Raw genomic sequence first — 57,671 nt, 5'->3', positions numbered from 1 at the left:
TTCGAGGAGCGGGCCGAGGAGCTCATCGCGGCCGAGGTGGAGAACACGGGTAAGCCCATCGGGCTCACCCGCAGCGAAGAGATCCCGCCGATGGTCGACCAGATCCGCTTCTTCGCGGGCGCGGCCAGGATGCTCGAGGGCCGCGCGGCCGGTGAGTACATGGAGGGCCTCACCTCCATCATCCGGCGCGAGCCGATCGGTGTCTGCGCGCAGGTCGCGCCCTGGAACTACCCGATGATGATGGGCGTCTGGAAGTTCGCCCCCGCGCTCGCCGCGGGCAACACGGTCGTCCTCAAGCCCTCCGACACCACCCCGGCCTCCACCGTCCTGATGGCCGAGATCATCGGCTCGATCGTCCCCAAGGGCGTCTTCAACGTGGTGTGCGGCGACCGCGACACGGGCCGCGCCATGGTCGAGCACCCGACCCCGGCGATGGCGTCCATCACGGGCTCCGTGCGCGCCGGCATGCAGGTCGCCGAGTCCGCGTCCAAGGACCTCAAGCGGGTCCACCTGGAGCTGGGCGGCAAGGCCCCGGTCGTCGTCTTCGAGGACACCGACATCGCGAAGGCCGTCGAGGACATCTCGGTGGCGGGGTACTTCAACGCGGGGCAGGACTGTACGGCCGCCACGCGCGTCCTCGTACAGGAGTCGATCCACGACGAGTTCGTGACCGCGCTCGCCAAGGCCGCCGCCGACACCAAGACCGGCCAGCCGGACGACGAGGACGTGCTCTACGGCCCGCTCAACAACCCGAACCAGCTCAAGCAGGTCTCCGGGTTCATCGAGCGCCTCCCGGCGCACGCGAAGGTCGAGGCCGGTGGCCACCAGGTCGGCGAGAAGGGCTACTTCTACGCCCCGACCGTCGTCTCGGGCCTCAAGCAGGACGACGAGATCATCCAGAACGAGGTCTTCGGCCCGGTCATCACCGTCCAGTCCTTCACGGACGAGGCACAGGCCACCGAGTGGGCCAACGGCGTCGACTACGCCCTCGCCTCCTCGGTGTGGACCAAGGACCACGCGCGCGCGATGCGCATGTCGAAGGTGCTCGACTTCGGCTGCGTCTGGATCAACACGCACATCCCGCTGGTCGCCGAGATGCCGCACGGCGGCTTCAAGAAGTCCGGCTACGGCAAGGACCTGTCCGGGTACGGCTTCGACGACTACACGCGCATCAAGCACGTGATGACGTCGCTGGACGCGTGAGACTCACCTATCCGGAGGCCACCGGCGCGACCCTGACGGACGGAGAACTCCCGTCGGGGTACGCCCACTTGGACCGCCGCGTCCGGCTCGGCTCGGGCACCGAATGCTTCGAGCGGGCGGGTGCGGCGGTTCTCGCGTGGGGTGCGCAGCGCGGGGCCGGACTGCGGGTGACGCCGGGGGACGACGTCCGTGCGGGTGCGGATGTCGTGTTGCGGCTGCTGTGGCTGCGCATTCCCTGCCGGGTGGTGGCGGTCGTACGCGACAGCTCCCGCATCGGCTTCGCGTACGGGACGCTGCCCGGACATCCGGAGTGCGGCGAGGAGGCGTTCGTCGTGACGCGGGACGCGGACGACTCCGTCTGGTTCCGGATCCGGGCGTTCTCGCGCGCCGGGCGGTGGTACACGCGGGTCGGGGGGCCTGTGGCGCGGGCTGTGCAGGGGTGGGTGACGGGGCGGTATCTGCGGGCTGTTGCCCGCCTGTAAATGCGGTGCGTCCCGCGACGGACCAGCCGTACTGTGAGCTGCGCGGGGGCGGCTCCGCGGCGTGCTTCCTTCTCTTCTCTCTCTGAAAAAGAACCGTAGTGCGCCCACTTCCCGCCCCCGCGTTGTCGTGAACGTACGGGGGCGAGCGGGACATGAACCAGGAGATCGCGGCGCTGATGCTGCGACGCCGGCAGCAGGTGCACGTCGAGGAAGGCGCGGGCCCGACCCCTTCCGTCACCGCCGCCGGAGTCGTCGTCCTGGAGGCCGAACTCGCCGGTCTCGGCCATCTGTTGGCCGCCCCGCTGCGCCGCGCACTCGGCATGCTCGACGAGGACGCGCTCGCCCGGGCCGGGACGCGGCTGCTCGCCGATGTCGCCGCGCTCACCGGCGCCGACCGGCACCACGCGCCCCTGTTCCGCAGCTTCCCGCAGGACGTCCCGTACCGGCAGGCACACCGTCTCTACACCAGCCACATCCTCGCCGCGCTCGGCGCGCAGCCGCATCAGCCGTGCATGGACTGCGGCCGTCCGGGCCGCGAGGTGCGGGCCATGGCCCCCTGCGCGCACCTGTTGTGTGCGTCCTGCCTGGCCGAGATCGACTTCGGGTGCTGCGATGAGTGCTGCACCTGGTACGCGTGCCCCGTCTGCGAGAAGCGGTACGACACCGACGGGCCCGTGCGGCCCTGGCTCGACGTCCCCTCCTACGAGGGCGTCCCCTCCTTCGAGGGCGTCCCCTCCTTCGAGGGCGACCCCTCCTTCGAGGGCGACCGCGACGTCCTGCGCACCCTCAGCCTGTGCACGTCCCTCGACGACGGCGCCGCCGCCGAGCTGCGCGCCCTGCTCGCCCGCCGCACACCGCTGGACGCGCAGGACCACGACGACCTCGTGCTCCTGCTCAACACGCTTGCTCCCGCGGCACTTTCGCACGTCCTGCCGGAAGAGATTCCCGTACGTGAGTCAAAGGCGCTCGTCCTCGCGCTGCTCGCCGAACACGAGCCGGACGCGCTTGACGGATACATCGACACCGCCACCGACGTACTGCGTCTGCTCGTCGTGCGCTCGGGCGGCGACCCGGACCTGCTGGAACCCGTGCGGCTGCGCAGTGTGCCGCGGGCGCTGCGGCGCCGGCTGCTCGGAGCCCTCGACAGGCTGGACCTCCGGTCGGTGGGTGCGGACATGCGGCGCAGGGCCGGCGCGTTCAAGCGGGTCGGCGAGGTGCTGCACCCCTTCGAGCACGCCCGCCGATACCCGCGGGCCGTCCTCGCCTTCGCCGTGCTGCGCGGCCTGAAGCTCGCCAACGAAGGGGAGTTCACCGACGCGCTGCTGCGGGAGGCCTCCCGCCACGGCGATGCCGTCCGGCTCGTCGGCGACCGACTGCGCCTGGACACCTGGGCGGGCGGAGTGGAGAGCGCCCTCGCGGCCTGGGACATCCCCCGCGCCACCGAGCTGTTGAGCGACCGCCCCGGTGAACTGCTGCGTCGGCTCGACGTGTTGCTGTCCCGGTCCGTGGTGGCGGGGACACCGGAGCTGGTGACCGAGGCGCTCGGTGAGGCCGTGCCGGGGACAGGGGTGGGACCGCTCCTGGGAGCCTGGGGCAAGCTCGCGGTGCGCACCGTACCCGGGCACCGGCGGGTCTTCTTCCCGCGCGGCCGTGTCACCAAGGCCTACGCGACGGATGACCACCGGCCGCCCCTGCTCCGGCGCGCCGCCGATCGTGCCGCCGAGCTGATCGAGGCCGAGGCGGTGCGGCGGATGGATGTGCCGCACGACCGCTACGACGTCGCCGTGCTCGACGCGACGCTCGCCGACCTGCCGGTGCCCTACGCCGAGCGGGCCTCGGCCGCCTCGCTCGTGGCGGTGCCGCGCGGCAGTTCGCTGCGGCTGCCCGCGCCGGGTGACGGGCGCTGTCTTCGGCTTTTCCTGCACTGGATGCAGGTGAAGGGGCAGCGTGTCGACCTCGATCTGTCGGTCGCCTTCTACGACGACCAGTGGCGATTCGTCGGGCTCTGCGACTACACCCGCCTGGAGTGGGGCGGCGAGGCCGCGCTGCACTCCGGTGACCTCACGTCGGCGCCCGCCCCGCACGGCGCCACCGAGTACGTCGACCTGCACCTCGGGCGGCTCCGCGGCGTGGGTGTGCGGTTCGCGGTGCCTGTCGTCCTGTCGTACAACGACGTGCCCTTCGATGAACTCCCCGACGCCTTCATAGGGTTCATGGGGGTGGAGCGGGGTGTGCGCGGGAAGTTCGACGCGCGGGCCGTGCGGCAGCGCTTCGACCTCGCCGGTGACGCCAAGGCGCTGGTGCCGATGGTCGTCGACCTGCGGACCCTGCGCGGCTGGTGGGCCGATGTGGCGCTGCCGGTCGGCGAAGGGAACCACAACGTATGGCGGCACAAGGACAGCCTGCGCCGCCTCGGGCGCGACCTGCTCGATGCGTTCCAGGCGGGCGACCGGGCGACGCTGTGGGACGTGGCGTGCTGGGCGGCGGCCGCACGGACGGACGGCGACATCGTCGTACGCGGCCGGAGCGCGGCCCACTGGGTCTACCGCCGGGGCGACGGCGAACCCCGCGCCGAGTTCGCGCTGCGGGTGCGCGAGGGCTGGGAGCCGGATCAGGTGTCCGCCCCGGCCGCACTCCCGGGGCGGCGTGTCTTCGCCGCCGTGGAGTACGCCGAGCTGACGGACGTCCAGGCGGATTCGGGAACCCTGTACCGCCTGTTTCCGGGTGAGGCCGACGCGGCCGGGCTCGACCGCGTGACGGCCGGGGACCTGGTCGGCTGGCTGACCCCGGGCACGGGCTGAGAGCGGGCGCCGCGCCCGGGGGCCGGCTCTCGCAGGTCGACAGGGTGTCGGCTGGGGCCCGGCCCGCTCGACGCAGCGTCCATTGCCCGGGACGGGACGGCGGCGGCATCCTGCGTGCGTGCGAGCCAACCGCGTCACCTCCCGGGTCCCCCGTCGTTCCCTGCTGCGCGCCCTGGGCGGTGGTGCCGGGGCCGTTGCGGTCGGCGCCCTCGCGTCGGGGTGCGGGGTGCCCGCGGCGTACGTGCGGCCGGGGGACCGCGCCGGGCAGGACCTCTCGCCCTCGGACAAGCGGCTCACGTGGGCGAACTGGCCGCTCTACATCGATGTGGACGACGACGATCCGTCGAAGCGGCCGACGCTGGACGCGTTCGAGAAGCGGACCGGCATCCAGGTCGAGTACACCGAGGAGATCAACGACAACGACGAGTTCTTCGGCAAGATCAGCCCGTCCCTGATGAACCACCAGAAGACCGGCCGCGACCTGCTCGTCATCTCCGACTGGATGTGCTCACGGTTCGTACGTCTCGGCTGGGTCCAGGAGATGGACCGCGCGCGCCAGCCGAACGTCACCAAGTACCTGGACCCGCTGCTGCGTTCGCCCGCCTTCGACCCCGGCCGCAAGTACACCGTGCCGTGGCAGTCCGGCATCACCGGCATCGCGTACAACAAGCGCCGGCTCGGCCGCGAGATCCAGCACGTCTCCGACCTGTGGTCCGACGACCTGAAGGGGCGCGTCACGCTCCTGTCCGGCCTCGACGAGTCCTTCGCGCTCCTCATGCAGGGCAACGGCGTCGACATCACCAAGTGGACGGCCGACGACTTCCACACGGTGTGCGACCAGGTCGAGAAGCTCGTGAAGTCCAAACACATCCGCCGCTTCACCGGCAACGACTACATCAAGGATCTGTCGAGCGGGGACGTGCTGGCGTGCCAGGCATACAGCGGCGACGTCATCCAGCTCCAGGCCGACGACCCGGACATCGAGTTCGTCGTGCCCGAGGAGGGTGCCGAACTGTGGGCCGAGTCCCTGATGATCCCCGACCTCGCCGACCACAAGGCCAACGCCGAGCGCCTGATCGACTACTACTACGAGCCCGAGGTCGCCGCCGAACTCGCGGCGTGGGTCAACTACGTCTGCCCGGTCCCGGCCGCCAAGGACGTCCTGGCCTCGTCCAAGGACAGGGAGACCGCCGAACTCGCCGAGGACCCGCTGATCTTCCCCGACGACACGATGCGTTCGCGGCTCGCGATCGCGCGGGACATCAGGCCGTCGGAGCGGACGGAGTTCGCGAAGCGGTGGAACGCGATCGCGGGGTTGTAGGGCTCGGGGCGCTTCGTGCGTCCTCGCGTCAGCCGATCGCGAGGCGGGTCTTCCATTAGCTGCGCGGCGAGATGATCTCGGTGCCCGATCCCGGCAGTGTGGCTCTGGCCCCGGCACGGTGCCGTCCTGGGCCGTGACGATGTCGCGCTCGGTCCAGGTCGTTGCGGCGAGGCGCACCGCCTTGTCGATCGTGGCACCGTGATACCCGCTCAGCATCCAGAACGCGTCACGCCACCGCCCCGGCCGCCGGTACCGGCGGCATCGACTTCGGCGGCACGGCGACCGCGACCGCGACGCGTGGCTCGACCCGGGCCGTTCCCGCCGACGCGGCTGGCGAGTGCACTCCGCCGCACATGCTTTAGTCACTCCTTCCAGACCTCGAAAGGCGGCTCCGTGGCCGGGGAATCCCTGTTGGTGTGTACGGAGCGGTCCGATGCCCCGCTCTACGAGAAGATCAGTTCCGCTATGGAGCCTTTCGGTGGTGAGGGGACCGGGGAGTGGGCGACCTGGTGGATCGGAGAATCCGGCAGTGAATTCATTGTGAAGTCCGGGAGTGAGGGTGACCCCCGGCTGCTGCGGGAATTCACGAACGCGCGTGGGGAGCTTCGCGACATCCCCCCGCATCTGTGCGACGGCGGGCCCGTGGGTCTGCTCGATCTGGCAGCGCATCGTCTCCGCGCTGCTGAGCGGGCCCGGGAGCGGTGGACGATGTGGCAGGGGCTCGTCCGGCAGTTTCCGGCCGCACGGACGCTGCGGGAGTTCATGGACAAGGACCCGGAGGCCACGGAGATCCGCCCCGGGAAGGCGTGGGTGCGGTACCGGAGTCAGCCGCTCATGACGTATGTTCTGGCCCGTCCGGAACTGCACCAGAAGGTCGGCGACGATGCCGTGGCGACATTCGGCATTGGGCTCGATGCGTACATGGCCAGGTGCTCGCGGCGGGCGTTCGCTGTGGACTCCCTTCTGACCGTGGGCGGGGAATGGGTGGACGTGGGCTCCTTGTCGACAGCGGATGAGTACTACGACTTCTTCTCCAAGAGTGTCGAAACCTTGGAGCCGGACAACGGAATCGCGTTCCTGACGTACCGCTGCTGAGAGCTTGTCTTCGGTCCGCAGAGGGGCCGGCCGCCGTCCACGGCCCCGGCCCCTCACTCGTCGGACTTGCGCAGGCGAGCGCGGTCAGCGGCTGACGGCCTCCTGGAGTGACCGGGCGTCGTGCGACTTGCGGCCGGGGAGGGTGTCGGAGGCGTCGGGCCGGCCTGCCGTGGTGAGGACTGCACGGACGTGGCGCGCGAAGTCGGGACCCGGCAGAGGCAGGTCCATGTCCGGTTCGCGGAGGTAGCCGATGGTGACGGCGGTCGGCATGTAGGCCATGAGATGGGTGACCGCCGTGGTGCGCGGGCGGACGGTGTGCTTGGACAGGTGGCGCAGGATCCGCAGGATCGTGGTGGTGGAGGTGCTGTGCGGCTGGTCGGGATCCGGCGTCTCGGGTTCCGCGGCCGCGGGGCTGTCGGGTACGGGCTCGACGTCGTCGGTCTGCTGGTGCCACCAGTCGGCGGTGGCGTCCTCGCCCTGCGCCAGGTGGTGGAGATAGAGGCAGTAGGCGGCCGCGGGCTGCCCGGCGCCCGCGGCGTACTGCCACCAGAAGCGGGCGCCGTCGTCCGTGTCGGTGAGCTGAAGCACGCAGGCCAGCGCCAGAGCGCTGCGGGGCTGGGGCACTTGCTCGGTGACGAAGTCGGCGACGTCGGTGGCCGAGGTGTGGGAGACGAGGGTCTCGCACAGGGCCCGCAGGTCTTCGGCGGCATCGCTGTCCGGCACGGTGTCGCCCGTGGCGGGGGCGGGGAGAGCGGTCCGCGGATGACGTGCGGTGGGGCACGTGGTCGGGACGATGTCGCGAGGCACCGTGCGGTCCCGGGCCAGTAGGGCTCGGGAGAGGATGTCTTCGATGCGAGTCACGGTTGGTTCCCTTCGAGGTCGGGTGGGGCGGCGAGGGTGGTCTCGAGGAAGCGGGTCGCGTGCCGTTCGTCGGAGCGGATGGTGGCCAGCGGGGCGCCCAGCAGGTCGGAGACGGTCCAGGTCGGCATGGCACGCAGCCGGCGCAGGACGATGACGTCGAGCTGGTGGTCGGGCAGCCGGCTCATCGCTTTGTAGAGGCCGAGCGTCTCGTGCAACTGCTCCAGGGCCGCGTCCTGGTCGGTGGCGGACAGTAGGGCGACGGTGTCGAAGGCCGTGTGGGAGAACTCGGGGCGACCGTCGATGTGCGGAGTGAGGGCCATGACCGTGGTGCGCAGGACCTTCCAGGCATAGCGGCGGGCATCGGGGCTGGAGAGGGCTTGGGCCCAGCTCAGCCACAACTGGTCGTAGGTGTCGTTGAGAGCGGGATCGCAGCAGTCGTCGGCCAGGAAGACACTGGCGTAGTCGCGGTAGCCGTCCTCGGTGAGCTTGCGGAACGCCTTGTAGTCCAGGGGCGGGGCGGCGGGCCTGGTCGTCACCGCCACGCCGGCGAAGGAATGATCGACCCAGGCGCGGGACTTGTTGTGGGTCTTCACCGCGGCCTGTGCCCAGAGGCGGAACAATGGCGAGTAGGGGATGCGCAGTTCGACCGCCAGGGGATAGAGGACTTCCCAGCGTGGATACATACGGCCGCTCATCAGCTCGGAGACCTTCGATTTGGCCATGTGCAGCTGGGTTCCGAGCTGGCTCATGGTCTGCCCGGACCTGCGGTAGGCGTCGCGCACCGGCTCCAGCCAGGCGCGGTGGGCGCTGCTGCAGTCGGCCGCGATGGGTCCCAGCGGCCGGCCGGGGCGGCCCAGCCGGTGGGCCGGGCCGGCGGGCGCAGCCGCGGCGGGGGAGTCCCGCTTGTCGAACGGCTCGGACTCGTCCGGTGCCGCGGACGGATCGGAGGGTGCGGTCACGGTGCGCCGTCCTCCTTCTCGTGGGGGGAGGCGGTCACACGGTGGCCAGAGGCTGGGGTGTTGTGGTGGCGGGCCGCGCGAGTGATCTGCTGCACGGTCAGGCCGAGCGCGGGCGCGAGCGCGGCGATCGCCGCGACCTGCCCCATGGCGACCATTGCGACGCTCCAGGCGAAAACCGTGAGAGTGGCCGTAACGAGCCATATCTGCTTTCGTTCCATGGGACCTCCAGAAGTGTGGCCTTCTCGAAGCCCGCCGACCCATCCGGAAGCCGACGGGATCCCTGGACAGGACGGGTGCCGAGCCCGTCCGCCGGGGAGGTCAACCACAATGACCGCAGGGGTAGTTGTTACGCCACGTGATCATGGATTCACGGAACAATGCCGGTCATTGAGCGGTCGGCGACGACCGTGCGTGACCGATCGGTGACTAAAAAGCGAGCAGGTCGTGCCCCGGAGGCGTGGAAGTTCCCGGTTTTCCTTGCATTACGGGAGTCGAGGCACCTGAATGGGGGCGAGGCACCTTCGGTGTCGGCCTTCCCATCCGGAAGGGCCCGCTCCCGTGCCGAGAAGTTGGGGGCGTGCAGCTCTGTTCTCGCCTGGCCGTCCATATCGGCCAGGCGAGAGCACGGTGCGGTCGATCGCCAGTGCGCCTCGAACCGTAGTGCACCCCACTGACAACGCACTCCGGCGCACCGTTGGCGCGTGGACGAGCGTGCGAGACAGGTCGCGGGTGCCGTCGGAGGTTGCAACGGGATTCCTTGGTGCGGTAGTTGGCCCATGCGGGCCGCTCACGCACCATCCTCGGCGGCAGGTCAGGCGTCGCGCAGCGCCGTCAGCAGGTCGACACGGTTCGTCGTGATCGAGTCCGCGCCCGCGTCGAGCAGCCGCCGCATCGACCGGCGCGTGTCGGGTGTCCAGGCGGAGACCAGGCAGCCGTCGCGGTGGACGCGGGCCGCAAGGTCCCGACTCACCAGCGGGAAACGGTAGTTGAGCCAGCGCGGGCGGATCGCGTCGAGCAGGGGGCGGCGCGGCGGGGCCAGGCTCGTCCAGGTCAGGGCGATCTCGGCGGCCGGGTCCGCGGCCCGCACCTTGAGCATCGCCGTAGCGCCCGCGCAGTAGTAGACGCGCTCCTCGGCGCCGCACTCCCGGATGACGCCGACGATCGAGCGGACCGCCTCGGCGTCCGCGCCCGGCAGATCGACCATGATCCGGCCGTCCCCGGTCGCGGCGAGCGCGTCGGCGAGCATGGGGACACCGCCCGCCGTCAGGCCGCGCACCTCATCGGCGGAGAGCGCGGACAGCGGACGGTCGTGCTCCCACAGGCGGTTGAGCGTCGCGTCGTGGAGGAGTACGGGAACGCCGTCCCGGGTCAGGCGTACGTCGATCTCCACCGCGTCCGCGCCCCTTTCCAGCGCGGAGCGCAGGGACGGGAGGGTGTTCTCGCGGACGCGGTAGGGATCGCCTCGGTGGGCGACGGCAGTCACGGTGCGCATGCCCACCATTGTGTGGCGCGGGGTGCTCCCTTACGCGTCGGCGAGCCAGCGGTCCGTGTACGTGTCGATCTCCGCGGCGATCCGGGCCTTGCCGGGTTCGTCGAGGAAGGAGGCGCGCACCGCGTTCTTCGCGAGGCCGGCCAGACCACGCTCGTCGAGATCGAGGAGGCGGGCCGCGACCGCGTACTCGGTGTTGAGGTCCGTGGAGAACATCGGCGGGTCGTCCGAGTTGATCGTGACGGGCACGCCCGCGTCCACGAACTGCCGCAGCGGGTGCACGTCGAGGGAGGTCACGGCGCGCGTCGCGATGTTCGACGTCGGGCACACCTCCAGCGGGATCCCGTGCTCGGCGAGGTGCGCGAGCAGCTTCGGGTCCTGGGCGCTGGACGTGCCGTGGCCGATGCGCTCGGCGCCCAGGTAGTTCAGGGCGTCCCACACCGTCTCGGGTCCGGTCGTCTCGCCCGCGTGCGGTACGGAGCGCAGGCCCGCCGCGATCGCACGGTCGAAGTACGGCTTGAACTGCGGCCGGGGCACGCCGATCTCGGGGCCGCCGAGCCCGAACGACACCAGGCCCTCCGGGCGCAGCGCGTCGTCCGTCGCCAGCCGGGTCGTCTCCTCGGCCGCTTCAAGACCTGCCTCGCCGGGGATGTCGAAGCACCAGCGCAGCACTGTGCCGAACTCCGACTCGGCGGCCTTGCGGGCGTCCTCGATGGCCTCCATGAACGCGCGGGCGTCGATCCCGCGGCGGGTGGAGGAGAAGGGGGTGAGGGTCAGCTCGGCGTAGCGCACGTTCTGCCGGGCCATGTCGCGGGCCACCTCGTACGTGAGGAGGCGGACGTCCTCCGGCGTACGGATCAGGTCGACCACGGACAGGTACACGGTGATGAAGTGCGCGAAGTCGGTGAACGTGAAGAAGTCGGCCAGGGCCTCGGGGTCCGCCGGGACCTTCGAGTCGGCGTGCCGGGCCGCGAGTTCCGAGACGATCCTGGGTGAGGCGGAGCCCACGTGGTGCACGTGGAGTTCGGCTTTCGGCAGTCCGGCGATAAAGGTCTGCAGGCTCTGGCTCACGGATTCCTCCCCAGGAACTCGGGTGATCGGCTGATCGGGGTTCCCCGCATCGTATGCGGGGCACGGGCACGGGCTCCCCGGCGGGCGGGATTCCCACGGCCGGGGAGCCCCCGCCCGCGGCCCCGTAGCATGTCGGGACTGACGAACGAAGGGGGCGCTGCACATGGCAGACGGCACCACACCGCAGGGGAACGACCCCTGGGCCGCGCCGCAGGACGCGGCGGCACAGCAGCCGGGCGGTCCGCAGGCGCGCGGCTTGCACGAGAGCCAGACGGTGACGGCGATGCCGGTGCAACACGCACCCAAGACACCGCACCCCCCGCAGGCGCCTCAGCCTCCGCAGGCGCCGTACTCTCCGCAGGCACCTCAGCCCCTTCAGGCCCACATGCCGCCCCAGGCGCCGTACGCGGGGCCGCCCGTACAGCAGGGCGGTCACGTGCCGCCCCCGCCGGTCTCGCCCGCGGGCCCCGGCCTGCCGTCGTACGGCAGTTACCAGGGCGGGCCGGGGTACGCCTACCCGCCGCAGCAGCTCGCGCCGTACGGCATGCCTCCCCAGTACGGCTGGCCCGGCGGCATGCCGGCGCAGCCGAGCAACGGCATCGGGGTCACCGCGATGGTGACCGGCATCGTCTCAGCCGTGCTGTGCATGATGTGGCCGCTCGCCATCATCCTGGGCATCCTCGGCATCGTCTTCGGCATCATCGGCCGTGGCAAGGCCAAGCGCGGCGAGGCGGCCAACCCCGGACAGGCGTTGACCGGGATCATCTGCGGCTCGTTCGGCCTCGTCGTGGGCATCGGGTTCATCGTGCTGCTGGTCGTGGTCAACAGCTGATCCCGACAGCTGCTCCCGGCCGGCAGTTGATCGTGGTCGACAGCTGATCCCGGTCGACAGTCGATCGTGGTCAATAGCTGATCCCGGTCGACAGTTGATCGTGGTCAACAGCTGCTCCCGGTCGACAGCCGGCCGAAGGGCCGGAACCGTGTGACGGGCCCGGGGCGCCGCCCCGGGCCCGTACGCATGTCAGGCCCCGGCCGCGAGCCGCCGCCGCGCCGCCATCAACGCGAACCCCAGCAAATTCGGCCCGCGCCAGGTCAGCGGGTCCTGTGCCGCCGGGTCGTCCGCCGCCAGGCCGATGCCCCAGATCCGGTCCACCGGGCTCGCCTCGACCAGTACGCGATCGCCCGTGGCCAGCAGAAAGTCCCGCAGGCCCGGATCCGCCGCGAACTTGTGGACACTGCCCTCGACGACGATCCGCAGCCGCTCCCGCTGCCACACCGCGTCATCGAAGCCCCGCACGAGGCGGCCCGCCTTCTTGGCCTGGGACGGGTGTCCCGCCGCCAGCACGTGCCGCTCGGCCTCCGCGTCATCGAACAGGCGGGCCTTCGCGGCCATCATCCAGTGCTCCGCCGTCGCGTACTCCACGCCGTCCACGGTGAACGGCGACGGCCACCACTGACTCAGACAACTCGCGCCCAGCTCGCCGTCCTTGCGCGGTGCGTGCCCCCAGAAATACAGATACTTCACGCGCGCCCCCGCAGCGAGGGCCGCCACCAGTGCTTCCCTGCTGTCGATCTCCATGCACGCGAGTCTGGCACGCACCACTGACACTCCGTCCTGGGTTTTCCAAGGCGACTCGACACCTGGTCGACAGATTCCGTCGCGTAATCAAATGGCAACAACGGAATCACTTGTTGGAGTACCCACCCTCTGTCAGGATCGGCACTCAAATCGAGCTGGAGCCACGTCGGTGCCTGCGGGACGGGACATCGACGGAGGAGAGCGAGAGCGAGCACTCATGCACAACCCCACCCCGGACGACCCCCTCACGGCCACCTCCGTCGCCGCCGCCGCGCAGGAACGCTTCGCCGACGGGGCGAACTTCGTCGCCGGACGCCTGGCCAAGGGCACATCGGGCCGCACCCACGCCGTCGTCGACCCGGCCACCGGCGAGGAGGCGTACACGTACGAACTGGCGGGCGCGGACGACGTGGACGCCGCCGTCGCCGCCGCCCGCGCGGCCTTCCCTGGCTGGTCGGGCGCGACACCGGGCGAGCGGTCCGACGCGATGCACCGGTTCGCGCGGGTGCTGGCCGAGCGGGCCGAGGAGCTCGCGCGCCTGGAGTCGCTGCAGTGCGGCAAGCCCATCAGGCTGAGCCGCGAGTTCGACGTCCCCGGGACCGTCGACAACACCGCGTTCTTCGCGGGCGCGGCTCGCCACCTGCAAGGCCAGTCGGCCGGTGAGTACAGCGGCGACCACACCTCCTACGTACGCCGTGAGGCGATCGGCGTCGTCGGCTCCATCGCCCCCTGGAACTACCCGCTGCAGATGGCCGCCTGGAAGGTGCTGCCGGCCATCGCCGCCGGGAACACCATCGTCCTCAAGCCCGCCGAACTGACGCCGTTCACCTCGCTGCTCTTCGCGCAGGCGGCGACCGAGGCCGGGATCCCCGACGGCGTCGTCAACGTCGTCTCCGGCGCGGGCAGGGACGCGGGCGAGCGCCTGGTCGGGCACCCCGGCGTCGCCATGACCTCCTTCACCGGCTCCACCGGCGTCGGCAAGCGCGTCGCCGAGATCGCCACCGCCACCGTGAAGCGGCTGCACCTGGAGCTCGGCGGCAAGGCACCCTTCGTCGTCTTCGACGACGCCGACCTGGAGGCCGCCGTGCACGGCGCCGTCGCGGGCGCCCTAATCAACACCGGGCAGGACTGCACCGCCGCCACGCGCGCGTACGTGCAACGCCCGCTCTACGACGCCTTCGTGTCCGGCGTCGCGGACCTGATGCGCACGGTCCGCCTCGGCGACCCGTTCGACCCCGACACCGACCTGGGGCCGCTCATCACGCACGCCCAGCGCGACCGCGTCGCGGGCTTCGTCGACCGTGCGCGCGACTACGCGCGCGTGGTCACCGGCGGCCGGGCCCCGCAAGGTGAACTCGCCCGCGGCGCCTACTACGAGCCGACCCTCATCGCCGACGCCGCGCAGGACAGCGAGGTCGTGCAGTCCGAGATCTTCGGGCCCGTCCTGGTCGTGCTGCCCTTCGACAGCGACGAGGAGGGCATCCGGCTCGCCAACGACACCCCTTACGGGCTCGCCGCCTCCGCCTGGTCCCGTGACGTGTTCCGGGCGAACCGCGCCACCCGCGAGATCAAGGCGGGCTGCGTCTGGATCAACGACCACATCCCGATCCTCAGCGAGATGCCGCACGGCGGGTACAAGGCGTCCGGCTTCGGCAAGGACATGTCCGCGTACTCCTTCGAGGAGTACACCCAGGTCAAGCACGTCATGTTCGACAACACCGCGGTCGCCAGGAAGGACTGGCACCGCACGATCTTCGGGGACCGACCGCAACCGTAACCGTCCTCCCGTAAGGGCCTTTCGAAAGGGCACCACGCGCATGGAGCAGTACGAGCCCGACCGCCTGTCCCCAGCCCAAGTGGCCGCTGTGCAACGGAGTTTCAGGAACAGCCGCGCCAGGACGGCGCTCTCCCGGCGGTCCCTGCTCCGCGCCTCGACGGGCGGCGCGCTCGCCCTCGGCGGGCTCGGGAGCTTGAGCGCCTGCGGCATCCCGGCCGCGAGCAAGTCCGGGGGCGGGATCTCGTCCGAGGACCACTCGGCCAAGGAGAAGGAGGTCACCTTCTCCAACTGGACCGAGTACATCGACATGAGCGACGACGAGAAGCACCGGCCCAGCCTGGAGGCGTTCACCAAGCGCACCGGGATCCAGGTCAAGTACACCGAGGACATCAACGACAACGTCGAGTTCTTCGGCAAGCTCAAGCCGCAGCTCGCGGCGGGCCAGGACACCGGCCGCGACATCATCGTGCTCACCGACTGGCTCGCCGCCCGCCTCATCCGCTACGGCTGGGTGCAGAAGCTCGACGCGGCCCACCTGCCGCACGCGTACACCAATCTGTCCGGCCAGTTCCGCGACCCCGACTGGGACCCGGGCCGCGCCTACTCCTACCCCTGGCAGGGCATCGCGACGGTCATCGCGTACAACACGAAGGCCACGGGCGGCAAAGAGATCACCTCGGTCTCACAGCTCCTCGACGACCCGAAGCTGAAGGGCAGGGTCGGCCTGCTCTCCGAGATGCGCGACAGCATCGGCATGACCCTGCTCGACCTCGGCAAGGACCCGCGGACCTTCACGGCGGACGACTTCGACGCGGCGACCGCCCGCCTGCAGAAGGCCGTCGACAAGAACCAGGTCCGCCGCTTCACCGGCAACGACTACATAGCCGACCTCAGCAAGGGCGACCTGGCGGCCTGTCTCGCCTGGGCCGGTGACGTGGTGCAGCTCCAGGCGGACAACCCGGACGTCAAGTTCGCGATCCCGGACGCCGGTTACATCTCGTCGACCGACAACATGCTGATCCCGAACAAGGCACGGCACAAGACGAACGCCGAGAAGCTCATGGACTACTACTACGAGCCGGCCGTCGGTGCCCAACTCGCCGCCTGGATCAACTACGTCACGCCGCTCGACAGCAGCGTCGTCAAACCGGAGCTCGCCAAGATCGACAAGGACGTCGCGAACGACCCCCTCATCGTCCCCGACAAGGCGATGGCGGCCAGGGCGCACAGCTTCCGCTCGCTGACCGCGAAGGAAGAGACGGCGTTCGAGGAGAAGTTCGCCCAGCTCACCGGCGGCTGAGCCCACCGGTTCTTCCGCACCTGCCCCCGCTCCCAGACTCCTTGGACTCACACCATGACGACCGACCACGGCGGCGACGTCCGTCTCACCGGGATCAGCAAGACGTACGACAACGGGTTCACCGCGGTGCGGCCGCTGGACCTCACCGTCCCGCAGGGCTCGTTCTTCGCGCTGCTCGGCGCCTCCGGCTGCGGCAAGACGACCACGCTGCGCATGATCGCGGGGCTTGAGGAACCGACGACAGGAACGGTTCACCTCGGCGATCAGGACGTCACCGCGCTACCGCCCTACAAGCGGCCGGTGAACACCGTCTTCCAGTCCTACGCGCTCTTCCCGCACCTCGACGTCTTCGAGAACGTCGCCTTCGGACTGCGCCGCCGCGGCATCAAGTCGGTGAAGAAGCAGGTCGAGGAGATGCTCGACCTGGTGCAGCTCGGCGAGCACGTCCGCAAGAAGCCGCAGCAGCTCTCCGGCGGCCAGCAGCAGCGCGTCGCCGTGGCCCGCGCCCTCATCAACCACCCCAAGGTGCTCCTGCTCGACGAGCCGCTCGGCGCCCTCGACCTCAAGCTGCGCCGCCAGATGCAGCTGGAGCTCAAGCGCATCCAGACCGAGGTCGGCATCACGTTCATCCACGTCACGCACGACCAGGAGGAGGCCATGACCATGGCCGACACCGTCGCCGTGATGAACCGGGGCCGCGTCGAGCAACTCGGCGCCCCCACCGACCTGTACGAGAACCCGGGCTCCACCTTCGTCGCCAACTTCCTCGGCACCTCGAACTTCATCGAGGCCGAGATCGTCGGCCGCGCCGGAGAGGACCTGACGCTGAAGGCGGGCGACGGCAAGCTCACCCTGCCCACCGCGCGATGTTCCGCCGCCACCGCGACGGGCGGCAAGGTCCTGGTCGGCGTACGGCCCGAGAAGATATCGCTCACCCACGCCGACGACGCGGCCACGATCCCCGACGGCCGCAACCGCATCACCGGCCGGATCGCCGACAGCAGCTTCATCGGCGTCTCCACGCAGTACGTCGTCGACAGCCCGCTGTGCGACGCGTTCGAGGTGTACGCCCAGAACATCGAGCGCGACACCCGGCTCGTGCCCGGCGCCGAGGTCGTCCTGCACTGGAACCCGGCGCACACCTTCGGGCTCGACGCCGCGCAAGATGCCGAGGCCGGCGTCGAGAAGGTTGCGGAGGACGCGGCCGCATGAGCGCGATCACCGAGGCACCTCCCGCGACCGAGGCACCCGAGGCTCCCCGAAAGCCGCGCCGCCGCGGCCGCCTCGTCCCGTACTGGCTGCTGCTCCCCGGCATCCTCTGGCTGGTGATCTTCTTCGCCCTGCCGATGGTCTACCAGGCCTCGACCTCGGTGCAGCAGGGGTCGCTGGAGGACGGCTTCAAGGTCACCTGGCACTTCGCCACGTACTGGGACGCGCTGTCCGACTACTACCCGCAGTTCCTGCGCTCCGTCCTGTACGCGGGCTGCGCCACGATCCTGTGCCTGCTGCTCGGCTATCCGCTGGCCTACCTGATCGCGTTCCGCGCGGGCCGCTGGCGCAACGTCGTACTGATCCTGGTCATCGCGCCGTTCTTCACCAGCTTCCTGATCCGCACGCTCGCCTGGAAGACGATCCTCGCGGACGGCGGGCCCGTCGTCGGCGCCCTCAACACCCTGCATCTGCTCGACGTCACGACCTGGCTCGGGATGACCGAGGGCGACCGGGTGCTCGCCACCCCGCTCGCGGTGGTGTGCGGACTCACCTACAACTTCCTGCCGTTCATGATCCTGCCGCTGTACACGTCGTTGGAGCGTATCGACGGCCGACTGCACGAAGCGGCCGGCGATCTCTACGCCTCGCCCGCGACCACCTTCCGCAAGGTGACCTTCCCGCTGTCGATGCCCGGCGTCGTCTCCGGGACCCTGCTGACCTTCATCCCGGCGGCCGGCGACTACGTGAACGCGGACCTGCTCGGCTCCACCGACACCCGCATGGTCGGCAACGTCATCCAGACGCAGTTCCTTCGCATCCTCGACTACCCGACGGCGGCGGCGCTTTCCTTCATCCTCATGGCGGCCATTCTCGTCATGGTCACCGTCTACATTCGCCGTGCCGGAACGGAGGACCTCGTCTGATGCGCTGGCTGCGGAAGAATCTCGTGGTGATAGCGGGCCTGATCACGCTCGCGTATCTGCTCCTGCCGAACGTCGTCGTCACGGTGTTCTCCTTCAACAAGCCCAAGGGCCGCTTCAATTACGAGTGGCAGCAGTTCTCGCTCGACGCCTGGAAGAACCCGTGCGGCGTCGCCGACATGTGCGGCTCGCTCTCGATCAGCCTGCAGATCGCGGTGTGGGCGACCATCGGCGCGACGGCCCTCGGCACGATGATCGCCTTCGCCCTCGTGCGCTACCGGTTCCGGGCGCGGGGCGCGGTGAACTCGCTGATCTTCCTGCCCATGGCGATGCCGGAGGTCGTGATGGCGGCCTCGCTGCTCACGCTCTTCCTCAACATGGGCGCCCAGCTGGGCTTCTGGACGATCCTCATCGCCCACATCATGTTCTGCCTCAGCTTCGTGGTGACGGCCGTGAAGGCGCGGGTGATGTCGATGGACCCGCGGCTCGAACAGGCCGCGCAGGATCTGTACGCGGGCCCTGTCCAGACCTTCGTCCGCGTCACGCTGCCGATCGCGGCGCCCGGAATCGCGGCGGGCGCGCTGCTCGCCTTCGCGCTCTCCTTCGACGATTTCATCATCACGAATTTCAACGCGGGCTCGACGGTCACCTTCCCCATGTTCGTGTGGGGCTCGGCGCAGCGCGGCACGCCCGTTCAGATCAATGTCATCGGTACGGCCATGTTTCTCGTCGCCGTAGTGTGCGTGCTGGCCGGAATGATGGTCGGCAAACGAAAGAACAAGACAGCCGCCTGAGGCTGTGCACCGAATTTCTGAGGGAGTTGGAATCATGGCCGCTGGTGCCATGAATCGCTGGACGACGTCACTCGCCGACGCCAAGCCGGTCCCGTACTGGCTCGACGACCCCGGCAAACCCGAGGCCCGCCCCGCTCTCACCGGGGACGAGCGCTGCGACCTGCTGGTCGTGGGCGGCGGCTACAGCGGCCTGTGGACGGCGCTGCTCGCCAAGGAGCGCGATCCGGGCCGTGACGTCGTCCTCGTCGAGGGCCGCGAGATCGGCTGGGCCGCCTCCGGGCGCAACGGCGGATTCTGCGCCGGGTCCCTCACGCACGGCACGGCCAACGGGCTCGCCCGCTGGCCGTCGGAGATCAAGAAGCTGGAGGAGCTGGGCGCCGCCAACCTCGACGCCATCGAAGCCGCGGTCGCTCGCTACTCCATCGACTGCGACTTCGAGCGCACCGGCGAGCTGGACGTGGCGACGCAGCCGCACCAGCTGTCCGAACTGCGCGAATTCTACGACGAGTTGAGTGAGGCAGGCCTTGCCGATGGCCTGGAGGTGATGGACGCGGACCAGGTCCGTGAACAGGTCGCGTCCCCCACCTTCCTCGGCGCCCTGTACGACCGTGACGGCGTCGCCATGCTGCACCCGGCGAAGCTCGCGTGGGGCCTCAAGCAGGCCTGCCTCGACCTCGGCGTACGCATCTACGAGCACACGCCGGCCACGCAACTCGCCTCGAACGGCGCCGGTTTGGCGGTCCGCACCCCGTACGGCCGGATCTTCGCCCAGCACGCGGCGCTCGGCACGAACGTCTTCCCGTCGCTGGTCAAGCGGGTGCGTTCGTACACGGTCCCGGTCTACGACTACGCGCTGATGACCGAGCCGCTGAACGCGGCCCAGCTGGAGTCGATCGGCTGGAAGAACCGACAGGGTCTCGGCGACTCGGCGAACCAGTTCCACTACTTCCGGCTGTCGGCGGACAACCGCATCCTCTGGGGCGGCTACGACGCGATCTACCCGTACGGCGGCCGCGTACGGGAGGAGCACGATCACCGCCCCGAGACGTACGCGAAGCTCGCGGGCCACTTCTTCACCTGTTTCCCGCAGTTGGAGGGCGTGCGCTTCACGCACGCGTGGGGCGGCGCGATCGACACGTGCTCCCGCTTCTCGGCGTTCTTCGGCACCGCGCACGGCGGTCGCGTCGCCTACGCCGCCGGGTACACCGGCCTGGGCGTCGGGGCGACCCGGTTCGGCGCGGACGTCATGCTCGATCTGCTGTCGGGCGAGCGCACGGAACGTACGGAGCTGGAGATGGTCAGGACGAAGCCGCTCCCGTTCCCGCCGGAACCGTTCGCGTACACCGGCATCGCGCTCACCAAGTGGTCGCTGGCCCGCGCCGACGACAACGGCGGCCGCCGCAACCTGTGGCTGAAGGCGATGGACACCCTGGGCCTCGGCTTCGACAGCTGATCCACCGGTCCCTTCGCTCTACGAATCGCTGAGCGTCCCCTGATGGAAGTACAGCCGCCACCCGGCCTCGGGGTGGCGGCGCCACAGGGAGCTGCGATTGGCCCGGCGGCCCCGGTCGTCCGTGTGGTAGCTGAGGTGCACGACCCCGGGCGCGAGCAGCGTGCCCGCCATCTTCGTCACCTGTACCGGGTGTTCGGGGTGCACGGACACCGCACCCGTCACCTTCAGGATCGACTCCCGGTCCCAGCGCCGCCCCGAGGTCCCGAACTCGAAGAACTCCGGGTCGAGCAGGGCGGTCACCCACTCGTCGGAGGCGCGCACGGCCGGGTCGAGGAGCCGCAGCTCGCCGTCGATCGCCGCCTGGATCTGCCGCTGTTCGTCGTCGGTCGCCATGCCGGGACGGTAGCCGTGTGATCCGGTCCACCGCCAAGAAGTTTCCCGGAGTCGCGTAATGCCCGGGGCTGCGGCCCCTCTCGCTCGTGACCATCAGCGTCCGAGTGAAGAAGGAGGTCCCGCCATGACTGGCTCCGGGGCTGAGGCGGCGGTCGAATGGCTTGTGGCGGTGGCGCCGGATCCGGAGGCGTGCCGCTGGGAGTGGGAGCGCAATCCGCTCGGGGTGGCGCTGCTGCCCGCGGGGAAACAGTGGGACGTACTGATCCTGCCGGGGGAGCTGGGCTATCCCACCCTCGACGTCCTCACCCGCGTCGTCGACCGCACGGGACCGGTCCTCGCGGACTTCGGCGACGCCCGCATGGGTTTCTTCGTGCCGGCGGGCACGGCCGCCCGCTGGCTCGGCACGGGGGTGCGCAGCGCGGGCCGCGGCACCTGGATCGTGGTGCCCTACCCGGGCCGCTCCAACGGTGGCGTCCGCTGGCTGGTGCCACCGGACGGCTCCGGCACCCTCACCGATCCGGGTCTGCTGGAGCTGGCGATGCACGAGGCCGCGGCCCAACTGGGCCGGGCCACAGGTGAGTAGAGGCAGCTCAGAGTCTTGACAACCGGATTGGTCTGGACCAAGTTGGGCGCACTTCACCGTGCCCGTTCCCCACCGCGCCGGTTCTCCGCCGTGCCCGTTCTCCGCCGTGCCCGTCCCCTCGCTCCCTTCCTTCGCTCCCTTCCCTCGCTCCGTTCCTTCGCCCCGCCCGGAGGCACTCATGGACCGTCCCAGACCTCTCACCCGTATACGGCGCAGAGTGCTCACCGCGCTCACTGCCACCGCGCTCGCCGCAACCGGCCTCACCGCCCTGTCCGCCACGACGGCCGGTGCGGCCGACGCCGATCTGGCGAAGAACGGCGGCTTCGAGTCGTCCCTCGACGGCTGGACCTGTACGGCGAACACCGGTGTGACCGTCAACTCGCCCGCGCGCACCGGCGCTTCGTCCCTCCGCGCCACCCCGACCGCGGCCGACAACGCCCAGTGCGCGCAGACCGTGACCGTCAGACCGGACTCGGCCTACACCCTGTCCGGCTACGTCCGCGGCTCTTACGTCTACCTCGGCGCGAGCGGCACCGGCACCACCGACGTGTCGACCTGGACCGCGTCGGCCCCGGACTGGCAGCAGTTGACGACGGCGTTCCGCACGGGCCCGGCCACCACCAAGGTCACGATCTACACCCACGGCTGGTACGGCACCCCGGCCTACAACGCCGACGACATCACCCTCCTCGGCCCCGGCACCGAGGCCCCCGTTCCGCCCACGGCCCCGACCGGCCTGGCGACCGGCACGATCACGTCCACGAGCGTCGCCCTCTCCTGGAAGGCCGTCGCCGGTGCGAGCAGTTACGCGCTCTACGCGAACGGCGCCAAAACCCGTACGGTGAACGGCACTTCGACGACCGTCACCGGTCTCACGCCCGCCACGGCGTACAGCTATCAGGTGACGGCGCTCAACGAAGAGGGCGAATCCCCGAAGTCCGCGACGGTCACGGCGACGACGGCGAAGGGCTCGGACGGCGGAGGCGGCTCGTCCGACCTCCCGACGCACGCCCTGGTCGGCTACCTCCACGCGAGCTTCGCCAACGGCGCGGGCTACACCCGCCTCGCCGACGTCCCCGACAGCTGGGACGTCATCGACCTCGCCTTCGGCGAACCCACGTCGACGACCTCCGGCGACATCCGCTTCGACCGCTGCCCGGCCACGGAGTGCCCCGGCGTCGAATCGGACGCCGAATTCAAAGCGGCCGTGAAGGCGAAGCAGGCGGCGGGCAAGAAGGTCCTGATCTCCATCGGCGGCCAGAACGGCCAGGTCCAGCTGACCACGACGGCGGCCCGCGACACCTTCGTCTCCTCGGTCTCGAAGATCATCGACGAGTACGGTCTCGACGGCCTGGACGTCGACTTCGAGGGCCACTCCCTGTCCCTGAACACGAACGACACGGACTTCAAGAACCCGACGACCCCGGTCATCGTGAACCTGATCTCGGCGCTGAAGACCCTGAAGGCCAAGTACGGAACCACGTTCGTCCTGTCCATGGCCCCGGAGACCTTCTTCGTCCAGAACGGCTACCAGTTCTACGGCACCGGCAAGTGGGGCGGCCAGGACCCGCGCTGCGGCGCCTACCTCCCCGTCATCCACGCACTGCGCGACGACCTGACGCTGCTGCACGTCCAGGACTACAACTCGGGCCCGATCATGGGTCTCGACAACCAGTACCACTCCATGGGCGGCGCCGACTTCCACATCGCCATGACCGACATGCTCCTCACCGGCTTCCCGGTCGCAGGCGACGCGAACAACGTCTTCCCGCCGCTGCGCCCCGACCAGATAGCCATCGGCATGCCCGCCTCGACGAACGCGGGCAACGGATACGTCTCCCCGGCCGAGACGAACAAGGCGCTGAACTGCCTCACCAAGAAGACCGACTGCGGCTCGTACACCCCGCACGGCACGTGGCCGGGGCTGCGGGGACTGATGACGTGGTCGGTGAACTGGGACCGCTTCAACAACTGGGCGTTCCAGAAGAACTTCGACGCCTACTTCGGCTGATCGCGTACGCGGCGCAGTACAGCAGCAGGGCCGCCAGACACCAGCTCCCGATCACATCGACCGGCCAGTGATACCCCTGCCGGACGAGCCCCAGGCCTACGGCCGCGTTGACCACGACGCAGCCGTAGGCCGCCGCATGTCCGCGTTCGCGGAGCACCTCACGCAGCAGCAGGACGCAGAGCCCGTACGCGACCGCGGCCGTCGCCGCGTGGCCCGAGGGATAGAAGCCGGTCTCCGGGGCCATCGGCGGCGGGCCGGGGCGGGCCAGCCACAGCTGAAGGGGCGAGACGAGGGCCGGGACCAGCGCCATGGTGACGACCGCCGCGAGGGCGGTGAGCCAGTGGCGGGTGCGCCAGGTGACGTACGCGAGGGTCGCGGCCAGGATCGGCAGGGCCACCGTCATGTTGCCGAGGTCGGCGAAGAACTCGGCCGGTACGGAGGGGATCGCGCTCGTGCGGATCGCGGTGCCGAGGCGCACGTCGGGGGAGAGGAGCGGGCCGTCCACCGCCACCTGCCAGGTGAGAACGGTGAGCACGATGAGGGCGAGGCCCGCGAGAAGGGGGTGAAGAGGGGGAAAAATGGTCGGCCGGCCCGGAACAGGGGGGGTAGTTCCGAGCCGGCCGAACTGATCGGCGTGCCGCGCGCCCCGGGGGGTTTGGGGCGGACGACCGTCCGATCGGTGAGGAGTTCCGGAGCCGGAAGCTCCGGGTGTGTGCGCGAGGGCACGACCAGGGCGGTGCTGGGGAGGCTCCGACCCGGTGTCGCCCACAGTCCCCTGTGGGCGGGGTGTTTCTCTCATCTGCAGAAACCGTACGGCAGGGCGCGAGGCCACGACAGCGGCTTGACCAACACGCCATCGGGCCCGCACACCTTCTTCACACGGCCCGACCGTCACCGCAGGTCACGGAATGGTTACCGCTTCGACAGGCGCCGGAATGCCACCCGTCGTCACAGCGCGGCGAAGGCGTTCTCAAGGATGTCGAGGCCCTCGTTCAGCAGGTCCTGGCCGATCACCAGCGGGGGCAGGAAGCGCAGCACGTTGCCGTAGGTGCCACAAGTGAGGACGAGGAGACCCTCGGCGTGACAGGCCTTGGCGAGCGCCGCCGTCGCCTCCGGGTGCGGCTCCTTGGTCGCGGGGTCCTTCACCAGCTCGATGGCGATCATCCCGCCGCGGCCGCGCACGTCGCCGATGACGGAGAACTTCTCCGCCATCACCGAGAGGCGGTCCTTCATCGTCCGCTCGATCTCCTTCGCGCGGGCGTTGAGGTCGAGCTCCTTCATCGTCTCGATGGCGCCGAGCGCACCGGCGCAGGCCACCGGGTTGCCGCCGTAGGTGCCGCCGAGGCCGCCCGCGTGCGCGGCGTCCATGATCTCGGCGCGGCCCGTGACGGCGGCGAGCGGGAGGCCGCCCGCGATGCCCTTGGCGGTGGTGATCAGGTCGGGGACGATGCCCTCGTCCTCACAGGCGAACCACTGGCCGGTGCGGCAGAAGCCGGACTGGATCTCGTCCGCGACGAAGACGATGCCGTTGTCCGTGGCGAACTTGCTGATCGCCGGCAGGAAGCCCTTGGCCGGCTCGATGAAGCCGCCCTCACCGAGCACCGGCTCGATGATGATCGCGGCGACGTTGTCCGCGCCGACCTGCTTGGTGATCTGGTCGATCGCCTGGGCCGCGGCCTCGGGACCCGCGTTCTCCGCGCCGGTCGGCCAGCGGTAGCCGTACGCCACCGGCACCCGGTAGACCTCGGGCGCGAACGGCCCGAAGCCGTGCTTGTACGGCATGTTCTTCGAGGTCAGCGCCATCGTCAGGTTCGTACGGCCGTGGTAGCCGTGGTCGAAGACGACGACCGCCTGGCGCTTGGTGTACGCACGGGCGATCTTGACCGCGTTCTCGACGGCCTCGGCGCCCGAGTTGAACAGGGCCGACTTCTTGGCGTGGTCGCCCGGCGTCAGCTCGGCCAGCGCCTCGGCGACGGCGACATAGCCCTCGTACGGCGTGACCATGAAACAGGTGTGGGTGAACTCCTGGAGCTGGGCCGACGCCCGGCGCACGACCGCCTCGGCGCTCGCGCCGACCGAGGTGACCGCGATGCCGGAGCCGAAGTCGATCAGGCGGTTGCCGTCGACGTCCTCGATGATGCCGCGGTCCACCCGGGCGGTGAACACGGGAAGCGTGGAGCCCACGCCGGCCGCGACGGCCGCCAGGCGGCGGGCCTGCAGCTCCTGCGACTTCGGGCCGGGGATGGCGGTGACGACGCGGCGCTCCTGCGGGATGTCGCTCATGCGGGGCTCCTGGTTCTGGTTCGGGCCCGGTTTCGCCGGGTTGGTACGGGGGTTGTCTCGCAGGTTAGGTGCGAGGTCGGGGGCCGGTCATGCTCCATCGGGGTGGGATCGCGCGGGCGTGTTGTCCGTGATGGACAGATGGGCGCGACACCAAGGAGGGGCCCGCGGGGCGCGTATGCGGTGAACTCCCTTGCCACGGGCACTAGATTGAGCCCGGATCGACGCGCTGAGTGACGGAGAGACCGGCAGGTCAGGGGGGAGTGGCCATGGACACCGAGGGCACGCGGGGCACGCAGGACGAGCGGGACAAGCACGACACAGAGGGCGGGCCGCGGTCCGCGCCGGTGCCGCCCCCCACGAGACCGCCCCGCCTCACGGCCCCGCCGATGCCGCGGCAGGCACCCGGCGCCCCGGCGTCCTCGGTGGCCGAATGGCTCGCGGCCCGCCGCCCCACCACCGAGCCCGGGGTATGGCGGTACGGATTCGTGCCCCGGCCGCCGCGCCGGGACCAGGAAGGCCTGGGCCGCAAGCTCCTGGTGTGGATGTCCGTCTCGTTCCTGGTCGGCATCTTCCTGTGGAGCCTGTGGCGGCGCGGCACCCTCCCCTACCAGTGGGTCCCGCTCAAGGTCTTCACACCGGACGGCTGGTGGTGGCCGGGCACCACGTCACCGCGTGAGCCGAGGGCCTACGACGCGCTGGCCGTCTACGAAGGCCTGTCCTTCCTGGTGGTCGTCTTCCTGGTCGGCCGGTTCGGCGCCTGGGGCGAGGGCATCCGGTTCTTCGTCGTCGACCGTCCGCAGCCGGCCCGCGCCGTGATCGCGTCGGTCGCCGCCGTCGGCGCACTCGTCTTCGTCTGGCCGGACGCGCTCGGCCTCGACTGGCGGCCGCTGCCGGTCGCCACCCCCGTCCAGTCGATCGTCGTGCTGATCACCGGCGGCTACGGATTCTTCACGGTCCCCGCCCTCGCGTACACGCTGTACGCCCTGATCACGGTGGCCGTGCTGTGGCCGTTCGCCCGGCTCGGGGGCTGGCTGGAGGTCTGGTCGGCGCGGCGCTCCGACAAGGCGCCCCCGAAGCCGTCCGCGCCGCCGCGGGCCCGCGCCGAGTGGGCCGAACTGCGCGCCGCGGGGCAGGACAGGGCGGCCGACGTGCTGGCCGCCGAGGTGGCCGCCGGGCGGATGAACGACGTCGACTGCGTCCGCGTCGGCAGGGCCTGGCGCGAGGCGGGCCGCCGGCCGGACGGTACCGCCGAGTTCACCGAGACCGTGGTCCGCCAAGGCGGCGCCGCGTGGACCCACCCGTCGCGACAGCGCGACCTGCCGGCCCGCACCGCCACGCACGACCTGCTCGTCGGCCAGGTGCGCATCGGCCGGTACGCACGCGACGAGCGCAACCCGTACGCCCTGCACGGTGCCGGCGCCGCCCTCGACCCGGGCGTGCTCGGCACCTCCCTGCTCGCCGTCGGCCCGTCCGGCTCGGGCAAGACCGAGAGCGTCGTGCGCCCCGTCGTCGAGTCCCTCTCGCTCCAGGCGCTCACCGGGCGGTGCGCCGTCGTCGCCGTCTGCGCGGCGGGCACCCCGCTCGGCCCCGACAGCGCGTACGACGTCGTGGTCCGCCCCGGCGACCCGGCTTCCGAGTACGACCTCGACCTGTACGCGGACGCCGCCGACCCCGACGAGGCCGCCGGCTTCCTCGCGGAGGGGCTCGTCGGCGATCTGGACAGCGTCGACACCCGGCGCGCCGCCACCGCGCTGGCCCAGCTGCTCGGCCCCTACCACGCGGCGCACGGCCGCTTCCCCGCCGTCCCGGTCCTGCGTGAACTGCTCGAAGGGGAGGCCGGCGCCGTCGCCGACCTGAGGGAGCGGCTCGGCGCGGGCCCGCACGCCGCGATGCGCCGTGAACTCGACGCCCGGCAGCGGCAGTCCGGCGCCGCGAGCGATCCGGGCCCGATGCTCGCGGACCGCCTCGCCCTCCTCGACCGGCCGGTGTTCGCCGAGTTCTTCAACACGAGCGGCGCCTCGCGCCCTTTCTCGGTGCGGGCGGTGACGCGCCACCCGCTCCGCGTCCGCGTCGACCTCCCCGAACGGGGGCACGAGGAGGCGTCGCGGCTGCTCGCGCGGCTGCTCCTCGCCCAGTTCACCGCGGTCGTGCGGGGGCGTCCGCAGGACGCGCCGTTCGCCTGCCTGGTGCTCGACGACGCGTCGCGGACCATGACGGCGGAGACCGTACGGGCCATCCAGCGGCTCCGTTCCTCACGGGCGGGGGTGGTGCTCGGCCTGCGTACCGTCGGCGAGGTCCCCGAGCCGCTGCAGGGTCCGCTGTACGCGGCGGTCGGCTGCCGCATGGCGTTCTCCGGGGTCACGACCTGGGACGGGCGCCGGTTCGCCGAGGCCTGGGGCACCGAGTGGGTGGAGCGTGAGGAGGTGGCCCAGCACACGGTCTACGCCAACCAGCCACTCACCCGCACCCTGCACACCCTGCGCAAGATGGTCACCGGCAAGGCCGTGACCACCGACGCCGTCACCGTCCGCCAGGTCGAACGCGAACGCTGGTCCGCCTCCGACCTCGCCCACGCCGTCCCGCCGGGCCACGCCGTGCTCTCGCTCACCACCGTGCGCGGGGAGCACGCGCCGCCGCTCCTCGTGGAGCTGCGTACCTGAAGGTGTGCTGAGAATCCTGGGGGCGGCGTCCGGAGTACGTACGGTGAGGCACAATCGGCACTGGTCGTTCATACGGACCGGCCAAAAGCTTCACACTTCCGGTACACCCCCCACGTACCTCCAGCTACCTGAAGGCCCCATGCCGCCCACGCTCGCCTCGCTCGTCCACCACTCGGCGCTCAAGCTCACCGTGCGAGCGGGCGAGGGCCATCTGGACACCCCCGTCCGCTGGGCCCACGTGAGCGAACTCGCCGACCCCGTCCCCTATATGGAGGGCGGCGAACTGCTGCTGATCACCGCCCTGAAGCTGGACGCCGAGGACCCCGAGGAAATGCGGCGGTACGTGAAGCGGCTGGCCGGCGCGGGCGTGGTCGGGCTCGGCTTCGCGGTCGGCGTCAACTACGACGACGTACCGGAAGCTCTCGTGAAGGCGGCGAAGGACGAAGGCCTCCCGCTGCTCGCGGTGCCCCCGCGCACACCGTTCATCGCCATCAGCAAGGCGGTCTCCGCGGCCATCGCCGCCGACCAGTACCGGGCCGTCACCTCCGGGTTCGCCGCGCAGCGCGAACTGACGAAGCAGGCCCTGAGCGAAGGCCCCGAGGGGCTGCTCGCGGTGCTCGCCGCGCAGGTGGACGGGTGGGCCGCGCTGTACGACGCGTCGGGCGCCGTCGTCGCCACCGCCCCCGAGTGGGCGGGCCGCAGGGCCGCCCGGCTGACCGCCGACGTCGAGCGGCTCCGCGAGCGCCCCGCGCCCGCAAGCGCCGTCGTCGCGGGCGGCGCCGACGACCGCATCGAACTGCACTCCATCGGCACCGGACGGCGGGCGCGCGCCGCCCTCGCCGTGGGCACGGCGGCCACCCTCGGCACCGCCGAGCGGTACGCGCTGCACTCCGCGATCGCCCTGCTCACGCTGACGACCGAGCGTTCGCGCGCGCTGTACGCCGCCGAGCAGCGGATCGGCGCGGCCGTGCTGCGGATGCTGCTCGCGGGCGAACCCGACCACGCGCGGGCCGTCGCCGGTGATCTCTACGGGGCGCTCCTGGACGCGCCGTTCCGCATGGTGGCAGCGGAGGCCGGGGCGCCGCCGCCGACCGGTGTCGCCGCCGCGGCCGGGACCTCGGCCCGGACGTCGGCCGGAACCGGCACGGCGTTGCTGCTCGCGGAAGCGGTCACCGGGGCGGGCGACGCGCCCGGCGAGCCGCTGTCCGTCCTCACGGACGTCGTCGAGTCGGCGGCCGCGCGCGCCGGTGAGGCCGTCCTGGTCGTACCGCACGGGGAGCGGACCGTCCTGCTCGTGGTCGACGGGGGAGCGGCCGCGGAGGCCTGCGGGCAGTACGCCGAGGTGCTTGAGGCGACCCGGGCGGACGGCTCCGCCGAGGACGAACTGGTCATCGGGTTCTCCGCGCCGTCCGGGCCGATCGCCGCCGCGACCGCGTTCAAGCAGGCCGAGCAGGCGCTGTCCGTCGCGCGCAGGCGCGGGCGGGTCCTCGTCGAGCACGAGGACGTCGTGGCCGGTTCGGTGCTGCCGCTGCTCGGCAACGACGCGGTGCGGGCGTTCGCGGACGGGCTGCTCCGCGCGCTGCGGGACCACGACGCGACGGGCCGCGGTGACCTGGTCGCCTCGCTGCGGGCGTGGCTGTCGCGGCACGGGCAGTGGGACGCGGCCGCGATGGATCTGGGGGTGCACCGGCATACGTTGCGGTACCGGATGCGCAGGGTCGAAGAGATCCTTGGCCGGTCGCTCGATGACCCGGATGTCCGGATGGAGCTCTGGCTGGCGCTGAAGGCGACCGGGGGGTGACCGGTTCGCCGCCGGTCCCCCTGGTGGGGGCTGATCGCGCGGTTCCCCGCGCCCCTGGTTGTTGTTGAGCCCGCGGGCCGGTGGGGACTTCTCGCGCCGTTCCCCGCGCCCCTGGAGCATGCGGCTCCGCCGCCGCTCCAGAGGGCGCGCTTGCTTCACGCGCCGATGAGGTGGCGCACGCAGTGCGCACCTCAGGGGCGCGGGGAACGGCGCGACCAGCCCCCACCGGCCCGCGGCCGACCACGAGACACCTGCCCCCACGGCGCCACGCCCGCACCACGCCACCGGCGACGCATCGCCTAGGCCAATTCGGCAAAGAACCCACTCCCGACCACTACACCCCGGCGAAACCATCCCCCGGCCGGCCAGGCCTAACGTGAGGGCACAGCAACAAGCCCGTACACGGAAAGGCCGGTAGAGACTCATGACCGCCACCCACGCCTTCTGGCTCGCCGGCCGCCAGGCCACCGGGGACGCCACCTTCGACGTCACCAACTCCTACGACGGCCGACTCGTCGGCACCGTCAGCGTGCCGACCGAGGCCCAGGTCGAGGAGGCCGTCGCCGCCGCGCACGCGGTACGCGAGGAGTTCGCCGCGACCCCGGCACACGTCCGCGCCAAGGCCCTGAACCACGTCGCGGACCGGCTCACCGAGCGCACCGAGGAGATCGCCCGGCTGATCTCCGCGGAGAACGGCAAGCCGATCAAGTGGGCCCGAGGTGAAGTGGGCCGCGCTGTCAGCGTCTTCCGGTTCGCCGCCGAGGAAGCGCGCCGCTGGAACAGCGGCGACGCCCAGCGCCTCGACACCGACCAGGGCGGCACCGGCCGGCTCGCCCTGACCCGCCGCATCCCCAAGGGCGTCGTCCTCGGCATCGCGCCCTTCAACTTCCCGCTGAACCTGAGCGCCCACAAGGTCGCCCCGGCCATCGCGGTCGGCGCCCCGATCATCCTCAAGCCGGCCCCGGCGACCCCGCTCTCCTCCCTCGTGCTCGGCGAGCTGCTCGCGGAGACCGAGCTGCCCGCCGGTTCCTGGTCGGTCCTCACCGTGCCGAACGAGAAGATGCCCGCCCTCGTCCAGGACGAGCGCCTGCCCGTCATCTCCTTCACGGGTTCAGGACCGGTCGGCTACGCGATCATGGACAGCGTGCCCCGCAAGCACTGCACGCTCGAACTCGGCGGCAACGGCGCGGCCGTCGTCCTCGCCGACTACGACTCCGAGGCGGACCTGGACTGGGCGGCGGGCCGCATCGCCACCTTCTCCAACTACCAGGGCGGCCAGTCCTGCATCTCGGTGCAGCGGGTCATCGCCGACGCCGCGGTCTACGACCGGCTGCTCCCGAAGATCGTCGCCGCTGTCGAGGCGCAGGTCACCGGCGACCCGGCCGACGACGCCACCGACGTGGGCCCGCTGGTGAGCGAGGACGCCGCAAAGCGCGTAGAGGCATGGGTGACCGAGGCCGTGGACGCCGGTGCCGCGCTCCTCGCGGGCGGCAAGCGCGACGGCGCCACGTACGCGCCGACCGTCCTCGCCGACGTACCGGCCGATGTCACGCTCTCCTGCGAGGAGGTCTTCGGACCGGTCCTCACCGTGAAGAGGGTCGACGGGGAGGACGAGGCCTTCGCCGCAGTCAACGACTCCAAGTACGGCCTCCAGGCAGGGGTGTTCACGCACGACCTGCAGACCGCGTTCCGTGCCCACCGCGCCCTGGAGGTCGGCGGCGTCGTCGTCGGCGACGCGCCGTCCTACCGCGCCGACCAGATGCCGTACGGCGGCGCCAAGCAGTCCGGCGTCGGCCGCGAGGGCGTGCGGTACGCGATGGACGACTACACGTACGAGCGCGTCCTCGTCCTCACCGGCCTCGCCCTGTAGCGGGCGGCCCCCGAACCACGCCGACCACGACGGCCGGAGCCCACAGTGCGGGGGGCTCCGGCCGTCGCTTCGTGACGGGAGAGTGCGCAAGGACTGGCCGCCATGCCCCGGATCGGGTACATACGAGCGAGTAGCACCAGTCGGTAACGGACCGGCCCGGTGCACCGACGCGCGGCGAGGTGAACCTCATGTCCGCAACACCCCAGCACCGGGCCAAGGTTTCCGAACGAGAGGCCCGGCAGGTCGCCGAGGCCGCCCGTGAACAGGACTGGCGCAAGCCCAGCTTCGCCAAGGAACTGTTCCTCGGCCGGTTCCGGCTCGACCTCATCCACCCGCACCCGATGCCCGCCGACGAGGACGCCCGGCGCGGCGAGGCGTTCCTCGCCCAGCTGCGCGACTTCTGCGAAACGAAGATCGACTCGGCCCGCATCGAGCGCGAGGCGAAGATCCCCGACGAGACGGTCAACGGGCTCAGGGAGCTCGGCGCGCTCGGCATGAAGATCGACACGAAGTACGGCGGCCTCGGCCTCACCCAGGTCTACTACAACAAGGCGCTCGCCCTGGTCGGCTCGGCGAGCCCGGCCATCGGCGCGCTGCTCTCGGCCCATCAGTCGATCGGCGTACCCCAGCCGCTGAAGATGTTCGGCACACAGGAACAGAAGGACGCGTTCCTGCCGCGGTGCGCGCGCACGGACATCAGCGCCTTTCTGCTGACCGAACCCGACGTGGGGTCCGACCCCGCGAGGCTGGCCACGGCGGCCATCCCGGACGGCGACGACTACGTCATCGACGGCGTGAAGCTGTGGACGACCAACGGGGTCGTCGCGGATCTCCTCGTCGTCATGGCGCGCGTGCCGAAGTCCGAGAACCACCGGGGCGGCATCACCGCGTTCGTCGTGGAGGCCGCGGCGCCCGGCGTCACCGTCGAGAACCGCAACGCCTTCATGGGCCTGCGCGGCCTGGAGAACGGGGTCACCCGCTTCCACCAGGTCCGGGTCCCCGCGGCGAACCGGATCGGTGCCGAGGGCGCAGGCCTGAAGATCGCCCTCACCACGCTCAACACCGGCCGCCTGTCACTGCCCGCGATGTGCGTCGGCGCCGGCAAGTGGTGCCTGAAGATCGCCCGCGAATGGTCGGCGGCGCGCGAACAGTGGGGCAAGCCGGTCGCGTTCCACGAGGCGGTCGGCGCGAAGATCTCCTTCATCGCGGCCACCACCTTCGCCCTGGAGGCGGTCGTCGACCTCTCCTCCCAGATGGCCGACGAGGACCGCAACGACATCCGCATCGAGGCCGCCCTCGCCAAGCTGTACGGCTCCGAGATGGGCTGGCTGATGGCCGACGAACTCGTCCAGATCCGCGGCGGCCGCGGCTTCGAGACCGCCGAGTCCCTCGCGGCCCGTGGCGAACGCGCCGTGCCCACCGAGCAGATGCTGCGCGACATGCGCATCAACCGCATCTTCGAGGGCTCGACGGAGATCATGCATCTGCTGATCGCCCGCGAGGCCGTCGACGCGCACCTCGCCGTGGCCGGCGACCTGATCGACCCGGACAAGTCCCTGACGGACAAGGCGAAGGCGGGCGCCAAGGCAGGCGGCTTCTACGCCAAGTGGCTGCCGAAGCTGGTCACAGGACCCGGCCAACTCCCGCGCTCCTACGCCGAGTTCCACCCGGCGGGCCACCCGGACCTCTCCGGCCATCTGCGCTACGTCGAACGCTCGGCCCGCAAGCTCGCCCGCTCCACGTTCTACGCCATGTCCCGCTGGCAGGGCCGCATGGAGACCAAACAGGGCTTCCTCGGCCGCATCGTCGACATCGGCGCCGAACTCTTCGCCATCAGCGCGGCCTGCGTCCGCGCCGAACTCCTGCGCACCACCGAGGAGTACGGCCGCGAGGCCTACCAGCTCGCCGACGTCTTCTGCCGCCAGGCCCGGATCCGCGCCGACGAGCTCTTCGACCGCCTGTGGACCAACACCGACGACCTCGACCACAAGGTCGTCAAGGGCGTCCTCGGCGGCACGTACGCCTGGCTGGAGCAGGGCGTCATCGACCCGAGCGGCGAAGGACCCTGGATCGCCGACGCCGCACCCGGCCCCAGCAAACGGGAGAACGTGCACCGCCCGATCCGCTGATCACCTCCCCGTCGCGGCCGACGGATCCGCCGGTAGAGTCCGGCGGATCCGTCACCACGACACCGGGGGCCCCATGCGCGACGAGAAGAAGTACCGCGACGACCTGGAGCGCCGCTTCCTCACCGAGACCCAGCGGATGCGCGGCCGTGGCCTGCTCCTGCTGTGGATCGGCGGCCTGCTCTGGCTGTACGTCGCGCTCAGACTCGTCCTTCCGTGGCCGGTCCTCGGCGCCGACCCGGACTGCGGCGCCCCGCTCTTCGAACGGATCGAGCTCGGCTACGAGGACCACATCCGCAACCCCTGTTCGGTCAGTCCCTGGCCCACCCTCCTCGCCGTCCTCGCGGTCTCCGTCCCGGTGTTGGTCACGGGCACGGCCCTCTACGTACGCGGTGTGGTGAGCGCCAACCTCAGCCATTACGTACGGTCGATGACCCGCTGACGCCGACGACGCGAACCCGTACGGGGGCATCCGGGGACACCCTGTCGGACTCACAGCAAGGCCAGGCAACAATAGGGGGATGACCGACAGCCCATCGCCGCTCGCCGACCCGCACCTCGTCTTCGACCCCGCCTCCGGCGACGCCCCCAGGGACATCGCCGTGCTGGGCTCGACGGGCTCGATCGGCACGCAGGCCATCGACCTCGTGCTGCGCAACCCGGACCGGTTCCGCGTCACCGCACTCAGCGCCGCCGGCGGCCGGGTCGCCCTGCTGGCCGAGCAGGCGCACCGGCTGCGCGTGCGCACCGTCGCCGTCGCCCGCGAGGACGCCGTACCCGCGCTGCGCGAGGCGCTGGCCGCGCGGTACGGGCCGGGGGAGCCGCTCCCGGAGATCCTCGCGGGTCCGGGCGCCGCCACGGAGATCGCCGGCCGCGGCGACTGCCACACCGTCCTCAACGGCATCACGGGTTCGATCGGCCTCGCGCCCACCCTCGCCGCCCTCGAAGCGGGCCGCACCCTGGCCCTCGCCAACAAGGAGTCGCTGATCGTCGGCGGCCCCCTGGTGAAGGCGCTCGCCAAGCCCGGCCAGATCATCCCGGTCGACTCCGAGCACGCCGCCCTCTTCCAGGCGCTCGCCGCGGGCACCCGCGCCGACGTCCGCAAGCTCGTGGTCACCGCGTCCGGCGGCCCCTTCCGCGGCCGCACGAAGGCGGACCTCGCGGATGTCACGGTCCAGGACGCGCTCGCGCACCCGACCTGGGCGATGGGCCCGGTCATCACCGTGAACTCGGCGACCCTGGTCAACAAGGGCCTGGAGGTCATCGAGGCGCACCTGCTCTACGACATCCCCTTCGACCGCATCGAAGTCGTCGTACACCCCCAGTCCTACGTGCACTCCATGGTCGAGTACGTCGACGGCTCCTCGATCCTCCAGGCGACGCCGCCCGACATGGGCGGCCCCATCGCGATCGGCCTCGGCTGGCCCGAGCGGATCCCGGACGCGGCGCCCGCGTTCGACTGGACGAAGGCGTCGACCTGGGAGTTCTTCCCGCTCGACACCGAAGCGTTCCCCTCCGTGGGCCTGGCCCGGCACGTGGGGCAGCTCGCGGGTACGGCTCCGGCGGTGTTCAATGCCGCCAACGAGGAGTGCGTGGACGCCTTCCTGAAGGGCGCCCTGCCGTTCAACGGCATCATGGAGACCGTCACCCGGGTCGTCGAGGAACACGGCGCCCCTTCGACATCGGTGCCGGGAACTGCGCTGACGGTCGCGGACGTCCTCGAAGCGGAGACCTGGGCGCGCGCCCGGGCCCGCGAAGTGACGGCGACGACCGAGACGACGACCGCGGAGGCTCGTGCATGACGACCTTGATGATGATCCTCGGCGTACTCGTCTTCGTGGTGGGGCTGCTCATCTCCATCGCCTGGCACGAACTGGGCCACCTCTCGACGGCCAAGCTCTTCGGCATCCGCGTCCCGCAGTACATGGTCGGCTTCGGGCCCACCATTTTCTCGCGGAAGAAGGGCGAGACCGAGTACGGCGTCAAGGCGATCCCGCTCGGCGGCTACATCCGCATGATCGGCATGTTCCCGCCCGGCGCCGACGGCAGGATCGAGGCCCGCTCGACCTCGCCGTTCCGCTCCATGGTGGAGGACGCCCGCGCGGCCGCCTTCGAGGAGGTGCAGCCCGGCGACGAGACCCGCCTCTTCTACACGCGCAAGCCCTGGAAGCGCGTCATCGTGATGTTCGCGGGCCCCTTCATGAACCTGATCCTCGCGGTCGGCCTCTTCTTCACGGTCCTGATGGGCTTCGGCGTCACCCAGCAGACGAACGCGGTCGAGTCCGTCTCGCCCTGCGTCATCCAGGCCAGCGCCAACCGCGACACCTGCAAGGCGTCCGACCCGCAGTCCCCGGCCAAGGCCGCGGGCCTCCAGGCCAAGGACAAGATCGTCTCGTTCGACGGGGTCGCCACGGAGAAGTGGAACACCCTGTCCGACGAGATCCGGGACAACGCGGGCCGGACCGTCCCGATCGTCGTCGAGCGCGACGGACAGCGGTTGACGCTGCACGCGAAGATCGCCACGAACCAGGTGGCGAAGAAGGACTCCAGCGGCCAGATCACCGACGGCTACGTCAAGGCCGGCTTCCTCGGCTTCACCGCCGCCACCGGAGTCGTGCACCAGGACTTCGGCGACTCCGTGACCTGGATGACCGACCGGGTCGGCGACGCCGTCGACTCCATCGTCGCCCTTCCGGCGAAGATCCCGGCCCTGTGGGACGCGGCGTTCGGCGACGGCCCGCGCGACCAGGACTCCCCGATGGGCGTGGTCGGAGCGGCCCGCGTCGGCGGCGACATCGCCGCGCTCGACATCCCGGCCACCCAGAAGCTGGCGATGTCGCTGATGCTGGTCGCCGGGTTCAACCTGTCCCTCTTCCTCTTCAACATGCTGCCGCTGCTCCCGCTCGACGGCGGCCACATCGCGGGCGCCCTCTGGGAGGCGCTGCGGCGCAACCTGGCCCGGGTGTTCCGACGCCCCGACCCGGGCCCCTTCGACGTGGCGAAGCTCATGCCCGTCGCGTACGTGGTGGCCGGAATCTTCGTCTGCTTCACGATCCTCGTCCTGATCGCGGACGTCGTTAACCCCGTACGAATCTCCTGAGCACGTCTGATTTAGGGCGGCCGGGCACCCTGTGTGCCCGGCCGCCCACCTTTGGGTGGAGTTATGGGGCGCGATGTGCTTGGCCGTGCGCCGGTGCCGTAATCTCGGAAGCCTGGGATTCGGAAGCCTGGGACTCGATTCATACCTTGGGGTTGCACAGCAGATGACTGCGATTTCACTCGGCATGCCGGACGTACCGATCAAGCTCGCCGAGCGGCGCAAGAGCCGGCAGATCCAGGTCGGCACGGTGGCCGTCGGCGGCGACGCCCCGATCTCGGTGCAGTCGATGACCACGACGCGTACGTCCGACATCGGCGCCACGCTGCAGCAGATCGCCGAGCTGACGGCGTCCGGCTGTCAGATCGTGCGGGTGGCCTGCCCCACGCAGGACGACGCCGACGCGCTGCCGATCATCGCCAAGAAGTCGCAGATCCCAGTGATCGCGGACATCCACTTCCAGCCGAAGTACGTCTTCGCCGCCATCGAGGCGGGCTGCGCCGCGGTCCGGGTGAACCCGGGCAACATCAAGCAGTTCGACGACAAGGTCAGGGAGATCGCCAAGGCGGCGAAGGACCACGGCACCCCGATCCGCATCGGTGTGAACGCGGGCTCGCTCGACCGCCGGCTGCTCCAGAAGTACGGCAAGGCGACCCCCGAGGCCCTCGCCGAGTCGGCACTGTGGGAGGCGTCGCTCTTCGAGGAGCACGACTTCCGCGACATCAAGATCTCGGTCAAGCACAACGACCCGGTCGTGATGGTCAACGCCTACCGGCTGCTCGCCGAGAAGTGCGACTACCCGCTGCACCTCGGCGTCACCGAGGCAGGCCCGGCCTTCCAGGGCACCATCAAGTCGGCCGTCGCGTTCGGCGCGCTGCTCTCCGAGGGCATCGGCGACACCATCCGCGTCTCGCTCTCGGCCCCGCCGGTCGAGGAGATCAAGGTCGGCAACCAGATCCTGGAGTCGCTCGGCCTGCGCCCGCGCCGCCTGGAGATCGTCTCCTGCCCGTCCTGCGGCCGCGCCCAGGTCGACGTCTACAAGCTGGCCGAAGAGGTCACCGCCGGTCTCGACGGCATGGAGGTCCCGCTGCGCGTGGCCGTCATGGGCTGCGTCGTGAACGGTCCTGGTGAGGCCCGCGAGGCCGACCTCGGTGTCGCCTCCGGCAACGGCAAGGGCCAGATCTTCGTGAAGGGCGAGGTCATCAAGACCGTCCCCGAGTCGAAGATCGTGGAGACCCTCATCGAAGAGGCGATGAAGATCGCCGAGCAGATGGAGAAGGACGGCGTGGCCTCCGGCGAGCCGTCCGTGGCCATCGCGGGCTGACATCGGCTCCGCCCGTTCTGCCGTTTCGCGCGCTCGTCTGCCGGGTTCCTCCCGCCGGGCGGGCGCGCCTCTCGTCGTGGCTGATCGCGCAGTTCCCCGCGCCCCTGGTGCATGCGGCTTCGCCGCAGCCCCAAGAGCGCGCACGAAGTGCGCCTCGCAGGGGCGCGGGGAACTGCGCGAGAAGTCCCCACCGGCCCGCGGACGCCCGACGAAGGGGCACCCGGCACACGGTGGTGAACGAGGGCCGCACCAGAGGCAGAGGCGGCTCATACGACCGGCAGGTACAGTGCGGAGATCAGCAGCCCAGCCAAAAAGGCCCCGCACGTGTTGACTCAGACCACCACCCGGGTCCTCGAACCGAGTGACCTCGACGCCGCGCTCGCCGTACTCGACCGCGAGCCGGTCACCAATGCCTTCGTGACGGCCCGCGTCCGCATCGCGGGCCTGGACCCGTGGCGGCTCGGTGGCGAGATGTGGGGCTGGTACGAGGACGGCATGCTGCGGTCGCTGTGTTACGCGGGCGCCAACCTGGTGCCGATCTGCGCGACCGACCGGGCCGTCCGCGGCTTCGCCGACCGCGCGCGGCGGGCGGGCCGGCGCTGCTCGTCGATCGTCGGGCCCGCCGAGCCGACCGCCCAGCTGTGGCGGCTGCTCGAAGGGAGCTGGGGCCCCGCCCGCGACGTGCGTCCGCACCAGCCGCTGATGATGACCGACCGGGTGTCCGCCGTCGTCGCCCCGGACCCGTACGTGCGCCGGATCCGCAAGGACGAGATGGACGCGATCATGCCGGCGTGCGTGGCGATGTTCACCGAGGAGGTCGGCGTCTCTCCGCTGGCCGGTGACGGCGGCCTGCTCTACCAGGCGCGGGTGGCCGAACTGGTCGGCTCCGGCCGCTCGTTCGCCCGCCTCGACGAGAACGGCAAGGTGGTCTTCAAGGCGGAGATCGGCGCCGCCACCGACCAGGCCTGCCAGATCCAGGGCGTCTGGGTCGCCCCCGAGCACCGCGGCCGCGGCCTCGCCGCCCCCGGCATGGCCGCCGTGCTGCGCTACGCGCTCGCGGACGTCGCGCCCGTCGTCAGCCTCTACGTCAACGACTTCAACACCCCGGCCCGCGCCGCGTACCGGCGCGTGGGGTTCGAAGAGGTCGGGGCGTTCATGAGCGTCCTGTTCTAGGACGCTCGCGCTTGTCTGTGCGGGGCGTGTGGAGCCCGTCTCATCTCTTTGACACCGTTTGACATTAGTGAGCCTTATGAACCATAAAGGGAGAGCTTTGGTTTAAGGTTCACGGAATGTAGGTGCCCGACGATGTCTGTTTCCGGCGAAGCCGCCCCGTCCGACGACCCCCAGGGGCGCTGGGAGGCCTGGCGTGCCGAGCGGTACCGCTCCGTCACCGCCCCCACCGGGAACCTCGCGCTCGTCGAGACCCGCTGGCTGCCCGCCGGTGAACTCCCCGACCTGGACGCCGTCCGCGCCGGGCAGCCCGACACCGTGACGGTCACCGCGCTTGAGCGGACCGACCTGGTCACCGGCGAACCCGAGCACGGCCTGCGCCTCTGGGACGCGGACTCCCCGGCCGTCCAGGACTTCGAGCGCATCGACGCCTTCCCGTACGACCCGGAGTGGGTCCTCGATGCCACGTACACGCCCGTCGAGGGCGCCCGCCGCGTGGCTTTCGAGCACCTCCGGGACAACGGCGGCACCCGCGAGAAGGTCGTCCCCGGCGACATCGCCCTCACCGTCGACGGCACCGCCTACACGCTCTCGGCCTTCGACGACGACGGCACCCTGCTGCTCGTCTTCGGCGATCCGACGAACGGCGCATCCACCTACGGCGCCGGGCGCTTCCTCTTCGTGGAACACGTCGATCACACCGGCGAGGGCCGCGTACGCCTCGACTTCAACCGGGCCTTCGTGCCCCCGTGCGGCTTCTCCGATCAGTACAACTGTCCGATGCCGCCGCGGCAGAACCGCTTCCACCTGCCCGTCGAGGCCGGCGAGAAGCTCCCCGTCTTCCGCGACGGCGCCACCGGCACCGCTCACTGATCACCTCCCCGCACCCCTTCGCGTAAGGCCCCCCATGAACCTCCCCAAGAAGCCCCTCTACGCCGGCGCGCTCACCGTCGCCCTCGCGGTCACCCTCGCCGCCTGCGGCGGGGGCGGCGCCAACTCCGGCTCGGAGAACGGCAGTTACGACAAGAACGCCGCCGTCAACATAGGCTCGCTCTACGAGCCGCAGAACCTCGACAACACCGGTGGCGGCGGCCAGGGCGTCACCGAGGCCCTCAACGGCAACGTCTACGAAGGCCTCTTCCGGCTCACCGACGACGGCAAGGTCGACAAGCTCCTCGCCCAGGACTACAAGGTCAGCGGCGACGGGCTCACGTACACCTTCACGCTCCGCGACGGCGTCAAGTTCCACAGCGGCAAGACGCTGAGCAGCGAGGACGTCAAGTACAGCCTGGAGAAGGTGATCGCCAAGGATTCGCAGTCCGCGCGCAAGGCGAACCTCGAGGTCATCAAGGACATCGCCACTCCCGACGCGAAGACCGTCAAGGTCACCCTGTCGAAGAAGTCGATCTCCTTCGTCTACAACCTCTCCTACGTGTGGATCATCAACTCCGCCGCGAAGAACCTGAAGACGACGGAAGACGGCACGGGCCCGTACAAGCTGAACAAGTGGACGCGCGGCTCGGCGCTCAGCCTCGACCGGTTCAGCGGCTACTGGGGCTCTGCCGCCAAGAACAAGCAGGTCGTCTTCCACTACTACAAGGACGCGACGGCCCTCAACAACGCGCTGCTCACGAACGCCGTGGACGTCGTCACGAGCGAGCAGTCGCCGGACGCCCTCGACCAGTTCAAGTCGAACCAGAATTACAAGGTCAACGACGGCGATTCGACCACCAAGCTGCTCCTCGCCTTCAACGACAAGGCCAAGCCGTTCACGAACGTCAAGGTGCGCCAGGCCGTCTCCGCCGCCATCGACGACAAGAAGCTCCTCGAATCCGTCTGGGGCGGTTACGGCAAGGAGATCGGGTCGATGGTGCCGCCCACCGACCCCTGGTACGAGGACCTGACCAAGGTCAACGCGTACGACGTGACGAAGGCCAAGAAGCTGCTGAAGGAGGCCGGGTACGACAAGGGCTTCAGCTTCACGCTGGACACCCCGAACTACGACCCGCACCCCACCGCCGCCACCTTCATCAAGTCGCAGCTCGCCAAGGTCGGCATCACCGTCAAGATCAACACGATCACGCCCGACGAGTGGTACACGAAGGTCTACAAGAACCACGACTTCTCGGCGACGCTCCAGGAGCACGTCAACGACCGCGACCTCGTCTGGTACGGCAACCCCGACTTCTACTGGGGTTACGACGACAAGCAGGTCCAGAAGTGGGTCGGGCAGGCCGAGGAGGCCTCCAGCACGCAGGCGCAGACCGACCTCCTGAAGAAGGTCAACCGCAAGACCGCCGAGGACGCGGCCAGCGACTGGCTGTACCTGTATCCGCAGATCGTCGTCGCGAACACGAAGCTGTCGGGCTACCCGCTCAACGGCCTCAACTCGCAGTTCTTCGCGTACGACATCAAGAAGAGCAGCTGACCCTCCTATGGTCAGGTACCTCCTGCGGAGGCTGGTGTTCCTGCTGGTCTCCCTCGTCCTCGCGAGCATCGTGCTGTTCGTGCTCCTTCGGATGCTGCCCGGCGACCCGGCGAACGCGCTCACCTCGGTGGGCGCCTCCCCGGAGCAGATCGCCGCGGCCCGGCACTCCATCGGCTCCGACCAGCCGCTGCCGCAACAATTCACGCACTGGGTCGGCCAGTTGGCGAGCGGCGACCTCGGCACGTCCTTCGTCAGCTCACTGCCCGTCGGCCCCGAGGTCTCGCAGCGCCTGAGCGTGACGGTGCCGCTGACCCTCTCGGCGTTCGTGCTCGCCGTGCTCGTCGCCGTACCCGCCGGCTTCGTGGCCGCGTACAAGAAGAACACCTGGTACGGGGCGCTGCTCAGCGGCGTCTCCCAACTCGGCATCGCCGTCCCGGTGTTCTGGCTCGGCATGATCCTCATCGCCGTCTTCGCGCTGAACGCGGGCTGGCTGCCCTCAGGCGGCTTCCCGCAGGACGCCTGGGACACCCCGGGTGAGGCGATCCGCTCGCTCGTCCTGCCGGTGGTGACGGTGGCCCTGGTGATGTCGGCGTCCCTGATCCGGTACGTACGCTCGGCCACCCTCGACGTCCTCGACAGCGAATACCTGCGCACGGCACGCGCGCTCGGCTCGTCGTTCGGCCGGGCCATGTGGCGGCACGGACTGCGCAACGCCTCCGTGCCGGTCATCTCGGTGCTCGGCATCGAGCTGGCGTCCACGCTGCTCGGCGCCGTGGTCGTCGAGTCCGTCTACGCGCTGCCCGGCCTCGGCTCGATGCTCGCGACCGGGATCGCCCAGCACGACTACCCGGTGATCCAGGGCGTCCTGTTCGTCTCGACCTTCGGGGTGCTGATCATCGGGTTCGTGGCGGACCTCGTCCAACGCATCGTGGATCCGCGGCTGCGCGGCCGGCTGTCGGGAGGTGGCGTGCGATGAAGCGCAAGGCATCCGTCACTCTCTGGACGGGCGGGATCCTGGCGGGCCTCGTGGTTCTCCTGGCGCTCGTCTCGCTCTTCTGGCTGCCCTACGACAGCGACGACACGTCCGGCGGGCGGCTCGCCGGGCCCGGCGGCGGGCACCTGCTCGGCACCGACAAGCTCGGCCGCGACCTGTTCACCCAGCTCATGACAGGATCGCGGATCGCCCTTCAGGCCGGGCTCGGGGCGGTGGCCGTCGCGGCACTGCTCGGCGTGGTCCTCGGCATCCTCGCGGCGTTCGCGCAGGGCTGGTTCGACGACACCCTCTCCGCGCTGCTCGACATCCTCATCGCGTTCCCGACGCTGCTGCTCGCCATGCTGATCGTCGCCGCGCGCTCGGCGACGCTCGGCTCCGCGATCCTCGCGATCGGCCTCGCGCAGAGCGCCGTCGTGGCCCGGCTGACCCGGATCCTGGTCAAGCGCGTCCTGGCGCAGGACTACATCACCGCGTCCCGTACCTCCGGCACGTCCTGGGGGCGGGTCGTCGCCGCGCACGTACTGCCCAACATCTGGCCGACCCTCGCGGTCAACCTGGCGCTGCAGTTCGGCCTCGCCGTCCTGGCCGAGGCGAGCCTGTCCTATCTGGGCCTCGGCGCACCGCCGCCGAACGCCTCGTGGGGCCGCATGCTCCAGGAGGCCCAGGCGACGTTCACGACCGCTCCGGCGGGCGCGCTCGCGCCGGGCGCCCTGCTCGTCCTCCTGGTGATCGGCGTGAACCTGATCGCGGACGGCCTGCGCGACGTCCTCGACCCGACTACGCGCAAGGGGAGGGCCGCGCTGTGAAGGACGTACTGCTCTCGGTCGCCGACCTGACGATCCGTACCGCCGAGGGGCGTCCGCTCGTCTCGGAGCTCGGCTTCGAGATCGCGCGCGGCGAACGGCTCGGCCTCATCGGCGAATCCGGCTCCGGGAAATCCCTGACCACGCTCGCCGTGCTCGGCCTGCTGCCCCGGGGCATGACGGTGACCGGCAGCGTCGAGCTGGACGGCACGCAGATCGTCGGGGCGAGCGAGCGGACCCTCATAGGAGTACGAGGGCGGAGCGCGGCCGTCGTCTTTCAGGAGCCGCTGACGGCCCTGGACCCGTTGATGCGGGTGGGCCGCCAGATCGCCGAACCACTGCGCAGGCGGCGGCAGTTGAAGGGCGCGGCGCTGGGGACGGCGGTGACCGCGCTGCTCGACCAGGTGCGGCTGCCGGAGCCGGACCGTATCGCCCGCGCCTTCCCGCACGAGATCTCCGGCGGCCAGCGCCAGCGGATCGCGCTCGCCATGGCACTGGCCTGTGACCCGGCGCTGCTGATCGCCGACGAACCGACGACGGCCCTGGACGTGACCGTGCAGGCCGAGATGCTCGACCTGATCGACGGGCTCGTGCGCGAGCGCGGCATGGCGGTGCTGTTCGTCAGCCACGACCTCGCGGTCGTCTCCCGGGTGACGGACCGGGTGCTGGTCATGAAGGACGGCCGCGCGGTCGAGACGGGCGCCGTCGCCGACGTCGTACGGGCTCCTCGCGAGGCCTACACCAAGGCGCTGGTGGACAGCGCGCGGCAGCTGGAAGCGGCGCTCGACCTGGGAGGTGCGCGATGACTCCGATCCTGGAGCTCGACGCGGTGTCGTACGCGTACCGGGGGAGCGCGGCACCGGTCGTCCGGGACGTCTCCGTCGCCGTGGAGGCCGGGCAGAGCCTGGCGCTCGTCGGCGAGTCCGGAGCCGGCAAGACGACACTGCTGCGCATGCTGCTCGGCCTCGCCCGGCCCACCGAAGGCACGGTCCGCTTCGACGGTGACGCGCTGCGGCTGCGCGACCGGGCGCAGATGAAGGCGTTCCGGCGCGGCGTGCAGTGCGTCTTCCAGGACCCGTACGCCTCCCTCGACCCGCGCCAGCGCGTCCGCCGCATCGTGGCCGAGCCGCTCGGCTCCCTCGGGATCGCCACCGGCGCGGACGCCGGGCGCCGCGTCGCCGAGGCGCTGAGCCGGGTGGGCCTCCCGGCGGACGCCGCGGACCGCTACCCGCACGAGTTCTCCGGCGGCCAGCGCCAGCGCATCGCCATCGCGCGGGCCACCGTCTGCGACCCACGGGTGCTCCTCGCCGACGAACCGGTCTCAGCGCTCGACGTCACGACGCGGGTGAAGGTCGTCGACCTGCTGGCGGAGCTGAAGGAGACCGCGGGCCTGACGGTCGTGATGGTCTCCCACGACCTGTCGGTGGTGGCCGCCCTGTGCGAGCGCACCGTCGTCCTGGAGCGCGGCCGGGTCGTCGAGGCAGGAGCCACCTCCACGGTCCTCGGCACACCCGCCCACGCCTACACCCGCCGCCTGCTGGCAAGCGTGCCGCGCCTGCCGGTGCGGGGCTGACCTCGGCGTTCCGGGCCTCCGAACAGGAGGCCCGGCCCGTCGGGGTACCCTCCGGGAATGCCGCACCGGAACCGTACGGACGACGCCGCCGTCACCATCGGCCCCCTCGATCTGCACGCCCGCGTCGACGACGCCCTCGCCGTCCAGGCGTACGCCTTCGGCCTGAGCGACGACGAGATCGCCGTACGCCGGCAGATCGTGCTGCGCCACATCACCTACGCCGGGGCCCGCGCCCTCGGCGCCACCACGGAGACCGGCCGCCTCGTCGGGTTCGTCTACGGCATGCCGAACGACCGTACCCACTGGTGGTCCACGGTCGTCGAGCCGTACCTGCGCGCCCAGGGCCACGAGCACTGGCTCGACGACTCCTTCGTCATCACCGAGCTGCACGTCCACCCCGGCTACCAGAACCGCGGTATCGGCCGCACCCTCATCACCACGATCACCGACTCCGCGACGCAGCCCCGCTCGATCCTCTCCGCGATCGACTTCGACAGCCCGGCCCGCGGCCTCTACCACTCCCTCGGCTACGACGACCTGGCGCGGCAGGTCCTCTTCCCCAGCGCCCCGAAGCCGTACGCGGTGATGGGCGCACCCCTCCCGCTGCGCCGCTGAGCGAAGCCGCCGACCCGGAACCGATTTCCGGCCGCGCCCACCGCCCGGCTAACCTCCTGGACACAACCCTTTCGTCGCAGGAGTCGAGAAATCATGGCCAAGGCCCAGGTCCAGCGCATGTCCCGCTTGATGGTGAAGACCCTGCGCGACGACCCGGCTGACGCCGAGGTGCTCAGCCACAAACTGCTGGTCCGCGCCGGTTTCGTGCGCCGCACCGCGGCCGGTGTCTGGTCCTGGCTGCCGCTCGGCCGCAAGGTCTACGCGAACGTCGAGCGCATCGTCCGCGAGGAGATGGACGCCATCGGCGCCCAGGAGGTCCTGCTCCCCGCGCTGCTGCCCAAGGAGCCCTACGAGGCGACCGGCCGCTGGGAGGAGTACGGCGCCGAGCTGTTCCGCCTCAACGACCGCAGGGGCGGCGACTACCTCCTCGGCCCGACCCACGAGGAGATCTTCACCCAGCTGGTCAAGGACCAGTGCACGTCCTACAAGGACCTGCCGGTGATCCTCTACCAGATCCAGACGAAGTACCGCGACGAGGCCCGCCCCCGCGCCGGCATCCTGCGCGGCCGCGAGTTCCAGATGAAGGACTCGTACTCCTTCGACCTGACGGACGAGGGCCTCGCCGAGTCGTACGCCCTGCACCGCGCCGCCTACCAGCGCATCTTCGAGCGCCTCGGCCTCGACTACCGGATCTGCGCGGCGACCGCCGGCGCCATGGGCGGCTCCAAGTCCGAGGAGTTCCTGGCCCCGGCCGGAGCCGGCGAGGACACCTTCGCCGACTGCCCGAACTGCGACTACGCGGCCAACACCGAGGCGGTCACCTACGCCTTGAAGCCGGTGGACGCGACCGAGGCCCCCGTCCTCGAAGAGGTCCCCACGCCCGACACCCCGACCATCGAGACGCTCGCCGCGCACCTCGGCGTCCCGGCGTCGGCCACTCTGAAGAACCTGCTGGTGAAGGTCGACGGCGAGATCGTCGCCGTCGGCGTCCCCGGCGACCGCGAGGTCGACCTGGACAAGGTCGAGGCGCACTTCGCCCCGGCCGCCGTCGAGCTCGTGACGGCCGAGGACTTCGAGGGCCGCGACGATCTCGTCCGCGGCTACGTCGGCCCGCAGGGCCTGGAGAAGGTCACCTACCTCGCCGACCCGCGCGTCGCCCCCGGCACCGCGTGGATCACCGGCGCCAACAAGGACGGCGTGCACGCCAAGAACGTCGTCGCCGGACGGGACTTCGAGGTCTCCGAGTACGTCGACGTCGTCGTCGTCCAGGAAGGCGACCCGTGCCCGGCCTGCGGTACGGGCCTCAAGCTGGACCGCGCCATCGAGATCGGCCACATCTTCCAGCTCGGCCGCAAGTACGCCGACGCCTTCCAGCTCGACGTGCTCGGCCCGAACGGCAAGCCGGTCCGCGTCACCATGGGCTCGTACGGCATCGGCGTCTCGCGGGCCGTCGCCGCCCTCGCCGAGCAGCACGCCGACGACAAGGGACTCATCTGGCCCGAGGAGATCGCCCCGGCCGACGTGCACGTCGTCGCCGCGGGCAAGGCCCTCCAGACGGAGCTGGCCCTGGAGGTCTCCGACAAGCTGGCCGCGGCCGGCGTCCGCGTCCTGGTCGACGACCGCCCCGGCATCTCCCCGGGCGTGAAGTTCACCGACTCCGAGCTGATCGGTGTGCCGAAGATCCTGGTCGCGGGCCGCCGCAGTGCCGACGGTGTCGTCGAGCTGAAGGACCGCCGCACGGGCGAGCGCGAGGAGCTCACGGTCGAGGAGGCCGTGGCCCGCCTCACCGCGTAATCAGCCGGCAGCAGGACAGCGCCCCGGACACTCATGTCCGGGGCGCTGTCCTGCTTCGTACGTGTCTCAAAAAAAGGCTCTCAGAGCCAGCCCGCGAACTCCAGCAGGTTCTCGCCGTCCCGCTCCCGCCCCACGCGCAGCGCCCGCACCCCGGACTCCACGGCCCGGAACAGCGTCCAGCCGCGCAGCCGCACCTGGTCCACGTCCAGGGACTCGGCGAGCCGCTTCACGCGGCGGCGGGTGATGGCCGGGCCCGACGGCGAGCCGATCAGGTCCTCGACCCGGTCGCGCACCAGCCGTGCCAGGTCGAAGGCGCACTCGCCGACGACCGGGTCGGGCCCGACGGCCAGCCACGGCGTCCGCTCGCCGGAGAGCACCTTGGACTGCCGGAACGTGCCGTGCAGCAGCCGCAGTTCGGGCGGCGCGGCCACCAGCTCATCGCGGGCCTGAAGAGCCGCGTCGACCAGCGGGGCGACCTCGGGGAACGCGTCCGCGCCCGCCCGCATCGCCGTCGCCTGCCGGCCCGTGCGCTCGGGCACGGTCTCGCAGTTGCGCCCGGCCGGCGGCTCCGTCCACAGCCGGCGCAACGTGCCCGCCGCCTCGAGGAGCGCCTTCGCCTCCGGCAGCGTCCGCACCGAGACCTCGGGGTGCAGCCGCTCCAGGAGCAGCGCCCCGTCGTTGACGCCGGGATCCAGCAGGCGTACCGCCCCGAAGCCGTTCCAGTGCGTCAGCGCCGCCCGCTCCGCCTCCGGACGGAACCGCTCGGGCGCGAGCTTCAGCACCGCGGGCGCGCCGTCCGGCGTCCGGACATGGGCGATCAGACTGCTGCGCCCGCCGGGCACGTGCACCCGCTCGACGGTCACCTCGCGCCGGGCCGCGGCCTCGTCGAGCAGGGTTCCGGCCCGGCCGAGCCACGCCGACGCCCCTTCGTCGCGCACTTCGCCGAGCGCGTTCACCAGCCGCTGCGGCGGTTCAAAAGCCATGCGCGAGAGATCCCTTCCAGAACGACGCAGTTACTACCTGAGTACTACCGAAGTACTACTGAAGTCAGCAGCTGCTTACGTACGCGGAGTCGCCGAGGGCGATGCGGAGGGCACCGCCGCCCGTTCGGCGAGCCCAGGGAAGGCTACGCTCCCGCCGCGCCACCGCACCGCACGGACGGCCGCCTCCCGCAGCGCGTCCGCCGCGCCCCGGCGCCGCTCGCCGCTCGCCGTCCGGACGAGGTCCGAGTACACCCCGGCGACCTTGTCCTCGATGTCCGCCGCGAGCCGAGCCGCGGCGGCCGCGTCCGGCACCGGGAACGGCAGCGCGTACGCCCCGGCGGATTCCGCGGGGCTGCCGCCCAGGTCGCCCACCGTGCGCCGCAGTTCGTCCCGGCGGGCGCGGTGCGCGTCGTACGCGGCCTTCGCCTCGGCGCGGCGGCCCGCGCCGATCCGGCCGCCGACCACCCCGTACCCGTACACCGCCGCGTGCTCGGCACGCAGCGCGGCCTGCACCGTCGCGAGCAGTTCGCTCTCGCTCATCAGCGTCACTCCTCCGTCAGCAGATACGCGTGCCCGGCCCCGGCCGCCGCCACCGAGGCGAGCAGGCGCGCCTGTTCGGCGGGGGCGTCGAGCAACGCCGTCATCCGCCGGTCCGACAGCGCCCGCTCGGCCGCCGCCAGCGCCTTCAGCGCGTCCTTCTCGGCGACCGGCGGGGTGGTCGCCGACGGGGCGAGCGCCGATGGCCGGACCGCGCCGCCGAACGCCTTCACGTGCCGTTCGACCTCTTCGCGCAGCGGGCCGATCCTGGCCGCCAGCGAGGGGAGCGCGGCGAGCGCCCGGTCGTACTGGCCCAGCAGATCCGCGCTCTCGCGGGCCGCCCGCGCCTTCAGCCTTCTCTCCTGCGACAGCGAGGGTGCGCCCTGGGCGCCGTCGTCGCTGTCGTCCGTACACCCGGTCAGCAACGCGGCCCCGGCCAGCGAGGCGAGCAGACTCCTACGGCGTGGCCCCGGGCGGGACCGAGTGGTGAGCGGCACGGCGGTCGTCCTCGGCAGAAGGGTGCGGCGGGAAGGCTCAGACAGGCTCAGACAGGGTTTCGGCTCAGAAGGTTTCGGCGCGATCGGGACGGAGCGGCCGGTGATCACCGTACCGTCGCTCCTTCCCGGGTGGACGGCAACACCCCCCTGGACCGGATACCCTTTGACCTGACGCGCATGGAATGACGGCAAACCACAACAGCACACGCGGCCGAGGAGTCACCCGGATGAGCACGACCCAGAACGAGAGGCTGCGGGAACTACTGGAACCGCTCGTCGGCTCAGAGGGGCTCGACCTCGAAGAGATCGAAGTGGCCTCGGTAGGACGTAAGCGGGTGCTGCGTGTCGTCGTGGACTCCGACGAAGGAGCCGACCTCGACCGGGTCGCCGATGTGAGCCGCGCGCTCTCGGCGAAGCTCGACGAGACGGACGCCATGGGCGACGGTGAGTACGAGCTGGAGGTCGGCACCCCGGGTGCCGAGCGCGCTCTCACCGAGCACCGCCACTACGTCCGCGCGTTGGACCGCCTCGTCAGGTTCCAGCTGACCGACGAGAGTGAACTGGTCGCGCGCATCCTCGAAGTCGACGACGAGGGAATCGACCTCGAAGTACCGGGCGTGAAGGGCCGCAAGGCCACCGCCCGACGGCTCGGCTTCACGGACATCGCCAAGGCGCGGGTCCAGGTCGAGTTCAACCGTAAGAACAAGAACGAAGAGAACGAAGAGGAGGCGTAGCCGTGGACATCGACATGAGTGCCCTGCGGGGTCTGGTGCGGGAGAAGGAGATCTCCTTCGACCTGCTGGTCGAGGCGATCGAGTCGGCCCTCCTCATCGCCTACCACCGCACCGACGGGAGCTTCCGCCGCGCACGCGTGAAGCTGGACCGCGAGAGCGGCCACGTGACGGTGTGGGCGACGGAGGATCCGGCGGACCTCGAAGAGGGCCAGGAGGCCAAGGAGTTCGACGACACCCCGTCCGACTTCGGCCGCATCGCCGCCACCACCGCGAAGCAGGTCATCCTGCAGCGCCTGCGCGACGCCCAGGACGACGCGACGCTCGGCGAGTACGCGGGCCGTGAGGGCGACATCGTGATGGGCGTGGTCCAGCAGGGCCGCGACCCGAAGAACGTGCTGGTCGACATCGGCAAGCTCGAGGCGATCCTGCCGGTGCAGGAGCAGGTGCCGGGCGAGGAGTACCAGCACGGCATGCGCCTGCGCTCGTACGTCGTCCGTGTCGCGAAGGGCGTGCGCGGTCCGTCCGTGACCCTGTCGCGTACGCACCCGAGCCTGGTGAAGAAGCTCTTCGCGCTCGAGGTGCCGGAGATCGCCGACGGCAGCGTCGAGATCTCGGCCATCGCACGTGAGGCAGGTCACCGTACGAAGATCGCGGTGCGTTCGACGCGCAGCGGGCTCAACGCCAAGGGCGCCTGCATCGGCCCCATGGGCGGTCGCGTGCGCAACGTGATGGGCGAGCTGAACGGCGAGAAGATCGACATCGTCGACTGGTCGGACGACCCGGCGGAGATGGTGGCCAACGCGCTCTCCCCGGCCCGTGTCTCCAAGGTCGAGGTCGTCGACCTCGCGGCCCGTTCGGCCCGTGTGACGGTCCCCGACTACCAGCTCTCCCTCGCCATCGGCAAGGAGGGGCAGAACGCCCGCCTGGCGGCCCGGCTGACCGGCTGGCGCATCGACATCCGCCCGGACACCGAGCAGGGCGGGGAATAAGCCCGGGCGCTCCGCGCTTGGTTCACGACAGTATGTGACGAGAAACAGCCGTTCGATTTGTGCCCCGAAGGGGTGAGGTCGATACGGGGAGGTAGACTAAAGAGTGTCTGGCCGGACGCATGACCGCGTATGCCCTGAGCGAACCTGTGTGGGATGCCGGGAGCGAGCGGCCAAGAGCGATCTGCTGCGGATCGTGGTGATCGAGGGCCGATGCGTCCCCGATGATCGCGGTACGCTGCCCGGCCGGGGTGCCTACGTGCACCCCGCCCTGGTCTGTCTCGACCTGGCGGTCCGCCGCCGGGCGTTCCAGCGGGCTTATCGGGCCCCTGGACCGTTCGACACGGAGGCGCTTCGCCACCGAGTCGAGCAGGAAACACCGTAAGAAGCGCCGCACGGAACCCCTGTGCGGCCCTGGTACCCCGCGAGTTGGAAGTAGGTCGAGATTGCGATGAGCACTCGATGAGCACGCGATGAGTACGCCCATGAAGTAGCGACGGTCCGGCGTAACCCGGACCTAAAAGGAGCGAAGTGGCTAAGGTCCGGGTATACGAACTCGCCAAGGAGTTCGGAGTCGAGAGCAAGGTCGTCATGGCCAAGCTCCAAGAACTCGGTGAATTCGTACGTTCGGCGTCCTCGACGATCGAGGCGCCGGTAGTACGCAAATTGACTGACGCCCTCCAGCAGGGCAACGGCGGCAAGCCCGCCAAGAAGGCCGCGCCCGCGAAGCCCGCGGCGCCGCGTCCCACCCCTTCCCCCGCGCAGGCCGCGAAGCCTGCCGCGCCGCGCCCGCCGGCCCCGAAGCCGGCCGCCGCCGAGGCGCCCGCTGCCGAGGCGCCCGCCGCCCCGGCCGCGACGCCGGGTCCGCGTCCGTCCCCCGCGAAGCCGGCTCCCAAGCCCGCTTCGCCCGCGCCGGCCGCACCCGAGTTCACAGCGCCCCCCGCGGCTCCCGCCGCCCCGGCCGCTTCGTCGGCCCCGGCTGCGAGCGCGCCGCGTCCGGCCGCCCGTCCCGGTGCCCCCAAGCCCGGTGGCCGTCCGGCCCCCGCGCAGGGTGCCCAGGGCCAGGGCCGTGGCGACCGTGACAACCGTGGTGGCGACCGCGACAACCGCGGTGACCGTCAGGGCGCCCCGCGCCAGGGCGGCCAGGGTGGCGCTCCCCGTCCGGGAGGCGCCCGTCCCGCGGGTCCGCGCCCCGGCAACAACCCCTTCACCTCTGGTGGTTCCACCGGCATGGCGCGCCCGCAGGCGCCCCGTCCGGGTGGCGCCCCGCGTCCGGGTGGCCAGGGTGCCCCCGGCGGCCCGCGCCCGCAGGGTGGCGGCCAGGGTGGTCCCCGTCCGCAGGGTCAGGGCGGCGCCCGTCCGACCCCGGGCGGCATGCCTCGTCCGCAGGGCGGCGCGGCCGGTCCGCGTCCCGGCGGTGCCCCCGGTGGTAACCGTCCGAACCCGGGCATGATGCCGCAGCGTCCCGCCGCGGGCCCGCGTCCCGGTGGTGGCCCCGGCGGTGGCCGTGGTCCCGGCGGCGGTGGTGGTCGTCCCGGTGGCGGTGGCGGCGGCGGCGGTCGTCCCGGCTTCGCCGGTCGTCCGGGCGGTCCCGGTGGTGGCGGCGGCGGTTTCGCCGGTCGTCCCGGTGGTGGCGGCGGTGGCGGCGGCTTCGCCGGTCGTCCCGGTGGCGGTGGCGGTTTCGCCGGTCGTCCCGGTGGCGGTCGTCCCGGTGGCCCCGGTGCCCGTGGTGGCACGCAGGGTGCGTTCGGCCGTCCCGGCGGGCCCGCCCGTCGTGGTCGCAAGTCGAAGCGGCAGAGGCGCCAGGAGTACGAGGCCATGCAGGCCCCGTCGGTCGGCGGCGTCATGCTGCCTCGCGGCAACGGACAGACCGTCCGCCTGTCGCGCGGTGCGTCCCTCACCGACTTCGCGGAGAAGATCAACGCCAACCCGGCGTCGCTCGTCGCCGTGATGATGAACCTCGGCGAGATGGTCACTGCCACGCAGTCCGTCTCCGACGAGACCCTCCAGGTGCTCGCGGGCGAGATGAACTACGTCCTCGAGGTCGTCAGCCCGGAGGAGGAGGACCGCGAGCTGCTCGAGTCCTTCGACATCGAGTTCGGCGAGGACGAGGGCGGCGAAGAGGCCCTGGTCTCCCGTCCGCCGGTCGTGACCGTCATGGGTCACGTCGACCACGGTAAGACCCGCCTCCTCGACACCATCCGCAAGACGAATGTCATCGCGGGCGAGGCCGGCGGCATCACCCAGCACATCGGCGCGTACCAGATCGCGACCGAGGTGAACAATGAAGAGCGCAAGATCACCTTCATCGACACCCCGGGTCACGAGGCGTTCACCGCCATGCGTGCACGTGGTGCGAAGTCGACCGACATCGCGATCCTCGTGGTCGCGGCGAACGACGGCGTCATGCCCCAGACGATCGAGGCGCTGAACCACGCCAAGGCGGCCGACGTGCCGATCGTGGTCGCGGTCAACAAGATCGACGTCGAGGGTGCCGACCCGACCAAGGTGCGCGGTCAGCTCACCGAGTTCGGTCTGGTGGCCGAGGAGTACGGCGGCGACACGATGTTCGTCGACATCTCCGCCAAGCAGGGCGAGAACATCGAAGCCCTCCTCGAGGCCGTGGTCCTGACCGCGGACGCCTCGCTCGACCTGCGGGCCAACCCGGAGCAGGACGCGCAGGGTATTGCGATCGAGTCCCACCTGGACAAGGGCCGCGGCGCCGTCGCGACCGTCCTGGTCCAGCGCGGTACCCTCCGCGTCGGTGACACGATGGTGGTCGGCGACGCGTACGGCCGAGTCCGCGCGATGCTCGACGACAAGGGCGAGAACGTGGAAGAGGCGGGTCCGTCGACTCCGGTCCTCGTCCTCGGCCTCACCAACGTCCCGGGTGCCGGCGACAACTTCCTGGTGGTGGACGAGGACCGTACGGCCCGTCAGATCGCCGAGAAGCGTGCCGCTCGCGAGCGCAACGCCAACTTCGCGCGCCGTGGCATCAGGTTCTCCCTGGAGAACCTGGACGAGGCCCTCAAGGCCGGTCTGGTGCAGGAACTCAACCTCATCATCAAGGGCGACGCGTCCGGTTCGGTGGAGGCTCTCGAGTCCTCGCTGCTCCAGCTCGACGTCGGCGACGAGGTCGACATCCGTGTCCTGCACCGCGGTGTGGGTGCGGTCACCGAGTCCGACATCAACCTGGCGACCGGCTCCGACGCCATCGTCATCGGCTTCAACGTCCGGGCAGCCGGCCGTGCGCAGCAGATGGCGGAGCGCGAGGGCGTCGACGTCCGGTACTACTCGGTGATCTACCAGGCCATCGAGGAGATCGAAGCGGCCCTCAAGGGCATGCTCAAGCCGGAGTACGAAGAGGTCGAGCTCGGCACGGCGGAGATCCGCGAGGTCTTCAAGTCGTCCAAGCTGGGCAACATCGCCGGTGTGCTCGTCCGGTCCGGCGAGGTCAAGCGCAACACCAAGGCGCGCCTGCTGCGCGATGGCAAGGTCATCGCGGAGAGCCTCAACATCTCCGGTCTGCGTCGCTTCAAGGACGATGTCACCGAGCTCCGCGAAGGGTTCGAGGGCGGTATCAACCTCGGCAACTTCAACGACATCAAGGTCGACGACGTCATCGCGACGTACGAGATGCGCGAGAAGCCGCGCGGCTGATCTCCGCAGTACCACGCAGCACCACGCAGTAAAGGTTCGGGGCCGGTCGGCGGAACTTATTTCCGTCGATCGGCCCCGGCCGTTGCGTGTACGGTTTCTGTATCGGCGTAACGCAAGTGCGCCCATACGAACCCGAACCGGCGGGACATCCGGATACACACATGTATGTGGGGACTCTGTCCTTCGATCTGCTCCTCGGCGACGTTCACTCGCTGAAGGAAAAACGCTCCCTCGTTCGTCCGATCGTCGCCGAACTCATGCGCAAATACGCGGTGAGTGCGGCGGAGACGGGCAGCCAGGACCTCCATCGCAGGGCCGAGATCGGGCTCGCGGTGGTCTCCGGGGACACGGGACACCTCACCGACGTACTGGACCGCTGCGAGCGTCTGGTCGCCGGGCGGCCCGAGGTGGAACTGCTCTCGGTTCGACGCAGGCTCCACAGCGACGAAGACTGAAGCAACAAGCGAGACAGTTACTAAGGAGACGGACCAGTGGCCGACAACGCGCGCGCCAAGAGGCTGGCGGACCTCATCCGAGAGGTGGTGGCCAAGAAGCTGCAGCGTGGGATCAAGGACCCGCGGCTCGGCACCCACGTCACCATCACGGATACCCGTGTCACGGGTGACCTGCGGGAAGCGACCGTCTTCTACACGGTGTACGGGGACGACGAGCTGCGCGCCGAGGCGGCCGCCGGGCTGGAGAGTGCCAAGGGCATTCTGCGCTCCGCGGTCGGCGCGGCCGCGGGCGTGAAGTTCACGCCGACCCTGACCTTCGTCGCGGACGCGCTGCCCGACAACGCCAAGACCATAGAGGACCTCCTCGACAAGGCGCGGCAGTCGGACGAGAAGGTACGCGAGACGTCCGCGGGCGCCACGTTCGCCGGCGACGCGGACCCGTACCGCAAGCCGGAGGACGACGACGCTGCCGACGACGAGACGGACGGCGACGCCTGAGCATGTCCGACCGCACCCCACCGCCCGACGGACTTGTCATCGTCGACAAGCCGTCGGGCTTCACTTCGCACGACGTCGTGGCCAAGATGCGCGGGATCGCCAAGACCCGCCGCGTCGGCCACGCGGGCACCCTCGACCCGATGGCGACGGGCGTGCTCGTACTGGGCGTCGAGCGCGCCACCAAGCTGCTCGGCCATCTCGCGCTGACCGAGAAGGAGTACCTGGGCACCATCCGCCTGGGCCAGAACACCCTGACCGACGACGCGGAGGGCGAGATCACCTCGTCCACCGACGCGTCCGGGGTCCGGCGCGAGGCCGTCGACGCGGGCGTCGCCAAGCTGACCGGCGCCATCATGCAGGTGCCGTCCAAGGTCAGCGCCATCAAGATCAAGGGCGTCCGCAGCTACAAGCGGGCCCGTGACGGCGAGGAGTTCGAGATCCCGGCGCGGCCGGTCACCGTCTCGTCCTTCGCCGTGTACGACGTCCGGGACGGCGTCGCCGAGGACGGCACGCCCGTGCTCGACCTGGTCGTGTCCGTGGTGTGCTCCTCCGGCACCTACATCCGGGCGCTCGCCCGGGACCTGGGCGCGGACCTCGGGGTCGGCGGCCACCTGACCGCGCTGCGCCGCACCCGTGTCGGCCCTTACAAGCTCGACTCGGCGCACACGCTCGACCAGCTCCAGCAGGAGCTGACCGTGCTGCCGGTGGGCGAGGCCGCGACCGCCGCGTTCCCCCGGTGGGACGTGGACGAGCGCCGCGGGAAGCTGCTCCTGAACGGCGTACGGCTCGAGATGCCCGGGGAGTACGCCGACCGGGGGGCCGTCGCCGTGTTCGGCGCGGACGGTCAGTTCCTCGCGCTGGTCGAGGAGTCGAAGGGCAAGGCCAAGAGCCTGGCCGTGTTCGGCTGACGGGTTCGGCTGTCGGGCCCGGCTCAGGGGTCCGGCTCACGGGTCCGTTTCTTCTTTCGGTGGAGCGGCGGTTGTCCGGTCTCTGGGTGGCCGCCGCTCCACGTTCCCCCTTGTTCCCCTCCTATGGTCTATCCGCCACGCCCGTCGAGTTCACCCCTTCGGGCAGGCGCTCGGAGTGAAGCGGGGGAGCGGAAGGGGCGCGTTCACCTCGCGTCCTGTCCAGCTGATCATCGCGCGCCTACCGTCGAAAAAACGGGGCGTGGCGGACAGCGGCAGGAGGGGCGCGGCATGGTGGATCCGCCTCTGGTACGGATCTGTGATCTGGCCGGGCGGCCGCGTGGGACGGGGTTCGTCGCGGACGACCGGGGGACCGTCGTCACCAGTCACGAGGCGATGGACGGGCTCGGCCGCGTGGTGCTGCACGGGCCGGGCGGCGCGACCTGCGTGGTGGGCCCCGAGTCGGTCGTCGCGCTGCCCGAGGTGGACCTCGCACTGGTGCACACCGAGGGGCTCGGCGCCGCACCGCTGCCCGTCGCGGCCGACGGACTCCGGGAGCCGGGGGCGTACGTAC

The 57,671-nt window shown here is 70.8% G+C and carries 52 protein-coding genes (2 of these 52 cut by a window edge); 39 read left to right on the top strand and 13 right to left on the bottom strand.

The window, feature by feature from the left end; all coding sequences use genetic code 11:
- The 4 genes from ACIREE_RS21870 to ACIREE_RS21855 all read left to right on the top strand — a co-directional run.
- Positions 1–1,203, top strand: partial view of a gamma-aminobutyraldehyde dehydrogenase gene (locus tag ACIREE_RS21870; protein ID WP_404154546.1) — the 3' portion only. It extends 240 nt beyond the left edge of the window; only the last 1,203 of its 1,443 coding nucleotides appear in the window; the start codon falls outside the window, past its left edge; it ends in the stop codon at positions 1,201–1,203.
- A complete protein-coding gene (locus ACIREE_RS21865) occupies positions 1,200–1,685 on the top strand; it encodes a DUF1990 family protein (protein WP_404154543.1) in 486 nt (161 codons plus the stop codon). The genes ACIREE_RS21870 and ACIREE_RS21865 overlap by 4 nt, the downstream gene beginning before the upstream one ends.
- 152 nt (positions 1,686–1,837) lie before the next feature.
- On the top strand, positions 1,838–4,486 hold the full coding sequence (locus ACIREE_RS21860) for an MXAN_6230/SCO0854 family RING domain-containing protein (protein ID WP_404154540.1): 2,649 nt from the start codon (positions 1,838–1,840) through the stop codon (positions 4,484–4,486).
- A gap of 118 nt (positions 4,487–4,604) precedes the next feature.
- Positions 4,605–5,807, top strand: a complete 1,203-nt coding sequence (locus tag ACIREE_RS21855; RefSeq protein ID WP_404154537.1) for a spermidine/putrescine ABC transporter substrate-binding protein — start codon at positions 4,605–4,607, stop codon at positions 5,805–5,807.
- A 226-nt stretch (positions 5,808–6,033) separates the two neighbouring features.
- On the opposite strand, the gene ACIREE_RS21850 is transcribed toward ACIREE_RS21855, so the two are convergent.
- Complete coding sequence (locus ACIREE_RS21850; RefSeq protein WP_404154534.1) at positions 6,034–6,162, bottom strand: hypothetical protein; 129 nt, start codon at positions 6,160–6,162, stop codon at positions 6,034–6,036.
- A gap of 38 nt (positions 6,163–6,200) precedes the next feature.
- Between ACIREE_RS21850 and ACIREE_RS21845 the strand changes: the two genes are divergently transcribed.
- On the top strand, positions 6,201–6,902 hold the full coding sequence (locus ACIREE_RS21845) for a hypothetical protein (RefSeq protein WP_404154531.1): 702 nt from the start codon (positions 6,201–6,203) through the stop codon (positions 6,900–6,902).
- An 84-nt stretch (positions 6,903–6,986) separates the two neighbouring features.
- On the opposite strand, the gene ACIREE_RS21840 is transcribed toward ACIREE_RS21845, so the two are convergent.
- The 5 genes from ACIREE_RS21840 to ACIREE_RS21820 all read right to left on the bottom strand — a co-directional run bounded on the left by ACIREE_RS21840 (position 6,987) and on the right by ACIREE_RS21820 (position 11,309).
- Entirely contained in the window at positions 6,987–7,763 is a 777-nt protein-coding gene (locus ACIREE_RS21840; protein WP_404154529.1) for a hypothetical protein, read from the bottom strand.
- Positions 7,760–8,722, bottom strand: coding sequence for a sigma-70 family RNA polymerase sigma factor (locus ACIREE_RS21835; protein ID WP_404154526.1), 963 nt, complete (start codon positions 8,720–8,722; stop codon positions 7,760–7,762). The genes ACIREE_RS21840 and ACIREE_RS21835 overlap by 4 nt, the downstream gene beginning before the upstream one ends.
- Positions 8,719–8,940 carry a hypothetical protein gene (locus ACIREE_RS21830; RefSeq protein WP_404154524.1) on the bottom strand — a complete coding sequence of 74 codons (222 nt, stop codon included), beginning with the start codon at positions 8,938–8,940 and terminating at the stop codon, positions 8,719–8,721. Before ACIREE_RS21830 ends, ACIREE_RS21835 begins: the two co-directional genes overlap by 4 nt.
- A gap of 593 nt (positions 8,941–9,533) precedes the next feature.
- On the bottom strand, positions 9,534–10,214 hold the full coding sequence (locus ACIREE_RS21825; RefSeq protein ID WP_404154521.1) for a glycerophosphodiester phosphodiesterase: 681 nt from the start codon (positions 10,212–10,214) through the stop codon (positions 9,534–9,536).
- Between the two features lie 30 nt (positions 10,215–10,244).
- Positions 10,245–11,309, bottom strand: coding sequence for an adenosine deaminase (locus ACIREE_RS21820; protein ID WP_404155133.1), 1,065 nt, complete (start codon positions 11,307–11,309; stop codon positions 10,245–10,247).
- Positions 11,310–11,445: 136 nt separating this feature from the next.
- On the opposite strand from ACIREE_RS21820, the gene ACIREE_RS21815 reads away from it, so the two are divergent.
- A complete protein-coding gene (locus ACIREE_RS21815; RefSeq protein ID WP_404154518.1) occupies positions 11,446–12,114 on the top strand; it encodes a DUF4190 domain-containing protein in 669 nt (222 codons plus the stop codon).
- Between the two features lie 189 nt (positions 12,115–12,303).
- Here ACIREE_RS21815 and ACIREE_RS21810 read toward each other — a convergent pair whose 3' ends face one another.
- Entirely contained in the window at positions 12,304–12,861 is a 558-nt protein-coding gene (locus tag ACIREE_RS21810) for an NADAR family protein (RefSeq protein WP_404154515.1), read from the bottom strand.
- Between the two features lie 217 nt (positions 12,862–13,078).
- Here ACIREE_RS21810 and ACIREE_RS21805 point away from each other — a divergent pair, with 217 nt between their 5' ends.
- The 6 genes from ACIREE_RS21805 to ACIREE_RS21780 are packed head-to-tail and all read left to right on the top strand — an operon-like array spanning position 13,079 to position 20,317.
- Positions 13,079–14,638, top strand: a complete 1,560-nt coding sequence (locus ACIREE_RS21805) for a gamma-aminobutyraldehyde dehydrogenase (protein ID WP_404154513.1) — start codon at positions 13,079–13,081, stop codon at positions 14,636–14,638.
- Positions 14,639–14,678: 40 nt separating this feature from the next.
- Positions 14,679–15,938, top strand: coding sequence for a spermidine/putrescine ABC transporter substrate-binding protein (locus tag ACIREE_RS21800; RefSeq protein ID WP_404154510.1), 1,260 nt, complete (start codon positions 14,679–14,681; stop codon positions 15,936–15,938).
- Positions 15,939–15,992: 54 nt separating this feature from the next.
- On the top strand, positions 15,993–17,150 hold the full coding sequence (locus ACIREE_RS21795; protein ID WP_404154507.1) for an ABC transporter ATP-binding protein: 1,158 nt from the start codon (positions 15,993–15,995) through the stop codon (positions 17,148–17,150).
- Positions 17,147–18,073: an ABC transporter permease gene (locus tag ACIREE_RS21790; RefSeq protein ID WP_404154505.1), complete on the top strand. Its 927-nt coding sequence runs from the start codon at positions 17,147–17,149 to the stop codon at positions 18,071–18,073. The genes ACIREE_RS21795 and ACIREE_RS21790 overlap by 4 nt, the downstream gene beginning before the upstream one ends.
- Positions 18,073–18,864, top strand: coding sequence for an ABC transporter permease (locus ACIREE_RS21785; protein WP_404154502.1), 792 nt, complete (start codon positions 18,073–18,075; stop codon positions 18,862–18,864). Before ACIREE_RS21790 ends, ACIREE_RS21785 begins: the two co-directional genes overlap by 1 nt.
- A gap of 34 nt (positions 18,865–18,898) precedes the next feature.
- Complete coding sequence (locus tag ACIREE_RS21780; RefSeq protein ID WP_404154499.1) at positions 18,899–20,317, top strand: NAD(P)/FAD-dependent oxidoreductase; 1,419 nt, start codon at positions 18,899–18,901, stop codon at positions 20,315–20,317.
- A gap of 18 nt (positions 20,318–20,335) precedes the next feature.
- Here ACIREE_RS21780 and ACIREE_RS21775 read toward each other — a convergent pair whose 3' ends face one another.
- A complete protein-coding gene (locus tag ACIREE_RS21775) occupies positions 20,336–20,710 on the bottom strand; it encodes a DUF4440 domain-containing protein (RefSeq protein WP_404154496.1) in 375 nt (124 codons plus the stop codon).
- A 124-nt stretch (positions 20,711–20,834) separates the two neighbouring features.
- On the opposite strand from ACIREE_RS21775, the gene ACIREE_RS21770 reads away from it, so the two are divergent.
- Positions 20,835–21,293, top strand: a complete 459-nt coding sequence (locus ACIREE_RS21770; RefSeq protein WP_404154494.1) for a hypothetical protein — start codon at positions 20,835–20,837, stop codon at positions 21,291–21,293.
- 178 nt (positions 21,294–21,471) lie between these two features.
- A complete protein-coding gene (locus ACIREE_RS21765) occupies positions 21,472–23,304 on the top strand; it encodes a chitinase (RefSeq protein WP_404154491.1) in 1,833 nt (610 codons plus the stop codon).
- Here the strand turns inward: ACIREE_RS21765 and ACIREE_RS21760 are convergent.
- On the bottom strand, positions 23,258–23,839 hold the full coding sequence (locus tag ACIREE_RS21760; protein WP_404154488.1) for a phosphatase PAP2 family protein: 582 nt from the start codon (positions 23,837–23,839) through the stop codon (positions 23,258–23,260). The two genes, ACIREE_RS21765 and ACIREE_RS21760, sit on opposite strands and share 47 nt — an antisense overlap.
- A gap of 413 nt (positions 23,840–24,252) precedes the next feature.
- Positions 24,253–25,587 carry a 4-aminobutyrate--2-oxoglutarate transaminase gene (gene gabT / locus ACIREE_RS21755; RefSeq protein ID WP_404154485.1) on the bottom strand — a complete coding sequence of 445 codons (1,335 nt, stop codon included), beginning with the start codon at positions 25,585–25,587 and terminating at the stop codon, positions 24,253–24,255.
- 266 nt (positions 25,588–25,853) lie between these two features.
- Here gabT and ACIREE_RS21750 point away from each other — a divergent pair, with 266 nt between their 5' ends.
- The 17 genes from ACIREE_RS21750 to ACIREE_RS21670 all read left to right on the top strand — a co-directional run bounded on the left by ACIREE_RS21750 (position 25,854) and on the right by ACIREE_RS21670 (position 47,842).
- Positions 25,854–28,247, top strand: a complete 2,394-nt coding sequence (locus tag ACIREE_RS21750; protein ID WP_404154483.1) for an ATP/GTP-binding protein — start codon at positions 25,854–25,856, stop codon at positions 28,245–28,247.
- 139 nt (positions 28,248–28,386) lie between these two features.
- Complete coding sequence (locus ACIREE_RS21745; protein ID WP_404154480.1) at positions 28,387–30,048, top strand: PucR family transcriptional regulator; 1,662 nt, start codon at positions 28,387–28,389, stop codon at positions 30,046–30,048.
- A 424-nt stretch (positions 30,049–30,472) separates the two neighbouring features.
- Positions 30,473–31,918, top strand: a complete 1,446-nt coding sequence (locus ACIREE_RS21740) for an aldehyde dehydrogenase family protein (protein WP_404154478.1) — start codon at positions 30,473–30,475, stop codon at positions 31,916–31,918.
- Between the two features lie 188 nt (positions 31,919–32,106).
- On the top strand, positions 32,107–34,047 hold the full coding sequence (locus tag ACIREE_RS21735; protein ID WP_404154475.1) for an acyl-CoA dehydrogenase family protein: 1,941 nt from the start codon (positions 32,107–32,109) through the stop codon (positions 34,045–34,047).
- Between the two features lie 73 nt (positions 34,048–34,120).
- Positions 34,121–34,486, top strand: a complete 366-nt coding sequence (locus tag ACIREE_RS21730; RefSeq protein WP_404154473.1) for a hypothetical protein — start codon at positions 34,121–34,123, stop codon at positions 34,484–34,486.
- A 79-nt stretch (positions 34,487–34,565) separates the two neighbouring features.
- Positions 34,566–35,846 carry a 1-deoxy-D-xylulose-5-phosphate reductoisomerase gene (dxr, locus tag ACIREE_RS21725; protein ID WP_404154470.1) on the top strand — a complete coding sequence of 427 codons (1,281 nt, stop codon included), beginning with the start codon at positions 34,566–34,568 and terminating at the stop codon, positions 35,844–35,846.
- On the top strand, positions 35,843–37,144 hold the full coding sequence (locus ACIREE_RS21720; protein ID WP_404154468.1) for a M50 family metallopeptidase: 1,302 nt from the start codon (positions 35,843–35,845) through the stop codon (positions 37,142–37,144). The genes dxr and ACIREE_RS21720 overlap by 4 nt, the downstream gene beginning before the upstream one ends.
- Before the next feature lie 163 nt (positions 37,145–37,307).
- Positions 37,308–38,465, top strand: coding sequence for a flavodoxin-dependent (E)-4-hydroxy-3-methylbut-2-enyl-diphosphate synthase (ispG, locus tag ACIREE_RS21715; RefSeq protein WP_404154466.1), 1,158 nt, complete (start codon positions 37,308–37,310; stop codon positions 38,463–38,465).
- Positions 38,466–38,789: 324 nt separating this feature from the next.
- On the top strand, positions 38,790–39,638 hold the full coding sequence (locus tag ACIREE_RS21710) for a GNAT family N-acetyltransferase (RefSeq protein WP_404154463.1): 849 nt from the start codon (positions 38,790–38,792) through the stop codon (positions 39,636–39,638).
- Positions 39,639–39,770: 132 nt separating this feature from the next.
- Positions 39,771–40,508: a DUF1684 domain-containing protein gene (locus ACIREE_RS21705; protein ID WP_404154461.1), complete on the top strand. Its 738-nt coding sequence runs from the start codon at positions 39,771–39,773 to the stop codon at positions 40,506–40,508.
- Between the two features lie 34 nt (positions 40,509–40,542).
- Positions 40,543–42,063 (top strand): ABC transporter substrate-binding protein, encoded by a 1,521-nt coding sequence (locus ACIREE_RS21700; RefSeq protein WP_404154458.1) that lies wholly within the window; start codon positions 40,543–40,545, stop codon positions 42,061–42,063.
- 7 nt (positions 42,064–42,070) lie between these two features.
- A complete protein-coding gene (locus ACIREE_RS21695; protein ID WP_404154456.1) occupies positions 42,071–43,039 on the top strand; it encodes an ABC transporter permease in 969 nt (322 codons plus the stop codon).
- Positions 43,036–43,863, top strand: a complete 828-nt coding sequence (locus ACIREE_RS21690) for an ABC transporter permease (protein ID WP_404154454.1) — start codon at positions 43,036–43,038, stop codon at positions 43,861–43,863. Before ACIREE_RS21695 ends, ACIREE_RS21690 begins: the two co-directional genes overlap by 4 nt.
- The gene (locus ACIREE_RS21685; RefSeq protein WP_404154451.1) at positions 43,860–44,666 is read left to right on the top strand and encodes an ATP-binding cassette domain-containing protein; all 807 of its coding nucleotides are present in this window, start codon (positions 43,860–43,862) and stop codon (positions 44,664–44,666) included. The genes ACIREE_RS21690 and ACIREE_RS21685 overlap by 4 nt, the downstream gene beginning before the upstream one ends.
- The gene (locus ACIREE_RS21680; protein ID WP_404154448.1) at positions 44,663–45,433 is read left to right on the top strand and encodes an ABC transporter ATP-binding protein; all 771 of its coding nucleotides are present in this window, start codon (positions 44,663–44,665) and stop codon (positions 45,431–45,433) included. Before ACIREE_RS21685 ends, ACIREE_RS21680 begins: the two co-directional genes overlap by 4 nt.
- Positions 45,434–45,490: 57 nt before the next feature.
- Positions 45,491–46,048, top strand: a complete 558-nt coding sequence (locus ACIREE_RS21675) for a GNAT family N-acetyltransferase (protein WP_404154445.1) — start codon at positions 45,491–45,493, stop codon at positions 46,046–46,048.
- A gap of 93 nt (positions 46,049–46,141) precedes the next feature.
- Positions 46,142–47,842, top strand: a complete 1,701-nt coding sequence (locus ACIREE_RS21670) for a proline--tRNA ligase (RefSeq protein WP_404154443.1) — start codon at positions 46,142–46,144, stop codon at positions 47,840–47,842.
- Positions 47,843–47,922: 80 nt separating this feature from the next.
- On the opposite strand, the gene ACIREE_RS21665 is transcribed toward ACIREE_RS21670, so the two are convergent.
- The 3 genes from ACIREE_RS21665 to ACIREE_RS21655 form a co-directional block, all read right to left on the bottom strand.
- Entirely contained in the window at positions 47,923–48,825 is a 903-nt protein-coding gene (locus tag ACIREE_RS21665) for an aminoglycoside phosphotransferase family protein (protein WP_404154440.1), read from the bottom strand.
- Positions 48,826–48,900: 75 nt separating this feature from the next.
- Positions 48,901–49,365, bottom strand: a complete 465-nt coding sequence (locus tag ACIREE_RS21660; protein ID WP_404154437.1) for a ferritin-like domain-containing protein — start codon at positions 49,363–49,365, stop codon at positions 48,901–48,903.
- Between the two features lie 5 nt (positions 49,366–49,370).
- Positions 49,371–49,859, bottom strand: a complete 489-nt coding sequence (locus tag ACIREE_RS21655) for a hypothetical protein (protein ID WP_404154432.1) — start codon at positions 49,857–49,859, stop codon at positions 49,371–49,373.
- Positions 49,860–50,086: 227 nt separating this feature from the next.
- Here ACIREE_RS21655 and rimP point away from each other — a divergent pair, with 227 nt between their 5' ends.
- The 8 genes from rimP to ACIREE_RS21615 form a co-directional block, all read left to right on the top strand.
- Entirely contained in the window at positions 50,087–50,593 is a 507-nt protein-coding gene (gene rimP / locus ACIREE_RS21650; protein ID WP_404154429.1) for a ribosome maturation factor RimP, read from the top strand.
- Between the two features lie 2 nt (positions 50,594–50,595).
- On the top strand, positions 50,596–51,582 hold the full coding sequence (gene nusA, locus ACIREE_RS21645) for a transcription termination factor NusA (RefSeq protein WP_363196541.1): 987 nt from the start codon (positions 50,596–50,598) through the stop codon (positions 51,580–51,582).
- Positions 51,583–51,685: 103 nt separating this feature from the next.
- Positions 51,686–51,964 (top strand): YlxR family protein, encoded by a 279-nt coding sequence (locus ACIREE_RS21640; RefSeq protein WP_404154426.1) that lies wholly within the window; start codon positions 51,686–51,688, stop codon positions 51,962–51,964.
- 146 nt (positions 51,965–52,110) lie between these two features.
- Positions 52,111–55,239 carry a translation initiation factor IF-2 gene (infB, locus tag ACIREE_RS21635; protein WP_404154423.1) on the top strand — a complete coding sequence of 1,043 codons (3,129 nt, stop codon included), beginning with the start codon at positions 52,111–52,113 and terminating at the stop codon, positions 55,237–55,239.
- Between the two features lie 161 nt (positions 55,240–55,400).
- Positions 55,401–55,694, top strand: a complete 294-nt coding sequence (locus tag ACIREE_RS21630; RefSeq protein ID WP_404154420.1) for a DUF503 domain-containing protein — start codon at positions 55,401–55,403, stop codon at positions 55,692–55,694.
- 36 nt (positions 55,695–55,730) lie between these two features.
- A complete protein-coding gene (gene rbfA, locus ACIREE_RS21625) occupies positions 55,731–56,192 on the top strand; it encodes a 30S ribosome-binding factor RbfA (protein ID WP_404154417.1) in 462 nt (153 codons plus the stop codon).
- 2 nt (positions 56,193–56,194) lie between these two features.
- Positions 56,195–57,100 carry a tRNA pseudouridine(55) synthase TruB gene (gene truB / locus ACIREE_RS21620; RefSeq protein WP_404154415.1) on the top strand — a complete coding sequence of 302 codons (906 nt, stop codon included), beginning with the start codon at positions 56,195–56,197 and terminating at the stop codon, positions 57,098–57,100.
- A 288-nt stretch (positions 57,101–57,388) separates the two neighbouring features.
- Positions 57,389–57,671, top strand: partial view of a trypsin-like peptidase domain-containing protein gene (locus tag ACIREE_RS21615; RefSeq protein ID WP_404154412.1) — the start only. Its footprint extends 3,095 nt past the window's final position; only the first 283 of its 3,378 coding nucleotides appear in the window; it begins with the start codon at positions 57,389–57,391; its stop codon lies beyond the right edge, outside the window.

It is taken from the genome of Streptomyces sp. NPDC102467 (assembly GCF_044765445.1).
GTDB lineage: Bacteria > Actinomycetota > Actinomycetes > Streptomycetales > Streptomycetaceae > Streptomyces.
The sequence above is the reverse complement of the archived record's forward strand: the minus strand, read 5'-3'. Positions and strand labels throughout refer to the sequence as shown.

Coding starts and splice junctions, on each gene's coding strand:
- ACIREE_RS21775 (WP_404154496.1), bottom strand. CDS start 20,710: ATGGCGACCGACGACGAACAGCGGCAGATCCAGGCGGCGATCGACGGC.
- ACIREE_RS21630 (WP_404154420.1), top strand. CDS start 55,401: ATGTATGTGGGGACTCTGTCCTTCGATCTGCTCCTCGGCGACGTTCAC.
- ACIREE_RS21825 (WP_404154521.1), bottom strand. CDS start 10,214: ATGCGCACCGTGACTGCCGTCGCCCACCGAGGCGATCCCTACCGCGTC.
- ACIREE_RS21790 (WP_404154505.1), top strand. CDS start 17,147: ATGAGCGCGATCACCGAGGCACCTCCCGCGACCGAGGCACCCGAGGCT.
- ACIREE_RS21695 (WP_404154456.1), top strand. CDS start 42,071: ATGGTCAGGTACCTCCTGCGGAGGCTGGTGTTCCTGCTGGTCTCCCTC.
- ACIREE_RS21730 (WP_404154473.1), top strand. CDS start 34,121: ATGCGCGACGAGAAGAAGTACCGCGACGACCTGGAGCGCCGCTTCCTC.
- ACIREE_RS21800 (WP_404154510.1), top strand. CDS start 14,679: ATGGAGCAGTACGAGCCCGACCGCCTGTCCCCAGCCCAAGTGGCCGCT.
- ACIREE_RS21670 (WP_404154443.1), top strand. CDS start 46,142: ATGGCCAAGGCCCAGGTCCAGCGCATGTCCCGCTTGATGGTGAAGACC.
- ACIREE_RS21780 (WP_404154499.1), top strand. CDS start 18,899: ATGGCCGCTGGTGCCATGAATCGCTGGACGACGTCACTCGCCGACGCC.
- ACIREE_RS21740 (WP_404154478.1), top strand. CDS start 30,473: ATGACCGCCACCCACGCCTTCTGGCTCGCCGGCCGCCAGGCCACCGGG.
- ACIREE_RS21680 (WP_404154448.1), top strand. CDS start 44,663: ATGACTCCGATCCTGGAGCTCGACGCGGTGTCGTACGCGTACCGGGGG.
- ACIREE_RS21675 (WP_404154445.1), top strand. CDS start 45,491: ATGCCGCACCGGAACCGTACGGACGACGCCGCCGTCACCATCGGCCCC.
- ACIREE_RS21810 (WP_404154515.1), bottom strand. CDS start 12,861: ATGGAGATCGACAGCAGGGAAGCACTGGTGGCGGCCCTCGCTGCGGGG.
- ispG (WP_404154466.1), top strand. CDS start 37,308: ATGACTGCGATTTCACTCGGCATGCCGGACGTACCGATCAAGCTCGCC.
- ACIREE_RS21830 (WP_404154524.1), bottom strand. CDS start 8,940: ATGGAACGAAAGCAGATATGGCTCGTTACGGCCACTCTCACGGTTTTC.
- ACIREE_RS21660 (WP_404154437.1), bottom strand. CDS start 49,365: ATGAGCGAGAGCGAACTGCTCGCGACGGTGCAGGCCGCGCTGCGTGCC.
- truB (WP_404154415.1), top strand. CDS start 56,195: ATGTCCGACCGCACCCCACCGCCCGACGGACTTGTCATCGTCGACAAG.
- ACIREE_RS21750 (WP_404154483.1), top strand. CDS start 25,854: ATGGACACCGAGGGCACGCGGGGCACGCAGGACGAGCGGGACAAGCAC.
- dxr (WP_404154470.1), top strand. CDS start 34,566: ATGACCGACAGCCCATCGCCGCTCGCCGACCCGCACCTCGTCTTCGAC.
- ACIREE_RS21745 (WP_404154480.1), top strand. CDS start 28,387: ATGCCGCCCACGCTCGCCTCGCTCGTCCACCACTCGGCGCTCAAGCTC.
- ACIREE_RS21735 (WP_404154475.1), top strand. CDS start 32,107: ATGTCCGCAACACCCCAGCACCGGGCCAAGGTTTCCGAACGAGAGGCC.
- gabT (WP_404154485.1), bottom strand. CDS start 25,587: ATGAGCGACATCCCGCAGGAGCGCCGCGTCGTCACCGCCATCCCCGGC.
- ACIREE_RS21860 (WP_404154540.1), top strand. CDS start 1,838: ATGAACCAGGAGATCGCGGCGCTGATGCTGCGACGCCGGCAGCAGGTG.
- ACIREE_RS21770 (WP_404154494.1), top strand. CDS start 20,835: ATGACTGGCTCCGGGGCTGAGGCGGCGGTCGAATGGCTTGTGGCGGTG.
- ACIREE_RS21700 (WP_404154458.1), top strand. CDS start 40,543: ATGAACCTCCCCAAGAAGCCCCTCTACGCCGGCGCGCTCACCGTCGCC.
- rimP (WP_404154429.1), top strand. CDS start 50,087: ATGAGCACGACCCAGAACGAGAGGCTGCGGGAACTACTGGAACCGCTC.
- ACIREE_RS21765 (WP_404154491.1), top strand. CDS start 21,472: ATGGACCGTCCCAGACCTCTCACCCGTATACGGCGCAGAGTGCTCACC.
- ACIREE_RS21720 (WP_404154468.1), top strand. CDS start 35,843: ATGACGACCTTGATGATGATCCTCGGCGTACTCGTCTTCGTGGTGGGG.
- ACIREE_RS21690 (WP_404154454.1), top strand. CDS start 43,036: ATGAAGCGCAAGGCATCCGTCACTCTCTGGACGGGCGGGATCCTGGCG.
- ACIREE_RS21805 (WP_404154513.1), top strand. CDS start 13,079: ATGCACAACCCCACCCCGGACGACCCCCTCACGGCCACCTCCGTCGCC.
- ACIREE_RS21665 (WP_404154440.1), bottom strand. CDS start 48,825: ATGGCTTTTGAACCGCCGCAGCGGCTGGTGAACGCGCTCGGCGAAGTG.
- ACIREE_RS21850 (WP_404154534.1), bottom strand. CDS start 6,162: ATGTGCGGCGGAGTGCACTCGCCAGCCGCGTCGGCGGGAACGGCCCGG.
- ACIREE_RS21705 (WP_404154461.1), top strand. CDS start 39,771: ATGTCTGTTTCCGGCGAAGCCGCCCCGTCCGACGACCCCCAGGGGCGC.
- ACIREE_RS21795 (WP_404154507.1), top strand. CDS start 15,993: ATGACGACCGACCACGGCGGCGACGTCCGTCTCACCGGGATCAGCAAG.
- ACIREE_RS21815 (WP_404154518.1), top strand. CDS start 11,446: ATGGCAGACGGCACCACACCGCAGGGGAACGACCCCTGGGCCGCGCCG.
- ACIREE_RS21785 (WP_404154502.1), top strand. CDS start 18,073: ATGCGCTGGCTGCGGAAGAATCTCGTGGTGATAGCGGGCCTGATCACG.